At 42.9% G+C, this 57,671-nt stretch carries 42 protein-coding genes (2 of these 42 cut by a window edge); 30 read left to right on the top strand and 12 right to left on the bottom strand.

Annotation, left to right across the window (positions count from 1 at the left end; genetic code table 11):
• The 8 genes from nusG to ACI2JM_RS08130 form a co-directional block, all read left to right on the top strand.
• Positions 1-129, top strand: the 3' portion of a protein-coding gene (nusG, locus tag ACI2JM_RS08165; RefSeq protein WP_045443893.1) for a transcription termination/antitermination protein NusG. 402 nt of this gene lie to the left of the window's left edge; 129 of the gene's 531 nt are visible here — the last part of the coding sequence; its start codon lies beyond the left edge, outside the window; it ends in the stop codon at positions 127-129.
• A gap of 91 nt (positions 130-220) precedes the next feature.
• A complete protein-coding gene (gene rplK / locus ACI2JM_RS08160) occupies positions 221-652 on the top strand; it encodes a 50S ribosomal protein L11 (protein WP_010201717.1) in 432 nt (143 codons plus the stop codon).
• The gene (rplA, locus tag ACI2JM_RS08155; protein ID WP_045443901.1) at positions 653-1,354 is read left to right on the top strand and encodes a 50S ribosomal protein L1; all 702 of its coding nucleotides are present in this window, start codon (positions 653-655) and stop codon (positions 1,352-1,354) included.
• A gap of 446 nt (positions 1,355-1,800) precedes the next feature.
• A complete protein-coding gene (rplJ, locus tag ACI2JM_RS08150; RefSeq protein WP_045443904.1) occupies positions 1,801-2,328 on the top strand; it encodes a 50S ribosomal protein L10 in 528 nt (175 codons plus the stop codon).
• Between the two features lie 126 nt (positions 2,329-2,454).
• Complete coding sequence (gene rplL / locus ACI2JM_RS08145) at positions 2,455-2,826, top strand: 50S ribosomal protein L7/L12 (RefSeq protein ID WP_011514491.1); 372 nt, start codon at positions 2,455-2,457, stop codon at positions 2,824-2,826.
• Positions 2,827-3,551: 725 nt separating this feature from the next.
• Entirely contained in the window at positions 3,552-7,670 is a 4,119-nt protein-coding gene (rpoB, locus tag ACI2JM_RS08140) for a DNA-directed RNA polymerase subunit beta (RefSeq protein ID WP_404643445.1), read from the top strand.
• A gap of 188 nt (positions 7,671-7,858) precedes the next feature.
• Positions 7,859-12,091: a DNA-directed RNA polymerase subunit beta' gene (rpoC, locus tag ACI2JM_RS08135; protein ID WP_404643443.1), complete on the top strand. Its 4,233-nt coding sequence runs from the start codon at positions 7,859-7,861 to the stop codon at positions 12,089-12,091.
• A gap of 167 nt (positions 12,092-12,258) precedes the next feature.
• Positions 12,259-12,780 carry a DUF6586 family protein gene (locus ACI2JM_RS08130; protein ID WP_404643441.1) on the top strand — a complete coding sequence of 174 codons (522 nt, stop codon included), beginning with the start codon at positions 12,259-12,261 and terminating at the stop codon, positions 12,778-12,780.
• Between the two features lie 185 nt (positions 12,781-12,965).
• On the opposite strand, the gene ACI2JM_RS08125 is transcribed toward ACI2JM_RS08130, so the two are convergent.
• On the bottom strand, positions 12,966-15,623 hold the full coding sequence (locus tag ACI2JM_RS08125) for a penicillin-binding protein 1A (protein ID WP_404643439.1): 2,658 nt from the start codon (positions 15,621-15,623) through the stop codon (positions 12,966-12,968).
• A 193-nt stretch (positions 15,624-15,816) separates the two neighbouring features.
• Between ACI2JM_RS08125 and ACI2JM_RS08120 the strand changes: the two genes are divergently transcribed.
• The 12 genes from ACI2JM_RS08120 to ACI2JM_RS08065 all read left to right on the top strand — a co-directional run bounded on the left by ACI2JM_RS08120 (position 15,817) and on the right by ACI2JM_RS08065 (position 34,190).
• Entirely contained in the window at positions 15,817-16,872 is a 1,056-nt protein-coding gene (locus ACI2JM_RS08120) for a pilus assembly protein PilM (protein ID WP_404643437.1), read from the top strand.
• Positions 16,872-17,534: a PilN domain-containing protein gene (locus ACI2JM_RS08115; protein ID WP_193009080.1), complete on the top strand. Its 663-nt coding sequence runs from the start codon at positions 16,872-16,874 to the stop codon at positions 17,532-17,534. Before ACI2JM_RS08120 ends, ACI2JM_RS08115 begins: the two co-directional genes overlap by 1 nt.
• The gene (locus ACI2JM_RS08110) at positions 17,531-18,265 is read left to right on the top strand and encodes a type 4a pilus biogenesis protein PilO (protein WP_045453405.1); all 735 of its coding nucleotides are present in this window, start codon (positions 17,531-17,533) and stop codon (positions 18,263-18,265) included. The genes ACI2JM_RS08115 and ACI2JM_RS08110 overlap by 4 nt, the downstream gene beginning before the upstream one ends.
• Positions 18,265-18,798 (top strand): pilus assembly protein PilP, encoded by a 534-nt coding sequence (locus ACI2JM_RS08105; protein WP_055124829.1) that lies wholly within the window; start codon positions 18,265-18,267, stop codon positions 18,796-18,798. The genes ACI2JM_RS08110 and ACI2JM_RS08105 overlap by 1 nt, the downstream gene beginning before the upstream one ends.
• 27 nt (positions 18,799-18,825) lie before the next feature.
• Positions 18,826-21,168: a type IV pilus secretin PilQ gene (pilQ, locus tag ACI2JM_RS08100; protein WP_404643434.1), complete on the top strand. Its 2,343-nt coding sequence runs from the start codon at positions 18,826-18,828 to the stop codon at positions 21,166-21,168.
• A gap of 164 nt (positions 21,169-21,332) precedes the next feature.
• On the top strand, positions 21,333-21,893 hold the full coding sequence (gene aroK / locus ACI2JM_RS08095) for a shikimate kinase AroK (RefSeq protein WP_045453412.1): 561 nt from the start codon (positions 21,333-21,335) through the stop codon (positions 21,891-21,893).
• Positions 21,894-22,011: 118 nt separating this feature from the next.
• Complete coding sequence (aroB, locus tag ACI2JM_RS08090; RefSeq protein ID WP_404643432.1) at positions 22,012-23,121, top strand: 3-dehydroquinate synthase; 1,110 nt, start codon at positions 22,012-22,014, stop codon at positions 23,119-23,121.
• 129 nt (positions 23,122-23,250) lie between these two features.
• Positions 23,251-24,324, top strand: coding sequence for a hypothetical protein (locus ACI2JM_RS08085; protein ID WP_404643430.1), 1,074 nt, complete (start codon positions 23,251-23,253; stop codon positions 24,322-24,324).
• 910 nt (positions 24,325-25,234) lie between these two features.
• Positions 25,235-29,698, top strand: coding sequence for a glutamate synthase large subunit (gene gltB, locus ACI2JM_RS08080; protein WP_404643428.1), 4,464 nt, complete (start codon positions 25,235-25,237; stop codon positions 29,696-29,698).
• A gap of 180 nt (positions 29,699-29,878) precedes the next feature.
• The gene (locus tag ACI2JM_RS08075) at positions 29,879-31,300 is read left to right on the top strand and encodes a glutamate synthase subunit beta (RefSeq protein ID WP_060491863.1); all 1,422 of its coding nucleotides are present in this window, start codon (positions 29,879-29,881) and stop codon (positions 31,298-31,300) included.
• Between the two features lie 162 nt (positions 31,301-31,462).
• On the top strand, positions 31,463-32,698 hold the full coding sequence (locus tag ACI2JM_RS08070; protein ID WP_404643426.1) for an FUSC family protein: 1,236 nt from the start codon (positions 31,463-31,465) through the stop codon (positions 32,696-32,698).
• 256 nt (positions 32,699-32,954) lie between these two features.
• Complete coding sequence (locus ACI2JM_RS08065) at positions 32,955-34,190, top strand: FUSC family protein (RefSeq protein ID WP_201565023.1); 1,236 nt, start codon at positions 32,955-32,957, stop codon at positions 34,188-34,190.
• Between the two features lie 128 nt (positions 34,191-34,318).
• Here ACI2JM_RS08065 and ACI2JM_RS08060 read toward each other — a convergent pair whose 3' ends face one another.
• Positions 34,319-35,452 carry a PotD/PotF family extracellular solute-binding protein gene (locus tag ACI2JM_RS08060; RefSeq protein WP_404643424.1) on the bottom strand — a complete coding sequence of 378 codons (1,134 nt, stop codon included), beginning with the start codon at positions 35,450-35,452 and terminating at the stop codon, positions 34,319-34,321.
• Positions 35,453-35,848: 396 nt separating this feature from the next.
• Between ACI2JM_RS08060 and ACI2JM_RS08055 the strand changes: the two genes are divergently transcribed.
• Positions 35,849-36,646: a 3-oxoacyl-ACP reductase gene (locus ACI2JM_RS08055; protein ID WP_404643422.1), complete on the top strand. Its 798-nt coding sequence runs from the start codon at positions 35,849-35,851 to the stop codon at positions 36,644-36,646.
• Between the two features lie 116 nt (positions 36,647-36,762).
• Positions 36,763-37,026: a hypothetical protein gene (locus ACI2JM_RS08050; protein WP_201565026.1), complete on the top strand. Its 264-nt coding sequence runs from the start codon at positions 36,763-36,765 to the stop codon at positions 37,024-37,026.
• A gap of 215 nt (positions 37,027-37,241) precedes the next feature.
• Here ACI2JM_RS08050 and ACI2JM_RS08045 read toward each other — a convergent pair whose 3' ends face one another.
• Complete coding sequence (locus tag ACI2JM_RS08045; protein WP_404643420.1) at positions 37,242-38,072, bottom strand: HAD family hydrolase; 831 nt, start codon at positions 38,070-38,072, stop codon at positions 37,242-37,244.
• Between the two features lie 300 nt (positions 38,073-38,372).
• Between ACI2JM_RS08045 and ACI2JM_RS08040 the strand changes: the two genes are divergently transcribed.
• The 3 genes from ACI2JM_RS08040 to ACI2JM_RS08030 all read left to right on the top strand — a co-directional run bounded on the left by ACI2JM_RS08040 (position 38,373) and on the right by ACI2JM_RS08030 (position 40,742).
• Positions 38,373-38,888 carry a hypothetical protein gene (locus ACI2JM_RS08040; protein WP_404643418.1) on the top strand — a complete coding sequence of 172 codons (516 nt, stop codon included), beginning with the start codon at positions 38,373-38,375 and terminating at the stop codon, positions 38,886-38,888.
• Between the two features lie 377 nt (positions 38,889-39,265).
• Positions 39,266-39,745 (top strand): BLUF domain-containing protein, encoded by a 480-nt coding sequence (locus tag ACI2JM_RS08035; protein WP_404643416.1) that lies wholly within the window; start codon positions 39,266-39,268, stop codon positions 39,743-39,745.
• 181 nt (positions 39,746-39,926) lie between these two features.
• A complete protein-coding gene (locus ACI2JM_RS08030) occupies positions 39,927-40,742 on the top strand; it encodes a hypothetical protein (RefSeq protein ID WP_045453427.1) in 816 nt (271 codons plus the stop codon).
• 139 nt (positions 40,743-40,881) lie between these two features.
• Here ACI2JM_RS08030 and ACI2JM_RS08025 read toward each other — a convergent pair whose 3' ends face one another.
• The 3 genes from ACI2JM_RS08025 to parC form a co-directional block, all read right to left on the bottom strand.
• Entirely contained in the window at positions 40,882-41,202 is a 321-nt protein-coding gene (locus ACI2JM_RS08025; RefSeq protein ID WP_045453431.1) for a hypothetical protein, read from the bottom strand.
• A gap of 236 nt (positions 41,203-41,438) precedes the next feature.
• Positions 41,439-41,957, bottom strand: a complete 519-nt coding sequence (locus ACI2JM_RS08020) for a DUF805 domain-containing protein (RefSeq protein ID WP_404643413.1) — start codon at positions 41,955-41,957, stop codon at positions 41,439-41,441.
• A 90-nt stretch (positions 41,958-42,047) separates the two neighbouring features.
• Positions 42,048-44,357 (bottom strand): DNA topoisomerase IV subunit A, encoded by a 2,310-nt coding sequence (parC, locus tag ACI2JM_RS08015; RefSeq protein WP_404643411.1) that lies wholly within the window; start codon positions 44,355-44,357, stop codon positions 42,048-42,050.
• A gap of 571 nt (positions 44,358-44,928) precedes the next feature.
• Between parC and ACI2JM_RS08010 the strand changes: the two genes are divergently transcribed.
• The 4 genes from ACI2JM_RS08010 (at position 44,929) to ACI2JM_RS07995 (ending at position 50,570) form a co-directional block, all read left to right on the top strand.
• Positions 44,929-46,656, top strand: a complete 1,728-nt coding sequence (locus ACI2JM_RS08010) for an AMP-binding protein (protein ID WP_201582061.1) — start codon at positions 44,929-44,931, stop codon at positions 46,654-46,656.
• 653 nt (positions 46,657-47,309) lie between these two features.
• Positions 47,310-49,037 (top strand): AMP-binding protein, encoded by a 1,728-nt coding sequence (locus tag ACI2JM_RS08005; RefSeq protein ID WP_404643465.1) that lies wholly within the window; start codon positions 47,310-47,312, stop codon positions 49,035-49,037.
• A gap of 241 nt (positions 49,038-49,278) precedes the next feature.
• Positions 49,279-49,995 (top strand): ribonuclease PH, encoded by a 717-nt coding sequence (gene rph / locus ACI2JM_RS08000; RefSeq protein ID WP_045443953.1) that lies wholly within the window; start codon positions 49,279-49,281, stop codon positions 49,993-49,995.
• Positions 49,996-50,072: 77 nt separating this feature from the next.
• Complete coding sequence (locus tag ACI2JM_RS07995) at positions 50,073-50,570, top strand: hypothetical protein (protein WP_404643408.1); 498 nt, start codon at positions 50,073-50,075, stop codon at positions 50,568-50,570.
• Positions 50,571-50,690: 120 nt separating this feature from the next.
• Here ACI2JM_RS07995 and ACI2JM_RS07990 read toward each other — a convergent pair whose 3' ends face one another.
• On the bottom strand, positions 50,691-52,826 hold the full coding sequence (locus tag ACI2JM_RS07990; protein ID WP_404643406.1) for a WG repeat-containing protein: 2,136 nt from the start codon (positions 52,824-52,826) through the stop codon (positions 50,691-50,693).
• Positions 52,827-53,038: 212 nt separating this feature from the next.
• On the opposite strand from ACI2JM_RS07990, the gene ACI2JM_RS07985 reads away from it, so the two are divergent.
• Complete coding sequence (locus ACI2JM_RS07985; RefSeq protein WP_404643404.1) at positions 53,039-53,782, top strand: hypothetical protein; 744 nt, start codon at positions 53,039-53,041, stop codon at positions 53,780-53,782.
• Positions 53,783-53,904: 122 nt separating this feature from the next.
• On the opposite strand, the gene hemJ is transcribed toward ACI2JM_RS07985, so the two are convergent.
• The 5 genes from hemJ to ACI2JM_RS07960 all read right to left on the bottom strand — a co-directional run.
• Positions 53,905-54,339, bottom strand: coding sequence for a protoporphyrinogen oxidase HemJ (gene hemJ / locus ACI2JM_RS07980; protein ID WP_404643402.1), 435 nt, complete (start codon positions 54,337-54,339; stop codon positions 53,905-53,907).
• 89 nt (positions 54,340-54,428) lie between these two features.
• Positions 54,429-55,463: a biotin synthase BioB gene (gene bioB, locus ACI2JM_RS07975; RefSeq protein WP_404643463.1), complete on the bottom strand. Its 1,035-nt coding sequence runs from the start codon at positions 55,461-55,463 to the stop codon at positions 54,429-54,431.
• 356 nt (positions 55,464-55,819) lie between these two features.
• On the bottom strand, positions 55,820-56,329 hold the full coding sequence (locus ACI2JM_RS07970; protein WP_404643401.1) for an SCP2 sterol-binding domain-containing protein: 510 nt from the start codon (positions 56,327-56,329) through the stop codon (positions 55,820-55,822).
• Positions 56,330-56,731: 402 nt separating this feature from the next.
• Positions 56,732-57,133, bottom strand: coding sequence for an AciT family ciprofloxacin tolerance protein (gene aciT, locus ACI2JM_RS07965; RefSeq protein WP_227676010.1), 402 nt, complete (start codon positions 57,131-57,133; stop codon positions 56,732-56,734).
• A gap of 239 nt (positions 57,134-57,372) precedes the next feature.
• On the bottom strand, positions 57,373-57,671 hold the end of the coding sequence (locus tag ACI2JM_RS07960) for a DUF368 domain-containing protein (protein ID WP_404643398.1). It continues 697 nt past the right edge of the window; 299 of the gene's 996 nt are visible here — the last part of the coding sequence; the start codon falls outside the window, past its right edge — the gene reads right to left on this strand; the stop codon is at positions 57,373-57,375.

The following is a 57,671-nucleotide window of genomic DNA, read 5'->3' as shown; positions in this document are numbered from 1 at the left end:
TTTACTGACTTTAAAGGGTTGGTAGAAAAAGTGGATTACGAGAAGTCTAAACTGCATTTAACGGTAAACGTATTTAATCGACCGACTCAGGTCGAGCTTGAATTTAGTAAAGTTGAAAAGCTAGACTAAATCAGCAAAAAAGTTCATCAACCGGGGAGCTGTTAGTCAATAAGGTTTATACCACATTGATTTGGCGCTATTACCCATTTAGGAGAAAATCATGGCTAAGAAGATTGATGGTTACATCAAACTACAAGTCCCTGCAGGCAAAGCAAATCCTTCACCACCGATTGGTCCAGCATTGGGTCAAAAAGGCGTGAACATCATGGCGTTCTGTAAAGAATTTAACGCTGCGACCTCAAACCAAGAGCCGGGTCTACCGATTCCTACTGAGATCACTGTATATAGCGATAAGTCTTTTACTTTCATCATGAAGTCACCACCAGCTGCATACTTACTACGTAAGGCTGCTGGTATCGCTAAAGGTTCTGGTACACCAAATACCGCTAAAGTCGGTAAAGTTGACCGTGCACAACTAGAAGACATCGTTAAGACCAAAGATGCAGATTTAACTGCTGCTGATCTTGATGCTGCTGTTCGTACCATCGCTGGTACTGCACGTTCAATGGGTATTACCGTGGAGGGTGTGTAAATGAGCAAGCTAACCAAACGTCAAAAAGAAATTCAAAGCCGTATCGTACATGAAAAGCAGTATACAGTTGAAGAAGCGGTTCAAATCCTAAACGATTTACCACCTCTTAAATTCAAAGAGTCAATTGATATTGCGATTAACTTGGGTGTTGACCCACGTAAATCTGATCAAGTGGTTCGTGGCGCTACCAACCTACCTGCTGGTACTGGTAAAACCAAACGCGTTGCTGTATTTGCTCAAGGTGCTGCTGCTGAAGCCGCCAAAGAAGCTGGTGCAGATATCGTTGGTTTTGAAGACCTAGCAGAATCAATCAAAGCTGGTAACATGGACTTTGATATCGTTATTGCTGCTCCTGATGCAATGCGTGTTGTTGGTCAACTAGGTACTATCTTAGGTCCACGTGGTCTAATGCCTAACCCTAAAGTCGGTACGGTTACGCCTAACGTTGCTGAAGCGGTTACTAACGCTAAAGCCGGTCAAGCACAGTATCGTGTAGACAAAGCAGGTATCATCCACACGACTATCGGTCAAGTTGGTTTTACTGCTGAGCAAGTAATCCAGAATGCTGAAGCACTGATTGCAGATTTAAGACGTGCTAAGCCTGCTACTTCTAAAGGTACTTTCATTAAGAAAATTACCTTGTCTAGCACGATGGGTCCTGGTCTAAGTATTGATCCAGTTCCATATCGCACAGCAAAATAATTATATATGTGCCTTTATTTGACGATTTTAAATAAAGGCTGCAAAAATATTTTAAAGAATTAGGTCAGCGTAGCAAACGCTATGCTGTCTAAGACCGTAGGTAGAAAGCGGTTTTACGTTTTTATTAATTGTTTTCGGATCATTAGTAATAACAACGAGCTGCTTTTGTTAATCGACGAAAGATGAAAATCTCAATTGTCCTACGCAGACGGTGACCCACCCAGTTGTTGATAAGAGCCGATAGTTCAATCTATCACTTGATGTCATTCTGATAACGGTGCCGTAATCAGTCGTTATGAGTAAATTTATTATTAATAAATATGCTGATAACGTGTCGTATCAAGTCAGTCTAAGCGAATCGTTTAATTATTGAATGCCAATGCTTAAAAGCTTAGGTTTAAATGATTAAATATTCAGCTGATTGATAAGATTAAAGGAGTCAACTTATGGCATTAACGCTAGAGCAAAAACAACAAGTTGTGGCTGAAGTGTCTGAAGTTGCTGCTAATGCTTACTCAGCAGTAGCTGCCGAATATCATGGTATTGGTGTTGCAAAGCTTACTAAGCTGCGCGAACAAGCCCGTGAAAAAGGCGTCGTTTTGAAAGTGGTAAAAAATACCCTAGCAAAACGTGCGTTTGAAGGCACTAAGTTTGAGAGCATGTCAGACCGTATGACTGGTCCATTACTTTTGGCTTTCTCTATGGAAGATTTGGGATCTGCTGCTCGAGTTGTTTTCGAGTTCAGTAAAGATCACAAAGCTTTAGAGACCAAATTGGTATCAGTTGGTGGTGTTGTTTATGGTCCAGAAGAGCTAGAGCGCGTATCGAAGCTACCAACTCGCGACGAAGCAATCTCTATCTTGATGGCTACTATGAATGCACCAGTTACCAAGCTTGTTCAAACTATGAACGCTGTTCCTAGTAAGCTTGTTCGCACGGTAGCAGCAATCAAAGACGCAAAAGAAGCTGCTTAATTGCTTGTTTTAACGTAACTTTGACATCGCCGATTGCACTTTATTGCCAACACTATTTGAAAATTTGGCAAGCAATCCAAGCGATTTTAAAATCAATTAATTTTTATCAGATAACGGAGAGTTCTCATGGCACTATCTAAAGATGACGTGTTAAACGCAATCGCTGAAATGTCAGTAATGGATATCGTTGAATTAATCAGCGCTATGGAAGAAAAATTCGGCGTAACAGCTGCTGTTGCTGCTGCACCTGCTGCTGCTGGCCCTGCTGCTGCTGCTGCTGAAGAAAAAGACGAGTTTGACGTAGTTCTTGCCAGCTTTGGCGAGAAGAAAGTTGGCGTAATTAAAGCCGTACGTGAAGCTACTGGTCTTGGCTTAAAAGAAGCGAAAGATTTGGTTGAAAGCGCTCCAGCTCCAATCAAAGAAGGCGTTAACAAAGCTGAAGCTGAAGAGTTGAAAAAGAAACTTGAAGAAGCTGGTGCAACTGTTGAACTAAAATAAGCTTCGCTTATCTTAGTGTTGTACAAAAAAAGCTGGTAATGCCTTGCATTGCCAGCTTTTTTTTACTATAATTCGTAGCTTGACCTTTTGTGTCTGCCAACAGTCGTATGCAACATCACGGTGGATACCCATCAAAAGGACAGACGATATACATGCAAGCACACATGCCAGTTTTTGAAATCAGTTAATTTAAGCTAAACGTCCATAGATGTTTGGCATTTTTTTGTGTCTGCATGCTTTCCCATTAACACTATAGTTTATACTGATTCTAAAAGTTATAGTTACCCCGATTATTATTAATTCTGAAAAGCTATTAAGTTTAGGTTGTCCGTTTCGCAGGGTATTACTGTCAGTAGTTAGGCTTATAGACGGTACATATCAGCGACGATATTAGTTTTGATAGCAGATAACTTAGAAATACCCTTGAACGAGTCATTTTTTCTTACCTTTATGAGTAAGTTTTGCTTAAAAAACAATATGTTTTAGATGATGTGACATTGAATTTGGTTGTCTGAGTGGTCATATAGACTGACTTAGATACCGATCATAAAATGAAAGTAAGGGTGCTAAGTAAGCACTGATAGCAGAAGTAGTAATTGACAAAAGATATCAACTGAACACGATTACCTGTTTTATATTATCGTTTACGTCGCCAAGTTTGCATCGTATTTATGCACGCTGGCCACGCTTTTAATTTGTTTCCACGTTTACTGTAAGGACTCTCGATGGCATATTCTTATACTGAAAAAAAGCGTATTCGCAAAAGTTTTGCTGAATTGCCCACTGTGATGGACATTCCCTATTTACTGTCTATTCAAGTAGATTCTTACGAGCAATTTTTGCAAGAGCACAAAAAGCCAAAAGCTCGTGAGAATACTGGTTTGCAAGCTGCGTATTCCTCTATTTTCCCAATTGAGAGTCACTCTGGTAACGCAGAGCTACAATTTGTTGAGTACTATTTAGGTACGCCTGAATTTGATGAGCGTGAGTGTATCTTACGTGGCTCAACATTTGCTGCGCCGATGCGCGTCAAAATCCGTTTGATCATCAAAGACAAAGACAGCAAAGATAAAGACAGCAAAGCGGCTATCAAAGATATCCGTGAGCAAAGCGTTTACATGGGCGAGATGCCTTTGATGACGGCTAACGGTACTTTTATCATCAATGGTACTGAGCGTGTTATCGTATCTCAGCTACATCGTTCACCTGGTGTGTTCTTTGATCATGATAAAGGTAAGTCGCATTCAAGTGGTAAAGTGCTTTATAACGCACGTATTATCCCTTACCGTGGTTCATGGTTAGATTTTGAATTTGATGCCAAAGACTTAGTTTTTGCTCGTATTGACCGTCGTCGTAAGCTATTGGCTTCAATTATTTTACGTGCGCTTGGTCTAACAACGTCTGAAATCTTAGATTTGTTCTTTGATAAAGTAGCCGTTTATAAAGGTGAAGAGCAGTTCGAGATTGATCTGGTTGCTGATCGCTTGCGCGGTGAGATGGCTCAGTTCGATATCGTATCACCAGAAGGTGATGTCATCGTAGAGCAGGGCAAGCGTATTAATGCACGCCGTATTCGTCAGCTTGAAGAAGCAGGTATGACGAAGATTGCGATACCTGATGAGTATCTCTATGAGCGCATTTTAGCTGAAGATATCGTGGTGAATGACGAAGTTATCGCTAAAGCGAATACTCTAATTGACCATGAATTATTGGTTAAATTAAGCGCATTTGAAGCCAGCGAGTCTATCAAAGAGTTCAGCATTCTATTCACCAATGATATCGATCAAGGCAGTTATATTGCCGATACGCTACGTGCTGATAGTACGTCAAGCCGTGAAGAAGCATTGATTGAAATCTATAAAGTGATGCGTCCAGGTGAGCCACCAACGGTTGAGACTGCTGAAAAACTATTTGACAGCATGTTCTTTAACGCTGATCGTTATGACTTATCGAATGTCGGTCGTATGAAATTTAACCGCCGTTTAGGGTTAGAGTTTGATAATACTGATGATCCAGACATTCAACGAGCTCGTAGCGTATTGACCAACGCTGATATCGTTAATGTCCTAAAAGAATTGATTGAGATTCGTAACGGTCGCGGTGAAGTCGATGATATCGATCACTTGGGTAACCGTCGTATTCGTTCTGTAGGCGAAATGGCAGAAAACCAATTCCGTGTTGGTCTAGTACGTGTAGAGCGTGCGGTCAAAGAGCGTCTGAGCTCAGCGGAATCTGATAACTTGTCACCACAAGATTTGATTAACTCGAAGCCTGTTGCGGCTGCGGTTAAAGAGTTCTTTGGTTCAAGCCAGTTGTCACAGTTTATGGATCAGAACAACCCATTGTCTGAAGTTACCCATAAACGCCGTGTCTCAGCACTAGGACCCGGTGGTCTAACTCGTGAACGTGCAGGCTTTGAAGTACGTGACGTACATGATACCCATTATGGCCGTGTATGCCCGATTGAGACTCCTGAAGGTCCAAACATTGGTCTTATCAACTCATTGGCAACCTTTGCTAAAACCAACAGCTTTGGCTTCTTAGAAACGCCATATCGCCGTGTGGTTGACGGTAAAGTAACGGATATCATTGAGTATCTATCAGCAATTGAAGAAGTCGGTACGGTCATTGCACAGGCTGATTCACCAGTAACCGGAGAAGGCGCGTTATCTGATGAAATGGTCAGTGTCCGTAGCTATGGTGAATTCGTGCGTATGCCGCCAGAAAAAGTGACGCATATGGATGTGTCGCCAAGTCAGGTTGTATCGGTAGCGGCAGGTTTGATTCCGTTCCTAGAGCATGATGATGCTAACCGAGCGCTTATGGGCTCGAACATGCAGCGTCAGGCGGTTCCTACGCTACGTGCTGATAAGCCATTAGTCGGTACCGGTATGGAGCGTCACGTTGCGCGTGACTCAGGTGTTTGTGTGATCGCTAAGCGTGGCGGTGTGATCGAAGACGTTGATGCCTCACGTGTTGTGGTTCGTGTCAATGAAGATGAGATGATTGCTGGTGAAGCTGGTATTGATATCTATAACCTCGTTAAATACACGCGTTCTAACCAAAATACTTGTATCAACCAACGTATTATCGTCAACCAAGGTGATGCTATTGCTGTAGGTGATATCTTGGCTGATGGTCCGTCAACGGATCTTGGTGAGCTTGCACTAGGTCAGAATATTCGCATCGCATTCATGCCGTGGAATGGTTACAACTTCGAAGATTCTATTCTTTTATCTGAAAAAGTGGTTAAAGAAGATCGTTTCACCACTATTCATATTCAAGAATTGACCTGTGTGGCACGTGATACCAAGCTAGGCACAGAAGAGATTACTGCTGATATTCCAAACGTTGGTGAAGCAGCACTATCAAGTCTTGACGAAGCAGGTATCGTGTATATCGGTGCTGAAGTTGATGCTGGTGATATCTTAGTTGGTAAAGTGACGCCAAAAGGTGAAACGCAACTAACGCCAGAAGAGAAATTGCTCCGGGCTATCTTTGGTGAAAAAGCGGCTGATGTAAAAGACACGTCTCTACGTGTTCCAACATCAAGCAAAGGTACGGTCATTGACGTACAAGTCTTTACTCGTGATGGTGTCGAGAAAGATGCACGTGCTAAAGCGATTGAAAAATCACAGCTTGATAGCTATCGTAAAGATTTAAAAGAAGAGCTACGTATCTTTGAAGACGCAGCACGTGGTCGTATTGGTAATCTATTAGATGGCCAAAAAGTCAGTGGTGGTTCTGGTCTAAAAGCTGGTACGGTTATGGCATTGGCTGATATGAAAGATATGAGCCTTGAGACCTTGCTTGATATTCAACCAGTTGAAGAAGAAATCTCTGAGCGTCTAACGCAAATCGCTGAATACTTAGTTGATAAGCAAAAAGACATCGATGTTAAATTTGCTGAGAAAAAACGTAAATTGACTGCTGGTGATGACTTACAACATGGTGTCCAAAAAATCGTTAAAGTATATCTAGCGGTTAAGCGTCGCATTCAGCCTGGTGATAAAATGGCTGGTCGTCATGGTAACAAAGGTGTGGTATCACGCATCATGCCAGTCGAAGACATGCCTTATGATGAACATGGTAATACCGTTGACATCGTATTGAACCCGCTTGGTGTACCATCTCGTATGAACATCGGTCAGGTTCTAGAGACGCATTTGGGTATGGCAGCCAAAGGTTTGGGCGAGAAGATTGATGGTATGCTCAAATCTCAAGCAGCGATCAAAGAGCTACGTGACTTCTTAGACAAAATCTATAATCAAGTAGGCGGCGAGCAAGTTGATCTTGATAGCTTGAGTGATGATGACATCATGGCGTTATCAGACAACTTACGCGGTGGTGTACCAATGGGTACAGCAGTATTTGATGGTGCAAGAGAGAGCCAAGTCAAAGACTTGCTAGAGCTTGCTGGTATGGACCGTGATGGTCAGCAGACATTATATGATGGTCGTACTGGTCAGAAGTTTGACCGTAAAGTGACCGTTGGTTATATGTACATGCTCAAACTTAACCATTTGGTTGATGACAAAATGCATGCACGTTCTACCGGTTCTTACTCACTAGTCACGCAGCAGCCATTGGGCGGTAAAGCTCAGTTTGGTGGTCAGCGCTTCGGTGAGATGGAAGTCTGGGCACTAGAAGCTTATGGTGCGACTTATACGTTGCAGGAAATGCTGACTGTGAAGTCGGATGACGTTGAAGGCCGTACACGTATGTATAAAAACATCGTTGATGGTGAGCAGTATATGGATCCAGGTATGCCTGAATCGTTCAACGTACTGACCAAAGAAATCAAATCATTGGGTATTAATATTGAGTTAAAACAAACCCATTAAGCACGGCTGATTGAGATTATATTTAACATGGTCTCAGTCAATTATTATCCTTAGTGGTCAACCTAAAAGCAGTATGCGCATCGCTGCTGCTTTTAGTGATTTGTCTCAACCCTATTCATTGCCTTCATTCATCTTATTTGCGTCAATAATACGCTATCAGATGATTATAAAGATAACGGAGAAGCAACTTGAAAGATTTACTCGATATCATGCAAAGCCCTACCGGCAACGGTAATCAAGAATTTGATAGCATTCAAATTACTTTAGCCTCACCTGACGTCATTAAGTCATGGTCACATGGCGAAGTGAAAAAGCCTGAAACTATTAACTATCGTACGTTTAAGCCTGAGCGTGATGGTCTATTTTGTGCCAAAATCTTTGGTCCAGTAAAAGACTTTGAATGTTTATGTGGTAAATATAAGCGCCGTAAGTTCCAAGGCGTTATCTGTGAAAAATGTGGCGTAGAAGTGACGACTGCGAAAGTACGTCGTGATCGTATGGGTCATATTGACCTAGCCAGTCCAGTGGCGCATATTTGGTTCTTAAAGTCATTACCAAGCCGCATCGGTCTATTGCTAGACATGACGCTACGTGATATCGAGCGCGTTCTGTATTTTGAAAGCTATATCGTTACTGAGCCAGGTTTGACTTCTCTAGAGAAGTATCAACTGCTTGATGATGAAGACTATTATAAAGCCCTTGAAGAATTTGGCGATGAGTTCACCGCTAAAATGGGTGCTGAAGCGGTTCAAGACCTATTAAAAGATATCGATTTAGATCTTGAAATCGATGATTTGCGCGAAGCGATTCCGCAAACGGGTTCTGAAACCAAGCTTAAAAAGATGTCTAAGCGTCTTAAATTATTAGAAGCCTTCCGTGACTCTAATAACAAGCCTGAGTGGATGGTGATGAACATCTTGCCAGTACTACCACCAGATTTGCGTCCGCTAGTACCACTAGAAGGTGGTCGTTTTGCGACTTCAGATCTAAACGATTTGTATCGCCGCGTCATTAACCGTAATAACCGTCTAAAGCGTCTGCTTGAGCTGAGCGCACCTGATATCATCGTACGTAACGAAAAGCGTATGTTGCAAGAATCAGTGGATGCCTTGCTGGATAACGGTCGTCGCGGTCGTGCAATCACTGGTAGTAACAAGCGTCCATTGAAGTCTTTGGCAGATATGATCAAAGGTAAGCAAGGTCGTTTCCGTCAAAACTTACTTGGTAAACGAGTTGATTACTCTGGTCGTTCGGTGATCGTTGTTGGTCCAACGCTACGTCTACATCAGTGCGGTTTACCAAAGAAAATGGCACTTGAATTATTCAAACCATTTACTTATAACAAATTATTGTCTCATGGTTTAGCCACCACGATCAAAGCTGCTAAAAAGATGGTAGAGCGTGAGGAGCCGCAAGTGTGGGATATGCTGGCCATGGTTATCCGTGAGCATCCAGTACTCTTAAACCGTGCACCAACGCTTCACCGTTTGGGCTTGCAAGCATTTGAGCCAGTACTAATCGAAGGTAAAGCAATCCAATTGCATCCTTTGGTTTGTACCGCGTTTAACGCCGATTTCGATGGTGACCAAATGGCCGTTCACGTGCCATTGACACTAGAAGCACAGCTTGAATCGCGTGCCTTGATGATGTCTACCAATAACATCTTGTCGCCTGCCAACGGTGATCCAATCATCGTACCGTCGCAAGATGTTGTATTGGGCTTGTACTACATCAGTCGCTCGTCTATCAATGCCAAAGGCGAGGGCATGATTTTTGCCACCGTTAATGAAGCATTGCGTGCGATTGGTTCAAACGATTTGCATGTAAACGCTAAGATCAAAGTGCGTGTCACCGAGACGCATATTGATGAAGATGGCAATGAGACTAAAGAGATCAGCTTAAAAGAAACGGTTGCAGGTCGTTTATTGATCTGGAACATCATGCCTAAAGGTATGTCTTTTGATGAATGTAACCAAGAGATGACGAAGAAAAATATTTCTCGTTTGATCAACTCTTGCTACCGTAAAGTTGGCGTTAAAGAAAGTGTCATGTTTGCTGACCAATTGATGTATCTTGGTTTTGCCCAAGCGACATTGTCTGGTGTGTCTATCGGTATTGATGACATGGTCATTCCACCACTGAAAAAGCAAATCATCGAAGTGGCAGAAGGCGAAGTTCGCGAAATCGAAGATCAATTCGAGCAAGGTTTTGTGACCGCTGGTGAGCGCTATAACAAAGTGGTTGATATCTGGTCACGTACCAATGACAAAGTCGCTAAAGCGATGATGGACAATTTGGCGACAGATAAAATCATGAACGCCAAAGGTGAAGAAGAAGAGCAGAAGTCATTCAACTCTATCTTTATCATGTCAGATTCTGGTGCTCGTGGTAGTGCGGCTCAGATTCGTCAGTTGGCTGGTATGCGTGGTTTGATGGCTAAGCCAGATGGTTCAATTATCGAAACGCCAATTAAAGCAAACTTCCGTGAAGGCTTGACCGTACTTCAGTACTTTATTTCAACGCATGGTGCACGTAAAGGTCTTGCGGATACGGCACTTAAAACGGCTAACTCAGGTTACTTGACGCGTCGTTTGGTTGATGTGGCACAAGATTTGGTTATTACCAGTGATGACTGTGGTACTGAGCAAGGCTTGCTCATGAAACCACATATTCAAGGTGGTGAAATCATTGAGAAGTTAGGCGAGCTAGTACTAGGTCGTGTGACGGCTCGTGATGTGACTTATAACGATGATGCCGATAAGGTATTGATTCCAGCAGGTACTTTGATCGATGAGCATTGGGTAAACGTGCTTGATAACAATGCGATCGATGATATCTGGGTACGCTCAGTTATTACTTGTAATGTTGAGCATGGTGTTTGTTCACAGTGTTATGGTCGTGATTTGGCTCGTGGTCATAAAGTGAATATCGGCGAATCAGTCGGTGTTATGGCGGCACAGTCTATCGGTGAACCAGGTACTCAGTTAACGATGCGTACATTCCACGTGGGCGGGGCAGCAAGCTCAGCATCAGTGGATAACAGCATCTCAGTTCGTAGTGCTGGTCAAGCGCATTTCGAAAACATGAAAACGGTTCAACATACCGATGGTCACTTAGTCATCGTATCGCGTTCAGCTGAAATCGCCTTGACCGATGAGCTTGGTCGTGAGCGTGAGCGCTATAAAGTGCCTTATGGTTCTAGCGTGCTTGTGAAACACGAAGATCAGGTTGATGCTGGTCAAACCATCGCTAAATGGGATCCGCACACGCATCCTATTATCACAGAATTTGCTGGTACTGCACGCTTCAGTGAGATTACTGATGGCTTAACTGCTACCGTAAAAGTTGATGATGCGACTGGTATGAGCTCATTTGAGATTCTTGCTACTCGTGACCGTTCAAGTTCAGCAAAAGACTTACGTCCTGCGATTATCTTGAACACTGATGAAGGTAAAGAAGTGGTTTACTTCTTACCAGCTGAAACCATCATTCGCGTCAGCGATGGTGAAAAAGTAGCAGCTGGTTCGATTTTAGGTCGTGTACCACAAGCCTCTTCAGGTACCAAAGATATTACCGGTGGTCTACCACGTGTTGCTGATTTGTTCGAAGCACGTCGTCCAAAAGATCACGCCATCATGGCAGAAATGACAGGTGTGGTTAGCTTTGGTAAAGAGACTAAAGGTAAAAACCGCTTCATCATCACCAATGAAGATGGTGAGATTCATGAAGAGCTAATCCCGAAATGGCGTCAAATCAACGTCTTTGAAAACGAAACGGTAGCACGTGGTGAAGTGATCGCTGATGGTCCACAGAATCCACATGATATCTTGCGTTTGAAAGGTCAGACTGCACTTGCTGATTACATCGTTAACGAAGTACAGGACGTTTATCGCTTGCAGGGTGTAAAAATCAACGATAAACACATCGAAGTGATTATTCGTCAGATGCTGCGCAAAGTTGAGATTACCGATGGTGGCGATTCAAACCACTTCAAAGGCGATCAAGCAGAGTACTCTGATATCAAAGCATTGAATGCGAAGCTGGAAGCGGAAGATAAATTCCCAGTACAGTTCGAGCGTCAATTACTAGGTATCACCAAAGCAAGTCTGGCAACAGAAAGCTTTATCTCAGCAGCATCCTTCCAGGAGACGACCCGTGTACTAACTGCGGCTGCCGTGACTGGTAAAGTGGATGAGCTACGTGGTCTGAAAGAAAACGTGGTCGTTGGTCGCTTGATTCCTGCTGGTACTGGTCTTGCTTATCATAAAGCACGCAAAGAGAAAGCGGAGCAAAAACTGCTAGATAAAGATCTTAAAGCAGGGTTTGACAATGCAGCATTTGATATGTCAGCGAGCAGGGATAGTAAAGACTTTGCAAGCTTTGATGAAGCCTTTGCACAAGAGCTTAATCAAGATAATTAATAGTATTAAGCGTCTTTGATTTATTGTTAATGTGATAAAAAGCCAGCCTAAGTTGCTGGCTTTTTTGTGTGTGCAATAAAGTGAAAAATGCATGGTACTGTTATCTAAAAAAATAGTACACTGGAAAATATGCCCTAATTTACACTTCATATAAGGATAAGTCGCAAATGGCAGGTAAAACCCGCGTTGCCAAATATCAAGCAGATCGAACCAATCAAAAACTGTATTTCTGTCGTCTATCCTGCCAAGCAGCGGGAAGTACCGATGATAAGCAGCTATACCAAGCCCATTGTGAAACTGCTATTTTTCATCTATACGGTGCCTTTATCGCATTTACCCAAGAGCTAGGTTATTTTTATAGTTTAAACATGAGCGCACCAACATTGTCAGATATTGAGCAAGCATTGAGCGAGCGTACCCAAGTATCGCCTGAGATTCAGCGGTTACAGCAGTTACAGCAGCAGGGTTTTTTGGCCAATATAGAGCGTGCGTATCAGCGTTGTCTGTACGCCGTGCCGCCAGATACTATCGTAGATCAAACACCAAGCAATACTGCCTCACCTGATCTTATTGTTAACGTTGTGACCTTGTCGAATCAATGGCTGCCAGATGAGACGACAATACGAGAATGGCGTCAGCAGTTTTTAGAGCTGATTGAGCAACTACGTGCTGGTATGGTTGAGTTCTAAAAATAGTTATTAAAATTTTATCTCATTTTTATCACCATTTTTAAAATGAAGACATGTCCTAGTTGACTGATGACTATCCTTTAATAGAGTGGTATTGAGCAAAGTATTAATTATAAAAAAGGCTTATTTAGCGAGTGCTAAATAAGCCTTTTTTTGCGTCATAAGTTTATATCATTAATGGTTGTCTACTCTGGTATCGGTGGCATGCGCTCAACGGGTGTTACCGATAAAGGGTTTTGCGGCACACTATCATTACTACGACTGTTACTAGGTTTGGCTGCTTGAGAGCTAGTTTGTACTTCAACAGGCTCAGCTGGTGGTGATTTACGCTGTTGAGTCTGCGTCTTAACTGGTTTTTCTGATTCGCTGCTATCCGTATCTTCATCATCGGCCAGAATACCATCATCAGTCATTTCTATAATTTTTTGCTTTTGTTTTTTCGATTTGGCGCGGTTATTGATAGACACCCATTGATGAGGCGTGTCTTTAAGTTGGGCTTTCATAAAATCCATCCAAACGGGTAGAGCTGCCACACCACCATATTCGCGACGACCCATGGTTGATGGTTGATCAAAACCCATCCACACGACAGTTGCATTGGTAGGATGAAAACCTGCAAACCAAGCGTCTTTTGCTTCATTGGTGGTACCGGTCTTGCCACCAATATCATCACGACCTAAAGCCTTGGCTCGTACTGCCGTACCACGCTGTACGACGTCACGTAAGATATCTGCCATCTCAAAAGCGACTCTGGGTTGTAAGATTCGAGGTGCTTGCTTAGCCACTGCATATTGAACCGCTGGTGCTTTTAAGCGATCGGCCTGTGGACTAGCATCATAAACCTTTAGATTTAGCGCTTTACCGCTTTGTTCAATGTTATCAATATCATCATTGTTCTCTAAATTTTGTTCTTTAACCATCACTTCATCATCGATAGCACTGTCTTCATTTTCAATTGACTTCTTATAATCTTCGATGAGATTTCTATTGAGGTCTTCAAGTTTTTCATTGAAGCAGGTGGCACACGCTTGGCGTGGGTTTGCCTGAAAGAGGAGGTTATTATTATAATTATAAATTTGTTCGATAAAATACGGCTGTACACGGTGACCGCCATTTGCAAACGTGGCATAAGCTGTTGCCATCTGTAATGGTGTAGCCTGTCCTGTGCCTAGCGCTAACGACAAAGTCGTCGGCAGCTTTTCTTTATCAAGACCGAATTCATCTAACAGGTCGCGCACATCAGAGATGCCCACAGCCTGTAGCAATCGAATAGACACTAAGTTACGTGACCGATATAGAGCACGACGTAAAGTAATATCTCCCAAAAATCTTCCATCAGAATTTTTCGGTTTCCAATCACCTACTTGAATCGGTCGATCCGAAACAATGCTATCTGGGCGATAGCCTTTTTCTAGAGCAGCGGTATAGACAAGTGGTTTAATGGTTGAGCCTGGTTGACGCCAGCCTTGTAGAGCACGATTAAATTTACTGTGATTAAAGTCAAAGCCACCGACCAATGCCTTAACAGCACCAGTTTCTGGATTCAAGGAGACCAGACTTCCTTGTAGTTTGGGAATTTGTCCCAACTGCCAATTACCATTCGCGGTCGGTATCAAACGAATGATATCGTTTTTATTGACAATTTGGCGGGCGTTGTCAGGAAAGTAACCGATACGATTGGCAGAAATATACTTGCGTGCCCAGCTCATCCCAGACCAACCAACGGTCACATTTTCACCAGAGGGCATTGTCGCCTCAAAACTGCGAGCATTCACTTTGGTGACTTTGGCGGGAGTCATATTACTATAGCGGCGGAAATTTTCTAGCGGTTCATCATTTGCTTCAGCTCCGCGCCAACCATGACGATGTTCGTAAGCCACCAAACCGGTCAGTACCGCCGCTTCCGCATCTGTCTGTGCTTTGCTATCAACCGTAAGGCGTACCCGCCATCCACTATGCATCACTTGCTCACCATAGCGATTGACCAATGTAGAGCGTGTCATTTCTGCCAAATACGGCATATTGACGTCGAGCTTCTCTTTATAGAGGTTAATGCCTACTGGTGAGCTGATCGCTTCGTCGCGTTGTGCTTTGCTGATATAGCCTAACTCGTGCATGCGTCCAATGATCCAGTTGCGGCGAGTCAGCGCGCGACTGGGATTGGCAACAGGATTATATTTAGAAGGGGCTTTGGGCAGACCTGCCAACATTGCTGTTTCAGCAATAGTGAGGTTTTCTAAGGATTTACTATAGTACTTCTTGGCCGCGGCGCGGATACCATAAGCGCCTTCGCCTAGATAGATTTTGTTGACATAAAGCGTCAAGATATCATTTTTACTGAGCTCATCTTCTATTTTACGTGCTAAAAATAGCTCGACCAATTTACGATTTAAGGTGCGCTCTGGACTTAAGAAGTAGTTCTTGGCAACCTGCATAGTAATGGTAGAGCCACCCGTTTGGCTGTCGTCATCAGTTACTACTTCTGTCACCGCGCGACCAAGACCCTTAATACTAATACCACTGTGCTGAAAAAAGGACGCATCTTCTGCTGCTAAAAAAGCATGAGTCAAATTTTCAGGAATATCTTCAAAAGTAATTGGTAAAGACAAACGGTTACCATATTGGCCAATAAGTTTGTCATCACTACTATATATCTGTAATGGCATCTCTAAATTTGCTGTTTTAATCTCTTGAATGCTAGGTAGGGTAGGCGATAAATACATTGCCATCCCATAAAAACCAATGGGCACAGCAAGTGCTAGGATAACTGCCAATGCCAAGCAGGCGATAACAAGCCCCACCAAAAAGTGAATGAGACGGGCGGTAGCATTTTTTTTGGTCATAAGAAGACTTATCAATTAAAATTTGCAACAGGTAATGTATTATACCTTGAACAAAATCAGCAGGTCATAATAAATGTGTAAGTTGACCTTAATAACTTATTTAAATGCTTGAATCTATCTGTTAAGTAAAGTATTGTACTGAATTATTACAAATAACTATCAGATTGTACACTTAATATAAGGTATAGAGTTTGTGAGGCTATTTACTTCAAAAAGTCGACATTTGATTGGTGTTGATATCTGTGCCACTTCAGTAAAGTTGGTTGACATAGAGCGCCAACAGGGCATGTTTCATCTAAAATCTTATGGCATCGAAAGATTGCCAGAAGGTATAGTCGTCGATAAACTTCTTGTAGACACCGAAGCGGTCGGTCATATCATTGCTAACTTAGCTAAGCGCTGTCACGTCGCTGGTAGTAATGCTGCAACTGCCGTATCAGGGTCAGCAGTGATTACTAAAATTATTGATATGGATGCTGCGCTAAGCGATGTTGAGCGCGAAGCTCAAATACGTTTAGATGCTGATCAATACATACCTTATCCATTAGAAGACGTCAACTTAGACTTTGAAGTTTTAGGACCTTCTTTAGTAAGTGATGATATGGTGCAAGTCTTACTTGCCGCATCACGCTCGGAGAATGTTGACCAAAGAGTTGATGCCTTAACCTTTGGTGGTCTTCAAACGAAGGTTATGGATATCGAATCCCATGCGATAGAGCGTGCTTTCGGACTCATGGTAGATAACTTACCAAATGCCCCAGAATTATTGGCTTTGATAGATATTGGTCATAATCAAACGACTTTATATATCGCTAAGAACGGTGAGTTTATCTATAGCCGTGAACAACTATTTGGTGGTGTTCAGTTGACAGAAGCGATACAAAATCGTTATGGACTATCTGCTGAAGAAGCGGCTATCAGCAAGCGTGAGCGTACCTTACCAGATGACTACTACCTTGATGTATTGACGCCTTTTATTGAGAATACCATTCAACAAATTACTCGTTCGTTGCAATTTTACTTCTCTTCAAGCCAATACAGTAGTATCGATCATGTGGTTCTTGCTGGTGGTAGTAGCTCTATTGCTGGTCTTGCTGGTATGGCACAGCAAAAACTTGGGGTGACTGTCAGTATTGCCAACCCTTTTATCAATATGACTATTGCCCCAAATATCGATAATGAGCAACTGGCCATTGATGCACCAAGTTTAATGGCTGCATGCGGTCTTGCGTTAAGGAGCTTCGACTAATGGCTCGTATTAACCTATTACCTTGGCGCCAAGAAGAGCGCGAGCGTCGCAATAAAGAATTTCTCACGTTAGTAGTGGCAGTGACTTTGCTTACTTTATTGGCTGCATTTGCTTCATGGAGCTACTTTAACAACGAGCTTGATGAACAACTTGATGCGAACGCATTGATTGAAAAAGAAAATGCGCTTTTAGATACGGCTTTGACTGAAATTGATAGTCTGGAGCAGCGCCGTGACGATATTATTTCACGTATGCAAGTCATTCAAGACTTGCAGGGTCGACGTCCTGTGCCTGTTCGTTTATGGGATGATCTTGCTAAAGCCATTCCGCCGGCACTGTATTTGAATAACCTCAAACGTGAAGGCGATGTTTTGACGCTGACAGGTCGAGCTGATAATCCTAATATTGTATCAAGTTTGATTCGTAATCTTGATGATAGTAAATGGATGGGTGATTCAGCCGTTAGTAATATCCAACAAAATATCAGTGCTTACGAATCTGCACCAGTGCTTAATAATACGGTCACCGCTGGCGAACAGCCGCGTCCTATTTATCCTGAAGACAGTTATGTACAGTTTGTGATCACGACCAAAGTACAGTCGGAAACAGCCGTTCCTGTAGAAGGTGCTGACGGTACCACTGTACCTGGAGGTGAGTTATGAAGCTTAACCGTAAAAAAAGCCTGATTAAAACCAAAAAAACAGCCTTGAAACCAAAGCAACAGTTTGATTTACAGGAATTTCGCCGCAGTTTTGAATCGTTGGACTCTGAAAACTACGGCAGCTGGCCATTACCTGTAAAGGTAACAGTAATAGGGCTTATCATTACGCTCATCGCAGCGTTGGCGTGGGCTTTACCGATTAGTAGTAAGATCGATGAGATCAATGCTGCTGAGAGCCAGCAACAAACGTTACTTGATAGCTATCGTGAAAAAGAATCACGCGCGCGTCATTTAAAAGCTTACCAAGAGCAAGTTGTCCAAATGGAAGCTGAGTTCAATACCTTACTCGATCAGCTACCAAAAGATACTCGTGTATCAGAGCTGGTAGAGGGCATTAACATGACGGGTGTCGGCAGCAATATACGTTTTCAAGACATTTCAGTAGAGCCTGAGATTGAAAACGAATTTTTTATTGAGCAACCTATCCGCATTGCTGCTTTGGGCGAATATCATCAGTTTGGTAGCTTTATTAGTGGTCTTGCCGCCTTACCACGAATCATTACTATGCATGATTTTGAGGTCAGCAATCCGCAGCCGACATTGGATGTTTTACCGGAGCTTAATTTGGTATTACAAACCAAAACCTATCGTTCAAAAGAAGCTGACCCTGAGGGTGATGAAACGGTTGCTGTCACTGACGCTGCAACCACTGATAATGCAGGAGGCAACTAATGAATATTCAAAAACTGCCTACGCTATTGGTTTTAAGCATGGCTGTATTGTCCATGACAGGGTGTGCGGATCGCATTGGTATGGCAGAGCAATCAATGACCGATATCCGTAATCAGCCAGCTCAACCTATTGAACCACCGCCCAAAGCTGAGCTAGTAGAAGACTTTGTTTATAGTGCCAGCGCACAGCGCAGTCCATTCTTACCACCGAGTTTAGTCAATGTCCAAGGTCCTACCACTTCCATCGATGGTGTGCGTCCTGACATTACCAGAGTGAAAGAACCTCTTGAGCAATATGAGCTATCGCAACTGATTTTTCGTGGTGTCGTAATTTCACCTGAAGGTCAGCGATATGCGTTGGTACAACGCCCTGATGGTTCAGTCGCGAGTGTTAAAGTAGGTGATTATCTTGGACTAAATGACGGCCGTATTGTTGAAATCACGCCGACCCAGATTAACTTGATTGAAATTGTGCCAGACAGCCGCGCTGGGTTTGTTGAAAAACCCCAGTCGTTGGTTTCACCCATAAGCTAAGTCGGCAGATTTTTTGAGGAATAAATAATGACAGTACGCAATAACAAGGTAATGATGATGAGCAACCGCGTATCTTCTGCTTTTGCCATTTCAGCATTGGCAATCAGCATGGTAGCAGTGAGTAATAGTGCCCATGCCGCACAGCGCATTAACGAAGTTTCTGTGGTACAAACTGCACCAGCAGTGACGCAAATGCGTTTGGGGTTTGACGGTTTACCAGTGTTACCTGCCGCCTATCAGCTTGATAACCCTAGCCGTTTGGTACTAGATTTTGAAAAAGTGCAGAATGGACTTGCTAGTCGCTTTAATGAATACAATATTGGTATGATTGATAAGGTCACGACGTTGAATAGTGACAGTACCACGCGCCTGATTGTTGAGCTAAAACAGGCAGGTAACTATACGACATCGATTGAGGGTAACGATTTACTATTAACCATTACCGATCCTAATCGTCCAGTAATGACCAATGATCCTATCCAAGACGTACTCAATGACAATAATGCGATCACGACGACAGCAGTCGTTACACCGATTGTGGAAACCAGTAGTGCACTGGCAGTCAATATAGCCAGTAAAACGGTGGTTAAAAACCAAGTGCCTGCTGATACCATGGTGGTCAGAGTTAACCCATTATTAAGCCCACAACTTGCTGCATCACAAGTGAGTAAGCAATATAGCTATGATGGTTTGAGTGCCGTCAATTTTGCCGCAGGAAATGATGGTGGTGGCAATGTTAGCATCGCACTTACCAATGAAGCCATTCCCGTTGATGTACAACGTCAAGGCAACAAGTTAGTGGTACGCTTAACGGGTAGCACCGTGCCAAGAAATTTATTGCGCCGTTTGAATATTAATAGTGGTCTGGTTGATAGTATTGATACTAAAAACCAAGGTCAAAATGGTGTAATTACTATTAATGTCAAAGAAGATTATGAGTATCAGGCTTATCAATCAGGCAATCAGCTGAATATTAATATCAGAAAACCTGAGCTACTACGTGAGCCAACACTTGAAGAAAAAGTCTATAGCGGTGAAGCGCTATCTATGGAGTTTCAAGACGTTGAGATTCGCAGTGTCTTAGATATCCTAGCGCAGTTCACAGAAATGAATATTGTGGCTAGTGATTCAGTCGCGGGCAATATCACCTTACGCCTGATTAATGTCCCATGGGATCAAGCGCTAGATATTATTCTAAAGAGTAAGAATCTTGGTAAGCGTGAAAATGGCAATGTCATTTTGGTTGCGCCTTCCACCGAGCTTGCTGAGCAGGAAGCACGTGAGCTTGAAGCACAGCAAGCAGTTGAGTCTTTTGCGCCATTACGCACAGAATATATTCGTCTTAGCTATGCAAAAGCGCCAGATGTTTTGACACTTATTTCTCAAGGCAGTGGCTCATCAGGTGGCAGCAATGCAAATGCTGCTGATAACAATACCTTATTGTCTAATCGTGGAACGGTAACGGTAGATGAACGTACTAATACTTTAATTATTAAAGATGTGGCTGATAGTATCGAGAATATCCATAAGTTGATTGGTAAAATTGATATTCCAGTCCGTCAGGTCATGATTGAAGCGCGTATTGTGAGTGCCACTGATAGCTTTAGTAAAGAGATTGGGGTTCGTTGGGGTATTTTGTCAAATGGTGCCGCCAACAACCGTAATTTATTGGTCGGTGGTAGTAATCAAACGTTATGGGATTTAAAAGACTTTGATGTAGAAACGACGACGGTAAATGGTCAAACGGTTTCTTATCCTTCCTACGACATTAGCCGCCCTGATAACTTAAACGTCGATTTAGGGGTTGCCAACCCCGCTGGCCGTATTGCCTTTGGCTTGCTCGGTATATCTGATTTTATGTTAGATCTTGAGCTGTCAGCCATGCAAGCGGATAACCGTGGTGAAGTGATTTCGACACCAAAGATTTTGACGGCTGATAAACAGACTGCAAAAGTATCATCTGGCACACAGATTCCTTATCAAGAAGCGTCTGCCAGTGGCGCGACCACTACCAGCTTTAAAGAAGCGGCATTGAGTTTAGAGGCCACGCCAAATATTACCCCAGATGGAAAAATTGCCTTGCAACTGAACATTACTAACGGCACACCAGTAAGATCGCTAGACGGGCAAGTTGCTATTTCCGAAGATTCTGTTTCAACTAATGTCATTGTTGAAGACGGTCAGACCATTGTGCTGGGTGGTGTCTTTAAGAACAGCAAAAGCAATGGTGTGAATAAGGTGCCGTTTTTAGGTGACTTGCCCTACATTGGCCGCGCGTTTCGTAAAGATGTACGTAAGAACGAAAAAGAAGAGCTACTGATATTTGTCACGCCAAAATTAATCAATGATGGTATTAGCCGTTTGAATTAATCATTTATTGATTGGTTTTCGCTCAAAAGAAGCAAGCATCAACGCTTGCTTTTTTTATGGGAAAATTTTCATATTGATTGAATTTTACTAACAATAATCAACGCTCATTACTAGCCAGAATATCAATGACGTTGTATCATAGCTAATTTAGCTGAGTAAGTATTATGGTGGAGGAATTGCCGTCGGTGTTTTTAGTAGGGCCGATGGGAGCAGGGAAGACAACCATCGGTAAATTGCTGGCTAAGCAGTTGGGGCGCACCTTTGTAGACAGCGATTGGTACATTGAATCGCAGACAGGGGCTGATATAGCTTGGATATTCGCTAAAGAAGGCGAGGCGGGCTTCCGTGAGCGTGAAACGCGCGCCATCGATGAGTTGACTCAAAAAGACCAAATCGTCTTAGCGACTGGTGGTGGCGCTGTGATGTGTGCTGAAAACAGAGCGTTTTTGCATCAGCGCGGCATCGTGGTTTATTTGAATGCGCCAGTTGATGTGCAAATGGCTCGCACGGCTAAAGACAAATCACGACCACTGTTACAGCAGCCAAATCCTAGAAAAATCTTGCAAGATTTATATAGCACGCGTGATCCCTTATATCGCCAAGTCGCTCATATTATTATGCCAACTGGCCATACTTATCCCCGTCATATGGTCAATCAGCTCTTACAGCAACTAGAGTCATTTACTGACTCGACTGCTATAGCACCAGAAGATAAAGAAAATTAACCATAATGATAAAATTTATCAAGGCGTGTACTCATTTAAAAATGGTGATAAAAATCAGGACGCGCCCTAGTTAAGCTCAGCTACTTTTATCTCATTCAAAATGTTTAGGGAGTGCTTAATGGCAACGCCACTGTTTCATGACGGTTTAACGGTTCATACGCAAAGCCATGACTATCCAATCGTCATTACTGAAAAAGCAGCGATAGATCACAACAGTATGGCAAAGCAGGTCACACCTTATATTCGTGGTCGCCAAGTATTGATTGTCACTAATGATACTGTTGCGCCTTTATACCTAAATGCTTTAGAAAAAGAGTTAACAGAGCAGTTCATTGTGCGTGTTTGCGTATTGCCAGATGGTGAGCAATATAAGCATCAGAGCAGTATCAATCAAATTTACGATGTATTAATGGCAGCGCATTTTAATCGTGACGTTACGCTTATTGCTTTAGGTGGTGGCGTTATTGGTGATATGACTGGCTTTGCTGCAGCAAGCTTTATGCGTGGTGTAAATTTTATTCAGATTCCAACCACGCTACTGTCACAAGTGGATTCGAGCGTTGGTGGTAAGACGGGCATCAATCACCCTCAAGGCAAAAACATGATTGGCGCTTTTTGGCAGCCGCAAATGGTCCTTGCAGACATGAGTACGCTCAAGACTTTGCCAGCGCGCGAGTTGTCAGCCGGGTTGGCTGAGGTTATTAAATATGCACTCATTATGGATATCACGTTCTTAGATTGGCTGGAAATCAATCTGCCAGCGATGATGGATTTGGATTTAGCGGTACTGGGTGAAGCCGTAAAACGCTGTTGTCAATATAAAGCTGATATCGTCGCGCAAGATGAAAGAGAGTCAGGCGTGCGAGCATTGTTAAACTTCGGTCATACTTTTGGTCATGTCATTGAAACACATGAAGGCTATGGCAATTGGCTACACGGTGAGGCAGTCGCTGCTGGCATGGTACAAGCCGCAGAGTTATCACAGAAAATGGGATGGTTAACGGCCGAAGACGTTGCTCGTATTAAGCGTATTTTAACCTTGGCAAATTTGCCTATCACCCCGCCACGCATTGATACACAAACGGCGCTAAGCTTGATGGGACATGATAAAAAAGTGAAACACGGACAAATCCACCTGATTTTGTTAAAATCACTAGGTCAGGCCGTATTGACCAATGATTTCGATGAAGATCTTTTGCTCGAGGTATTGTCACAACACCGCGTATAATGTCTTAACGCTTTAGTGCTCGTGAATACTCACTGAACTCAACGGTTTAAAGCAGACTGGCTCGCCGCCATTCTACTTACTGCGCATCTCTTGAATGCGGTCAACTTTATTTTCACCAAGGATACTCCCATGGCAGCTTCAAGATCGACGCCGCGTACCGCTAGCCAGTCATATCGCCGTCAAGCGTTGATTTGGCTGATAATGACCTTGCTGCTGGGTGTGGTTACGGCTCTGATTTGGATGTTTAGTCAAACGCCAGCGATGGGTGCCAAAATTGAAAATGCCCCCATATCAGCACCGCAACCATTGAGTGCTGAGCTTGAGCAGCCCTTAAAAATAGAGTCGTTACACGAGCTTGATACCGACGTGCAGCCCATTAGTTTTGATACGACGGTACGTGATTTGCGCAATTATCCTGCTGAGTTTAAAGACAAACGTTATTTGTTGGCGAATAAAGGCAAATGGACAGTGCAGGTGATGAATGTCGCCGAAAACGATGTGATTGTCAGTTATCTAGAAGGCCGCGCAGACCGTAATAAATTTGCTTATTTCCGTTATCTTGATGATGAAAATCAAGTCCGCTATATGTTAACTTATGGGCTCATGAGTAGTCCACAAGAAGCGGTTGGCGCGGCAAAACTGATAGACTTTAAGTTGCCAGCCAATGTGCGTGTGTTGCCAGAAGAGATCAATCGTTATGTCGGTATCATCGATAATTATGAACGCCCTGATCCAGTTAAAGGTTTGAGCACCAGACGCACACGTTCTGTTGATCTAAAACCGACTAAGCGCGAAGTGCCAGTGCGCCAACCACTGCCAGAAACGAATAATGGGGACAATGCTGGTCGTAGCAGTCAAGAAACTGCCAGTAACGGCGACAATGAAAGTATCCGTCAGTCAGCGGATACCTCTGATACTTTATCGGTCACTGAAGAGCGTATTGTTGGCAATGAAGAGGAAGTCTCCTCTGTCACCACGCCTAAAAATGAAGGTAGTGGAACTAAGTCTGAATCAGAAAATAAAAAACCAGCGACATCAGGCACTGAAAATACCACTAAAAAACCCCCAGTAGTCGCAACACCAAAGCCGCCAAGTAGTACCAGTAGCACAAATTCTGGCGCAAACGCTATTAGCAAGAATAGCAATCCTCCTAAGAGCAATAACGACAGCATAAAAACACTGATAGAAGACAAAAGTAATTAGAGTATGTTTGTCCTTTGATCATATTGTTGATAGTTATGATAACCTCGTTACCACTATAATTAAAAAAACCCACTGACAAGCTGGTTAGTGGGTTTTTTTATGGGGCATCATAAAGCATATAATTAGTGCTAAAAATACATTTCCAAAAGAAGTTGATCTTAATTAAGTATCTTAACTAAGCCTTGTCACAGATACTATGTATCAAAATTTGCATAGAACATTTAATCATCCTATAACCAATAGTAATAAGTTCTCTTACAAAATATGGTGGGTGAATCGATAGAAAAGACTAGATTTTTTGTCCGTCATTAACTAATATAACTGTGGGCGACGTTCTGTATAGTTATCGTAAAAATTGTTTTTTAACAATGAATTGGTAAACTTCTATCATTTAAAAGATACGTTACTAAAATTTTTTGTCTCAAGCGTTGTCACTTGCTATCTATAATTAAGCTATCGCAAGTGGCGCAACCTCTCTTATTATCGCTCTCTTTAGAGTGAATGAAGCGCTTGATTACAGAGCGTCAGATATTCAAAATTAATCAAATGCACGGTTATTACATGCGTAGTCAATCAGTCTGGATTGCTAGGCATGGTGTGATAACAAGTGACACTCAAGATAGCGACATTGCGTTATTGATGATTAGGTAACGGGTATACAGGGCTGTATGTCATTGCCAAGGGCGACCGTTTACTATCTTTTAATATGTTAATGATCTATTGAAACATCATTCAATGACTGGGAGTGCCAGAGCTTTCACCTTAGTCTCAAAGTATGATGTCTATGAGCGTCACACCATTTATTAATTCGGATATACGAATATTAATTATTAGCCCGTTCTGCTTACGGTCTTCAGTTTATGATCTGCATTGGATGCATAAATTGCCCGTTCACCTAAAAGGACTAGCCATGTCAATGATTTCCTCGCAAACCCACCTGGCCACGCCAGATGACTTTTCTGATAACTGTGGTTTTGGTTTGATCGCTCATATTGAGGGACAAGCCAGCCATGATTTGGTAAAAACTGCTATTCATAGTCTAAGCTGTATGACCCATCGCGGCGGTGTTGCTGCTGATGGTAGAACGGGTGATGGTTGTGGTCTACTACTGGCGACGCCTGTTGAGTTTTTTAGAGGTATTGCTGCTGAGCAAGGGTTCGCGATTACTAACAACTTTGCAGTTGGTATGATCTTTGTCAATTTAGATGAGACAAAAGCTTGTGATAGCCAGCAAGTGCTTAGCGATGAGATTGTCGCCCAAGGATTAGAGGTTGCTGGCTGGCGTGATGTGCCGCTTGATTTGAGCATCGTCGGTGACATTGGCCGTGAGACTTTACCTGATTTTAAGCAAGTGTTTGTCAACGCACCCGATGATTTGGCAGCGGACGACTTTAACCGTAAACTGTTTGTCGCACGCAAAAAAGCAGAGCAGCGCTTGGCTGATGATGAGCTGTTTTATGTGTGCTCATTAAGCTGTCAGACGATTATCTATAAAGGTTTGGTGATGCCATCAGACTTGCCAGCATTTTTCTTGGATTTGCAAGATGCGCGTTTGGCATCGCATATCGTGGTATTTCATCAGCGTTTCTCCACCAATACCTTGCCGCGTTGGCCTTTGGCGCAGCCGTTTCGTTATCTTGCCCACAATGGCGAGTTGAATACCATCACAGGCAATCGCAACTGGTCTGAAGCACGGACGCCAAAACTAAAATCAGATAAACTGCCCAATTTGAATGAGTTGACGCCACTGGTGAACAGTACGGGCTCTGACTCATCAAGCTTAGATAACATGCTTGAAGTCCTCATGTCAGGTGGTATGAATCTATTCCATGCGATGTCGATTCTCGTGCCACCTGCTTGGCAGAATGTCGATAGCATGGATATGGATTTGCGCGCCTTTTATGAGTTTTATTCGCAGCACATGGAAGCGTGGGATGGTCCAGCAGGTTTGGTGATTCAAGATGGACGCTATGCGGTCTGTATGCTTGATCGTAATGGTCTACGCCCATCGCGCTGGGTGACGACCAAGAACGGCTATATCACTGTTGCCTCTGAAGTTGGTGTGTGGGATTACTCGCCAAAAGATGTATTGGCAAAAGGACGCGTTGGCCCTGGTCAAATGCTCGTTATTGATACTTTAACGGGTCAAATTTTAGATACTAAAGCGATTGCGACGTTACTGAAAAAAGCCCATCCGTACCGTAAATGGCTGCGTGAAGAAGCAACCCGTATCCGTGATGATGAGCGTTTAGAAGAAGAATTAGCGGCGCAAACATGCCGTGGTAATGAGCTAAAAACACTGCAAAAAATGTATCACATCACCAATGAAGAGCGTACTGAAATTATCCGCCCCAACGCCGAAAATGGTCAAGAGCCCGTCGGTTCAATGGGTGATGATACGCCTATGGCAGTGCTGTCGCAGCAAATCCGCCATGTCGGTGATTTCTTCCGTCAGCAGTTCGCACAGGTGACCAATCCACCGATTGATCCATTGCGTGAATCTATCGTGATGTCATTGCAGACCTGCCTAGGCGCTGAAACTAACGTGTTTGCGCCATCAGCGCGAGATGCACACCGTATTATCTTATCGTCGCCTGTACTATCAGCCAGCAAGATGCAGCAGCTTGAGACCTTGGGTGATCCAGCCTTTAAAATGGCGCGTATTGATTTAAACTATGATCGCACCCTTGAGTTATCAGAAGCCATCATGGCTATCTGCGAGCAAGTGGCTAACAGCATCCGAGCTGGTCACACCTTGATTGTGTTGTCTGACAAACACATCGATGCCGATAAAGTACCAGCCAATGCCATCATGGTGACTGGTGCGGTGCATCATTATTTGATTGGTCAAGGTATTCGTACTGATGCTAATTTAATCATTGAGACTGGTCTGGCACGTGATTCGCATCAAGTGGCAGTATTGATTGGTTTTGGTGCGACCTGCGTTTATCCTTACTTGGCTTATGATGTTATTGATGACTTAGTAGCGACTGGTGAGCTGCTTGGTGATCCGATTCAAGCGCGGGTTAATTTCCGTAAAGGCTTGGATAAAGGGTTGCTAAAAATCTTATCAAAAATGGGCATCTCGACCATTGTCTCTTATCGCGGCGCGCAGTTATTTGAAGCAGTGGGTCTCTCTGAAGAGGTGGTGAGCCTGTGTTTCAAAGGTGTACAGAGTCGTATTAAAGGTGCAACCTTTGCTGACTTAGCTGCCGATCAAGCACAGCTAGCGGCGAATGCTTTCAAGCGCCGCGCGCCACTCGATCAAGGTGGCTTACTGAAGTTTGTCTTCAACAAAGAATATCATGCCTTTAACCCAGACGTGATTAATAGCCTGCATACAGCTGTACGCACGGGTGATTACGACAATTATCGTAATTATGCTGATTTGGTTAATAGCCGTCCTGTGGCGACCTTGCGTGATTTATTGCAATTAAAAACAGATAACTCTAGAGATGTGAATGACGTAGAGGATATCTCATCCATTCTGACGCGCTTTGACTCGGCGGGCATGTCGTTGGGGGCATTGTCACCCGAAGCCCATGAAGCGATTGCCATGGCGATGAATACCATCGGTGGACGTTCAAACTCTGGTGAGGGCGGCGAAGATCCAGTACGTTATGGCACGCTGCGTAACTCGAAAATTAAGCAAATTGCCTCGGGTCGTTTTGGCGTCACCCCAGCGTATTTGCGTTCAGCAGAAGTGATGCAAATCAAGGTTGCACAGGGTGCCAAGCCGGGTGAGGGAGGTCAGTTGCCGGGTGGCAAGGTCAATGCTTTGATTGCACGCTTACGTTATTCTGTACCGGGTGTGACGTTGATTTCACCGCCACCGCATCATGATATCTATTCTATCGAAGATTTGGCGCAGCTGATTTTTGATTTAAAGCAAGTCAATCCAGATGCGCTAGTATCGGTCAAGTTAGTCTCACGTCCAGGCGTTGGTACTATCGCGACTGGCGTGGCAAAAGCCTATGCCGATTTAATCACTATCTCAGGCTATGATGGTGGCACAGCAGCCTCTCCGCTATCGTCTATCCATCATGCAGGCTCACCATGGGAGTTAGGACTGGCTGAGACCCACCAATCACTACGAGTAAATGGCTTGCGTCATAAAGTTCGTATTCAAACTGATGGTGGTCTAAAGACTGGTCTTGATGTGGTAAAAGCCGCTATTCTTGGGGCAGAAAGCTTTGGCTTTGGTACCACGCCGATGATTGCCGTTGGTTGTAAATACCTACGCATTTGCCATCTTAATAATTGCCCGACTGGGGTTGCGACGCAAAAAGCCAAGCTACGTGACGAGCATTTCATTGGCGAAGCGGAGATGTTGATTAACTTCTTTAAATTTGTAGCAACTGAAACGCGCGAATGGCTTGCCGCCCTTGGTGTGCGTAGTATGGAAGAATTGGTCGGACGGACTGACTTGCTTGAAGTATTAGAAGGTAACACGGATAAGCAGCGTCATTTGGATTTAACGCCATTATTATTTAGCCATCCGGCCAGTAGTGGTAAAGCCCAAACCTGTCAGGTTGAGCGTAATGAGCCGTTTGATAAAGGCTTACTCGCTGAACAGATGATTAGTGATATGCTGCTCAATATTCGTCAAGGTAATGGCGGCGATTATAGTTATTATGTCGGTAACTGTGATCGCTCTATTGGCGCGCGTATCTCTGGTGAGATTGCGCAAGTATGGGGCAACCTTGGCATGAGTGATATGCCAATTAAACTGCATCTGACTGGCACTGCTGGGCAGAGTTTAGGCGTCTGGAATGCAGGTGGTCTAAATATTGAGCTAGAAGGCGATGCCAATGATTATGTCGGCAAAGGCATGGCTGGCGGTGAGATTGTTATTTATCCACCAAAAGACTCAAGCTTTACGGCGCAAGAGACCGCCATCATTGGTAATACCTGCTTATATGGCGCAACGGGCGGCAAACTATATGCAGCTGGTACCGCTGGCGAGCGCTTTGGAGTACGTAACTCTGGCGCGCACGCAGTCATCGAAGGCACAGGAGATCATTGCTGTGAATATATGACAGGCGGTATTGTCACTATTCTTGGGCGTACGGGTCTCAACTTTGGAGCAGGTATGACAGGTGGTTTTGCTTATGTGCTCGATATGGAAGGCGATTTCTTTGACCGTTGTAACCATGAGTTGATCGATCTTAACCGTATCTCAAGTGAGCAAACCGAAGAGCATCGTATCCATTTGCAGCAAGTGATTGAAGCGCATGTTAATAAAACAGGCAGCGCGTGGGGTCAGACGATATTGGCTGACTTTGAGCACTATGTTCGTAAGTTTTATTTGGTGAAGCCTAAAGCGGCAAACATTGCGAGCCTTCTCAAAACCACCATGGCTGACCCACAATAGCTTTGCTTGGATTATCCAATGTTCCGCTTTTAAAAACCTTTTAACTCAGAGGTTTTCAGCAGGTAAGTGACGGTCACGATATAAAGCTCTTAATTTTGTGATAAATGAGACATCGTTGACTGTCACCGCCCACTTTAAAAAAGCTTGATATAAAAAGCCTCATATTAAAGAGACAATACCATGGCAAAACGCTTAGAAAATAGTTTTCAGTTTTTAGATGTACCACGGCTTGAGCCGACCAAAAAAGACATCGCCACGCGCTCAACGGAGTTTGTTGAAATTTATAAACCGTTTGAGAGTGAAGCCGTTGCGCAGCAGTCGCACCGCTGTCTGGAGTGTGGTAACCCTTATTGTGAATGGAAGTGCCCTGTACATAACTACATTCCTAACTGGCTCAAATTGGCCACCGAAGGGCAGATATTTCAAGCGGCTGAATTGTGTCACCGCACCAATACGTTGCCTGAGGTATGCGGCCGCGTTTGTCCACAAGATCGCTTATGTGAAGGCGCTTGTACCTTAAATGATGGCTTTGGCGCTGTGACCATTGGTAATGTCGAAAAGTACATCAACGATACTGCCTTTGCACTTGGCTGGCGTCCGGATATGTCTGATGTGGTTTGGACAGACAAAAAAGTCGCGATCATAGGTGCAGGGCCAGCAGGTTTGGGCTGTGCGGATATACTCGTTAGAAACGGCGTAAAACCAGTTGTGTTTGATAAGCGTCCTGAAATTGGTGGTTTACTGACTTTTGGTATTCCAGAATTTAAAATGGAAAAGGACGTCATGCGTAACCGCCGTGTCATCTTTGAAGGCATGGGCATGGAATTTCGTCTTGAGACAGAAATCGGTACTGATATTAGTATTGATGAACTGTTAAGCGAGTACGATGCGGTATTTATGGGCATGGGTACTTACACTTATATGCGTGGCGGCTTTGCTGGTGAAGAGCTTGTCGGTGTTCATGATGCGCTAGATTACCTGATTGCCAACGTCAATCGCTGCAACGATTGGGAAAAAAATCCTGAAGAATATATCGACTTTAAGGGCAAAAGAGTGGTGGTGCTAGGTGGTGGCGATACTGCGATGGATTGTAACCGTACCAGTATTCGCCAAGGCGCTGAGCAAGTAGTCTGTGCCTATCGCCGTGACGAAGAGAACATGCCAGGTTCGCGCCGTGAAGTGGTCAATGCTCGAGAGGAAGGCGTTGAGTTTCTATTCAATCGTCAACCGACAGAAATCATTGGCTTGAATGGTAAAGTGAATGGCGTGAAAGTCGTCACGACTCACTTGGGTGCGCCAGACAACCGTGGTCGTCAGCGTCCTGAGCCGATTCCTAATTCAGAAGAAATTATCCCATGTGATGCTGTGATTATGGCCTTTGGCTTCCGTCCTAGCCCTGCTGACTGGTTTGAGTCTCAGCAAGTGGCAATGGACAGCTCTGGTCGCGTGCTGGCAGCGGAAAAGCAAACCTTTAAATTCCAAACCAAAAACCCCAAGATATTTGCTGGTGGTGATATGGTACGTGGTTCTGATTTGGTCGTGACCGCGATTTGGGAAGGTCGTGAAGCCGCTGAAGGTATTTTGGACTTCTTAGAGGTATAATGGGTTTGGTTGACATCCAATTATTGACAGCTCTATTTAGATCTCAAACGTCTTTTGCCTTTTAACAGGTAAGAGACGTTTTTTTTGATATCAGCAGTACATGATGGTTCGAGATTACTTTTCATTGACTATATATTCTTCAATTAATAAGAGAACCTGTGCGTGAAACCAAAAATTTGGCAACGATTTACTGCACCATTCATTGAACCTTATGCGCGCTATCAGCACGCTGATATCTTGCACGCCATACGTATCGGTGCAGCCATCGTGTTTGCGCTGTTAGCCAATCAAATAAGCCATTTTCCACACGGAGAATGGACGACAATCACCGTCTTTATTATTTTGGGATTGCTACAGTATCAAGGCGCTATTTATACCAAAGCCAAAGAGCGAGTACTAGGCACGGTTTTGGGTATTGTCGTGGCATTTGCAATCTTATGGTTCAATAAAGGGACGGGTGCTTGGTTGGGGATAGAGTACCTGCTTATTGGTATCGTCAGTGGGATTATTGGTTATTTTTCGGTCAGGCGGCTAGGGTATACTGGGTTACTCACTGGCATTACTATGCTGATGATCGTCTCTAATTTGAATCAAGTTAATATGGCGCAAGATGGTGTCTATCGCGCACTCAATATCTTAATCGGTACAGGTATTGCGGTCATGGTGACAGTGGTCTTACCTCTAAAGTCGACGTTGATGTGGCGATTTTTATTGGCAAATAATTTAGAAGCCTGTAGTAATCTTTATGCTGGTGTTGGACATCATATCGATGCTGAAATAGTGGCTCCCAAGTCGCTTGTCTATACTAGAGCAAAAAGCTCAGCTAGCTTGTTTTATCCTCAAAGTAGCACTACTGCAGATATGCCTGTTAATAAAGCGTTGATAAAATCGCTGCAGCAAATAAACAAGCGACTACTCGCAGTACGTCCACATATCGCTGCAACAGCAAGCGAGTCCGGCATTCATAAAGAGACGATAGAAACGATTCAGCGTACCCATCGCAATATCATCGGTACCATCGATTTATTGCTCAGTGCAGCACCGCGTTTGGCGAATATCGATATCGACGATGATAATCATACGCTACTGATTCACTATCAACACGAGCTCACCCAAGCAATGCAGCATATCGCGGCAGTGCTACGCAGTCCAAGCGATCAGACTTTTCGACCTATTACGCGTATTGCGCTATCAGAATATCCTAGCGTACAGTATGCAACGTTTGAGTGGCAGGGATATTTTTGGTTGACGCAAACGTTACAAGCACAACTACAACAGTTAAGTGATCTGCTACAAACGACCAAACCGCAGTGGTATGCTGCTTCTGGTCTGCGCTATCAAAGGCGTGAGCAGCGTAGAATTAAAGAGCAAGGTGGAGAGTCGGACTTAAACCTATAAGTAAAAGAGATTCTGACACCTACTTGTTAGCGTCTCTTAGCTATTATCAATAGCCAAATGCTATCTTGACGTGCTTTTTTGTCGTTATGTGCTAGCATGTTTTGATCTTTAACGTCTTTTATCTTTTAATAGATGAAAGGCGTTATTTTTTGATCATTGCTTTATTATCGCTTTATCAATAGTTAAGCTAGCAGTTATTATTTAACCGCATTTTTATTCATTTATTTTTATTCATTTATTATAAGAGACAGCCTGCGTGAAACCGACTTTTTGGCAACGATTTACTGCACCGTTTGTGGAGCCATATGCCCGCTATCAGCATGCGGATATTTTGCATGCCATACGTTTGGGTGTGGCCGTGCTGATTGCACTGTTGTTAAATGAGTTCACGCACTTGCCGCATGGCGAGTGGACGACCATTACCGTGTTTGTGATATTGGGCTTATTGCAATATCAAGGGGCGATTTATACCAAGGCCAAAGAGCGGATACTCGGCACCTTACTTGGGGTGGTGGTCGGGCTGAGTTTCTTATGGCTGATCCAAGATACCGGTCATTGGCTATGGTTATATTACGGGCTGATTGGTATTATCAGTGGCATTATTGGTTATGTGGCGGTTAAGCAGCTGGGTTATATTGGTCTATTGACAGGGATTACGATGCTGATGATTGTTTCAAGCCCTGACCATAGTAATATTGCCCAAGATGGTTTATATCGCGCCTTTAATATCTTACTTGGCGCAGGGGTGGCGGTCGCAGCGACGTTAATCCTACCGCTTAAATCGACCTTGATGTGGCGGTTTTTATTGGCCAGCAATCTTGAAACCTGCAGTAATTTGTACGCTGGGGTTGGCAATCATATCGATGCGGAAGTTTTGGTGCCTAAGCCATTTAAATATAGTAAGGCGACCAGTTCAGCCAGTATTATTTATCCAAAGAGCAGCTCTGTACCAGATACACCCGTTAATAAATCTTTGGTCAAAGCCCTGCAAAAAATCAATAAGCGCTTGCTTGCCGTGCGCCCGCATATCGCCGCGACAGCCAGTGAATCAGGGATTGAAAAAGAAACGCTAGAGACCATTCAGCGTACCCATCGTAATATTATTGGTACTATTGACTTACTGTTAAGTGCCGCGCCGCGCTTGGCGAATATTGAGATTGATGATGAAAATCATATTTTGCTTATCCATTATCAGCATGAATTAACGCAAGCGATGCAGCATATGGCAGCGGTATTACGTAGCCCAAACGATGAGGTATTTCGTCCTATTACCCGTATCGCGGTATCAGAATATCCAAGTGTAGAAAACTTAGGCTTTGAGTGGCAAGGTTATTTTTGGTTAACTCAAACCTTACAATTACAACTGCAGCGGCTCAGTGATTTACTACAAACGACCAAGCCGCAATGGTTTGCCGCCTCAGGTCTACGTTATCAGCGCCGCGAGCAGCGCCGTATTGAGCATAAAGGTAGCGAAACTGATTTGCATTTATAAATAGAAAAATAAATAAAAGACAAATAAAAAACGCTGACTCTATAAGGTCAGCGTTTTTTTATAACCATATTTATTAAAAACAGCTAATAACCATCAGCCATTAATAATCATATTTTAACAAACAATGATTAACGACCGGTTTTCAGCTTATCCCAATACTGCTGATAAACTTGCAAGGCTTCATCACCGACATCTTCTTGGAATTCCGCTTTTGCTAGGACATCTTTGCTTGGATAAATGGTTGGATTGTTTCTAACCTCTTCTGGCATCATCTCACGCGCGGCGATATTAGGCGAGGCATAACCAATCTCTTCGCTGACGATTTTAGAGTTCTCAGGACGCAGTAAGTAGTCAATAAATTTGTGTGCTGCATCGACTTGTTTGGCGTTTTTTGGAATCACAAAGTTATCCATCCATAAGATGGCGCCCTCAGTTGGGTATTTATAAACCAAGCTGGTCAAGCCTTCGTTATTGGCGATGATAGCTTCACCATTCCAACTCATACCAACCGTGGTTTCGCCTTCCATATACGGCATGCGCGAGGCATCGGAGTTGAAGGTTTTTACATTTGGCATCAAGGTTGTTAGCTTCTCATAAGCAGCTTTGATTTCATCAGGGTTTTTACTATTACCTGAATAGCCAAGGGTCAATAGCGCCATACCAAACACTTCGCGCATGTCATTCATCAGCATCACTTGACCTTTATACTCAGGACGCCATAAGTCATTCCAGCTATTTACGGTCGTAGGATCAACCGCTTCGCCATTGATGGCAAGACCGGTGCTGCCCCACATGTAAGGAATCGAGTATTTGTTTTCTGGGTCAACTTTGGTATTGGTAAATGAGGTATCAAGATTCTTAAAATTGCTTAGTTTTGATTTATCCAGCTCTTGTAGCAACCCTTCTTTGGCCATTTTTTCGACATAATAGGTCGATGGAATCGCTAAATCATATTGGCTAGAATCATCAAGCAATTTGAGCTTGGCGTACATGGCTTCGTTAGAATCAAAAGTGGTGTAATTGACCCGAATGCCCGTCTCTTCGGTAAAGCCGTCGAGAATTTCCTGCGGCATATACTCAGACCAGTTATACAAATTAAGCGTTTCTGTACTGGCAGTTGTACCGTCAGTTGCCGCATTGTCAGAGTTGCTACAGCTGGCAAGTGCAAGTCCGACTGTCACCGCTAAAAGCGCTTTTGGCAATATACGAGTGCCACGAACAACGCTGTGAGCGGCAGAGTGGGACGATGATAAATGGGTCAAGATATCTCTCCTAAAGTAAGAATGATGCAAATGAGTAAAAGTTAGATGGTAGATAGTTAATGCTAAGTGCTAAGTGCTAAGTGCTAAGTGCTAAGTGCTAAGTGTTGAATATAAGCTATCGAGCCAAATGTAAAACTATTATGGCTATGATTGTGAATAATTTAAAGGGTAAGGATGCGCTCGGTATTCATACCACTATTAAGGCTCATGCTAATAACTGGCTAAGAATTATTTACAAGTAATAGTATGAGGTCTTCCGCTAAACTTTTGTAAGATAATAAGCACAAATAATCATGTTATGATGGGCGCTGGTTTATTTTTCAGCCATCACTTAACAATATAGTTTATATAAAACAAATAGATTAACCATAACACAATAATAAAGGATGCAACATCATGACTCAGAGTAACCCCCTGATTCCAGCGCTGCTCACGGATAAAGTCGCTATCGTCACTGGCGCTAGTCGCGGACTTGGCGCTCAGATTGCTGAGCAAATGGCAGCAGCAGGCGCACGCGTTTGCGTCAATTATCTTAATAGTAAAGGCGCTGCCGACCAAGTGGTTGCCGATATCATTGCCGCAGGTGGTCAAGCATTTGCTTATCAAGCTGATGTTAGCGATTTAGCACAAATGCAAGCGCTGGCAGCTGAAGTGGTTGCGCGTTATGGTCGCATTGATATATTGGTCAATAACGCCTTGCCAAGTTATCAGTTTAATCCCAGTGCCGACTATACCAGTATCGAAACCGTCAAATGGGCGCATTTTTCGCAGCAGCTTGACGGTATTGTCAAAGGTGCGGTCAATAGTGTGCAAGCGGTACTACCACAAATGAAAACGCAAAAAATGGGCAAGATTATCAATATCTCGACCAATCTTGTTTATAATCCGGTGGTCACTTATTACGACTATACCACTGCCAAATCTGCATTGATTGGGCTGACGCGTAACTTGGCTGCGGAGCTTGGACAATACGGCATCCGTGTTAACTTGCTGGCTGGCGGATTGCTACAAACCACGGATGCGAGCCGTTTAACGACTGAAGAAGTCTTTGATTCTATCGCCACCACCACGCCATTACGACAAGCAACCTCGGTGGCTGACTTTGCCAATTCGGTGCTATTAATGGCGTCTGATTTGAGCTTGGCCATCACCGGACAGTCTATCGCTGTCGATGGCGGTTTGACGATGCCTTAAGGCTTTGATGCTTTGAGGCCGTGATATCTAAACGTTGATAAAAATAGCAAGATAAAATAAAAAACAAGCAAACAAACTTCTGACCACATTGATTAACTAAGAGATAGAGGAATAAGATGAATAACCGTAAACGAGCTGGAATCATCGCCGCAGTAATTGGGATGGTCGCTTTTATGATGATGTTCCATGCTGGCTCACCGACGCCTATCTTAAACTGGCCGGTGGAAACCTATATGGGCTTGGCATTTACCATTGGTTGGCTGAGTAGTGTGCCTAATTGGCTGGCCTATGTACTGGCAGCGCTGGTGCTTATCCTGATGGTCGTCGGCTTTTATAAAATTGGTGGCTGGGTTTATAGTTTGATGACAAGGAAGCGTTAAGTCCTTTTTTGCTCTATATTTAATTATTCAGATAGTTATATGCGGCATTATTCTTGGTACCTCGCTCGCTACCTTATTAAGTCAACCAGCTCTGAGTGATGACGTAAAAATTAGCAATAACTAGAAAAACAAAAACCCTTGTCAGCGATTGGCAAGGGGTTTTTTTTGGTTATAAAGATAAACGCTATGACTACTTTCTCTTAAGATTCTTATACTTATGATGCTATCTTAAATTGTTCAAGCACTGCTTGTATCCCGTACTCTTCAATTGTGCCAGTGACGAAATCTGCGCGCTCGATTAGTGCGGGCTGAGCATCGCCCATCGCTACCGCATAGCCGACTAAATCAAACATCTCTAAATCATTCATGCCATCACCGAACGCCATACATTCACGTGCATCTACGCCATAATACTGACAGACGTCTTTGATACCGCGTGCTTTAGAGGCGTTTGCTGGCAGGATATCTGCACCGATGTGATGCCAATGTACCAGCTTTAAATCATCCTCTGCAAAGTCGATATCTTGCATCTTCTCTTCTGGATTGTTAAAAAATACTGAGCATTGATAGACCGTATTTGCCTTATGATAATCTGGGTCAAGAATAGAGTTTGGCGTGATGGCATTAAACTCGCGCAAGCGCTCATTTTCACCTGACCAAGCGATATGGGTGGCAGAGTCAAACTTATGAATCAACTCGCTCTGTTGGCACAGACGCACGATTGTATCCGTTTGCTCAGCGGATAACGGATAGTGGCTAATTCGACCCTTTTTATCAAAACTATACTGTCCATTCATACAAATAATCGCATCTAAGACATCAGCTTCGAGCAAGGCTAAAATATCTGCTGGCAATATGGCTTTGGAGCGTCCCGTTGAAATCACCAGCTTAATATCAGTACCTGCAAGCTCCTCAAGGGTCGCTTTGTTGTGTTCGGCAATGATGCCATTGCGGCTCAAGGTATCATCGATGTCAAAAAAGATGATCTTGGGTGTCGGAGTCTTGATAGTCATACTTTCTGTGGCGATTTTGTCTTCGATAAACATGATGATCCTATTGTTTTTTAGTCGTTTCAATACCAATGATTTAGATACTACTACAACACACCCAAAGAGATAAATACCTATAGAGTAACCTGCGATGATGCAAATGTGGCTACTGCTGCGGTATTCGCTTTGCTGGCATTGCGATTGATTTGCGCTTATTCGAAGGGTTAACAAAAACCCTAAACGATATAATTAACTTAATAGTGGCTATTTATTATAAGGTTAAGATTAACGATCAATATCAGTTAACAAAATGATGAACGGTTTTTATCAGTGTATCCGCTATCTAAAGGAGCTAGTATGAAAATTTTTACCTTAAAATCAGTCACCGCTTTGACGGCATTGGCAACATTGGCACTATCTGCCAATGCCTTTGCAATGGATGTTAAGTTTAACGATGCTGCTTGGAATGGCAAAAAAATACCTGAAGGGCAGCAGTGTCTAAACTATGATGGCAAAAATCCAGCCACGCCGAGCATGACGGTCTCAAACATACCGATGGGCGCGGAGAGCTTGGTCTTCGTTTATAACGATGTGAGCAATAAACGTATGCAACATGGTGGACATGGCATTGTAGAGTTTAACCTACCAGAAGGTGCTACGAGTGCTGAGATTCCACGTGTGTTTGGGCATACCTATGAAGTGCCAGTTGGGATTGAGATGGTCGCGGAATATCGTAGCCGTGCAGGGGAAGCGGGAGGGGCATATAAACCACCTTGTTCAGGTGGTAAAAACCATCTGTATACGGTAGATGTGCAGGCTTGGCAAGGCGATAGTGTGCTTGCTGAGACAACGGTTGAGATGGGTCGGTATTGATGTTCTGATCGTTTTAATGAGCATAAAAAATCCGTCTATACCGTGTGTATAGACGGATTTTTAGTAAGAGTAAGTGATGTTTGCAACGTCTGAGCCATCAGTAATCGTGGGTCAGTCGTATGTTAGGGTTGAAACCGTGCTATAGGAAAATATAAATTAGACTTGTTAATTATTAGACTAATGATATCGCAGTCATTGCGCCAATTTTTATAGTACAATTGTACTCCGAGAAGTGTCAGCGTCCTAATTCATTAAAATTCCAATGCTTATTTCTAGAAATACAATGATGCTAGATGACAAAAAACCACTAAGAAAAAAAATTTTATTGATTATACTTTATCTTAAATTAGATCAGGTTTTTATAAATAAGGTTTCTCATGACTATAGCGACAAGCCATACTCCAGAAAGCAAAAAAATAAATGGCGAGCATATTCTTATCAACATGATATATATCGCCAAAAATGTCGACCTAGATTCGGGAATCGAGCTGACTCGCGCGCTTGAGTATTGGCGAAGGTATTTTGAAGAAAATAATATAGCTTCAGCTTTAGTCATTAGTGAAGGTTATTTCGTTCAAAGTTTTCAAGGGACAAGACCCGCTATCAATATTGCCTTAGAAAAAATACTTGACGAGCATTCAACCATTTTTCCCAATATTGTTAATATAGAGGAAATAGAGTCGCGTCAATGGAATGGGTTTTTAGTGAAACATCTAACATCAAGCGCTGAAGATGAAGACTATGCCCTCAAAAGCTTCTCAGCAGGTTCTGACTATAATCCCTATCTAATGACAAGTGCTCAGATTAAAAGCTTTTTGACAGCAGTTTTTGAAAATGCTGACTCTAACAAGTCTTAGACGATTTTTCTATTCTGATTGTCGTAAAAAAGCCGTCTATACCGTGTGTATAGGCGGCTTTTTAGTTGTTTTCAATATCTTATATTTATAGATCGTAAAGGTTGAGTGTTGTAATTCTACATATGTTGTGTATTATCATCTGAGGCGTTCGCTATTTGAATAACTTAAACGGATTATACATATGAAAAAATTGTCTTTATTACTAGTAACGCTTTTAGGTTCATCAATCGTATTAAATAGTTGTGCGACTATCGGTCTTACAGATTATGCCAAAAACGATAATAAAAAGGAGCACACAAAAAACGTTTTATCTGAGAGCGTCATTGCAGTGGGATATCCTAATAAACCTATACAAGGATACGAAGATGCTATGATTCTAGCTGGTAAAAATTATAGTTTTTTGGTAGAGCCTGTAGTCTCTGCTAATACGCAATCTGATCTGTTTAAAAGAATTTTCGCTCAAGTGGATTTAGGCTCGTTATATATCGACACTCAATCTTCATATACCAATCGTAATATTCAACAAAAAACTCAAGCTGGTTCCAATGAGCTTATTCTAGATGTAGAAAATGATGAATCAAATCAAATTAAAAACGTACCTACAACTGTTGGCTTGCTATATGCTAAGCCGATTAGTGCCCTAAAGATTAACGAGCAATCAAAGTTAGAAAGTTTTGGATTTGAATGTAAGACAGCCATTGTTACTGAGCAAAAAAATTTAATTTGTCAGCGTGCAGTAAACGTTGAGCTGACGGTAGCTTCTGCAGTACAAAACATTAATGACGTCAATTATAAGCTCAAGCAGCCCTTAAATATCCAGTTGAATTATAAGTGGGAGACAGGCAGTAACGCTAATAAGTTTAGCGCGGTTCTACTACCAGTTGCCATGGCAGTAGATATCGTCACTCTACCTATTCAAGCTTTAGGTGTTGGTCTTACATATGCAGCTTTCGCAGCAGCATATGGTCAATGCGGTAGTAGTCGTAGCTGTATATAGCGTGTCGGCTTTCGAAAGTTAAAGCGTGCCTTCCATGCACCTTTCGGTTTTTATTTATGTAATGGAAACCTGAAGTTCAGCCTACGCCAGGCCGTCAACTCTATATGATAAAGGCATCATTTATATTTACTAATGCAATTTAACCAACGACGCTACCCATTTCAAAAATAGGTAGATAAAGAGCAATAATGGTCAAAGGAATAAGAAGAATAGCCAAAGCTAAGAGAAAATATTGAGTGGTAGCTTGCCATCTTTTTGACGGTTCCAACAAATAAACCAAAGGTATTGGGATCAAGGCTAACCCTAACCAGTATTTATGAGTACTTAACACGACCTTAGTGAAGACTGGTATATCAACACCAAAACTTTTATACAATTCTCCAAAAGTTGGAGTCACCAAAATTACTACTATTGCGCAGAATAAAAATAAAAAAGATACAATTATTGCTAAAGCTTTCATATAGTCACTAATAATTAAAGTCGTAAACTGCGTCCAGTTTTCTATTTTTTAACGTTATTAATCTCATCGGTGTGTGGAGTGCACCCTACGCACTAAGACCACACTTGAAGTAGATTGCTATTAACGTTTGTATCGTTTTAGCTAGTGTGAAAAAGCCGTCGATACAAATTATATAGTCGGCTTTTTGGTGAGAATAAGGTATGTTTGGGCAGCGATAAAGTATGCTGACTTAGTCGTTAGAAAAAATCCAACTGATAGGCATGCATAGCAATTGATGCAGATAAAAAAATAAATATAATCATAAAGATGGTTATAATAGGCATTAACACCGCTATAATTTTAGTTAATAACGAAGGTGGTTCAGAAAGTGTACCATAATCGTTAACGTTAATATCTCCTTTAACAAATGCAAGGCATAGTAACGGTATTAGATTAACTACCGGAATGAACCACAAAAGAGATACCCAACCTGATATATTTAAATCATTAAGCCTGCGCTTGCTAGGTATGAGTAAGATGTAGAGATACACTAAAAAAGCCAAAATAACAATCAAAAAACTTAAAGCATCAGTAATTTTGCTGTCATCACTAAATAAGTAAGAGCTAATCTCAAGCAGCCCGCCAGCAATTAAAACTAAAGGTATGAGCATGATATTAAGTAATAGGTTATACGCTAAGAAGCGAATGCGGCCTATTCTGCCATGCACTGAATAAAATCGCTCTTGATTATAATTATTAGGTATTTGCTCGTGCATCTCTACCTTCTTTTTCATATATTTTATTTATTTAAAGCTTTAGGTGAAGTAGTAGCTATAGCTAAGCTTTTGCTTCAGTATTCAAAAAACTTAATCCGCAACCTCAACACTCGTCACATTCTGAAAGCCTCTTGGTAGCTGACCACCTCGATTACCTCGCACACCCGTATAATTAGCCAAATCATTTGGCTTGAGTGTCACATGGCGTTTGCCAGCGGTAATAATTAGGCTGTCTTGCTGACTGAGAGGCGTAATGGCGAGCACTTCCTCATTCTCTTTCAATTTAATTAGCTTATTACCTTTACCGCGTGCCTGTTCAGGTAAATCATCGAGGGAAAATATCAGTAAATATCCAGCATTGGTCACGACAGCGATATGGTCAGGCGCTACCTTTGCATGGGTATTGTCACCATCAGCATTGGCAGTCGTTTCTACTGGCGCATCGATACGCGCAACAGGGAGCAATCGACTATCAGCCGCTAGGTTAATGATGTTTTTACCCGCTTTTTGATTGCTATCAAGATTGCCGATGGTGTTGATAAAGCCATAACCTGCGGAGCTAGCGAGAATAATGCGTTGATTGTCAGCACCGGTTAATAGCTGCTCAAAGCTAGCACCTGCTGGTGGCTTTAACACACTGGTCAGAGGATCGCCTTGACCACGAGCCGAAGCAAGGCTATGCGCATCAATACTATAGCTGCGTCCAGTGCTATCGAGCACGTAGATTTTCTCATTGGATTTACCGCGCACGTGCGCTTGATAGCTGTCACCTGAACGATAGCTCATGCCAGCGGCATCGACGTCATGACCTTTGGCAGCACGAATCCAACCTGCCTTTGATAGGATGGCAGTGATCGGTTCGCTCGGTACAAGGTCAGATTCTTTTAATGCTTGCGCTTCTTCGCGCTCTGCCAGTGGTGATACGCGTTCATTGCCATGTTCTTTCATATCGGCTGTTAGCTCGTCAATCATCAGATTGGTCAGACTGTCTGGATTGTCCAGATACTCTTGAATGATGGCGCGTTCGGCAGCCAGTTCATCTTGCTCGCGGCGTAGCTCAATCTCTTCTAGTTTAGCGAGCTGACGCAGACGAATATCCAAGATGGCATTGGCTTGAATATCAGTGAGGTCATAATCTTGCATTAACGATAATTTTGGATCGTCCTCTTCGCGAATGATGCGAATGACTTCATCAATATTAAGATAAGCAATCAGCAAACCTGCGAGGATATGTAAGCGCTTGTCGATTTTATCGAGGCGATATTGCAAGCGACGGGTGACCACTGAACGGCGACAGATGAGCCATTCATCAAGAATTTCTTTTAGATTTTTGACCTGCGGCTTACCGTTTAGGCCAATCATATTCATATTGACGCGATAATTGCTTTCTAGATCCGTACTGGCAAACAGATGGCTCATGACGCGAGCGACATCGACTCGGGTTGATTTTAGCTCAAGTACGATACGGCACGCATTTTCGTGATCTGACTCATCATGAATATCAGTAATCCAAGGCAGCTTTTTATCGGTCATGAGCTTAGCAATTTGCTCTTGGATTTTATTACCTGATACTTGGTAGGGAAGCGCATCAATGATGACAAGATTCTTTTCTTTGGGGTCAACATGGAACGTCGCGCGCATTTTATAGCTGCCGCGTCCAGTCTCATACATCGCTTGCAAGTCTTTTTTGCTGGTGATAATTTCAGCAGGGGTTGGCAGATCAGGTGCGGGTATCGATTGGGTTAATTGTTTAACTGATAGCTCGGGATTTTTTAGCAAACGAATAGCCGCGCGTACCACTTCGTTGAGATTATGTGGCGGAATGTCTGTTGCCATACCGACTGCGATACCTGTTGTGCCGTTTAATAGTATGTTAGGTAGGCGGGCAGGTAGGGTAGTTGGCTCTTGCATCGTGCCATCAAAGTTATCCTGCCAATCGACCGTACCTTGACCCAATTCTGCGAGCAACGTATTGGCATAAGCAGACATTTTGGCTTCGGTATAACGCATCGCCGCAAATGATTTTGGATCATCTGGGCTACCCCAGTTACCTTGGCCCGTGATGAGCGGATAGCGATAGCTGAACGGCTGCGCCATCAGTACCATGGCCTCATAACAAGCACTATCACCATGCGGATGGTATTTACCCAATACATCACCAACGGTACGCGCAGATTTTTTCGCCTTTGCCGTTGATTTTAGCCCCAGCTCACTCATGGCGTAAACAATGCGGCGCTGTACAGGCTTTAGACCGTCAGCGATATTTGGCAGCGCCCGATCCATGATGACGTACATCGCATAGTTGAGATAGGCCTGCTCAGTGAACTCTGCGACTGAGCGAGTATCCATCGGTTCATTGGGAATAATAGGGTCAATCGTATGATCAATAACATCGGACATAAAATAGGGTTCACTTATCAGTTTTAATAGGTATAAATAATTGGTGCAAGCGTACAAATAGGATAGCGCTATCGTAAAGGATATTGGCAAAATTAAAAAGGCATAAGTCAGAATAGACGACAGGTCGTGACGTGCTAAATAATGATAAAGAGAGTACACGGCGTAACTTTGTGACCTTAAAAGAGCTTGCTACTGCCCTTGATAGTAAAGGTAAAAAATAATTAATGATAAAACACTATAAAGAGTATTAATGAATAAATGTTTGCTAATAAATCGCTGAAAGATTATCGATTATTGCTATTAAGGTTTTGATAACTATGACATTATTGACCGTCAAGACAGTTTACGAACTCAAGTAGCAATCTTTTATATTGAGTAGTCTGTATAAAGTGTGTATGTTAATGAACAGAGGGCTATTTACCGCTATATTGTTTGCTCATCACCATATGATTACCTCACAACCAAGCTTGCTATTACGATGACAAGCCTGCGCTCTGAGTTTTTATATTTTTATCACACTGTGATTCGCATGGGTTGACGGTAGCGTACTATTACTAGGAGAGAAAAGATTATGGAAAATCACAGTAACCTAATTCGTCGTAACGATAAAGTATGGGTCAAAACTTACGAAAAGCTTGGTATACAATACGACATTGATATGCCAGCCGCTAATACTTCTTTAATTGATATATTTGAGCAGAATTTTACGAAGCACGCTGGCAAGACAGCGTTTGTCTGTATGGATGCAAAACTCTCCTACGAAGATTTAGATCGTTATAGCAAACAAATTGCTGCCTACTTGCAATCACTTGGGTTAAAAAAAGGCGATAAAGTCGGCGTCATGATGCCAAATATTTTGCAGCTACCGGTTGCCGTATTGGGTGTGCTGCGTGCTGGCATGACCTTGGTTAACGTTAACCCGCTTTACACCTCAAAAGAGCTTGAGCATCAACTAACAGACTCTGACACTAAAGCATTATTTATTTTAGAAAACTTCGCCAAAACGTATGAAGACATTGGTAAAGACTTGGTTGACCATGTCGTCGTGACGTCGATGGGTGATTTGATGAGTCCATTAAAAGGCTTTATCGTTAATATGGTCGTGCGTCACGTGAAGAAGCTTGTACCTGACTATAACCTTAAAACCAGCACCAACTTCAAAACGGCGCTGAATCGCTTCTCAGCCAAAAATTACAAACGTCCAGATAACATCTGCCTTGATGATATTGCTGTTTTGCAATATACCGGCGGTACCACAGGTGTTGCTAAAGGGGCGATGCTCACGCATGGTAATTTAGTCGCCAACCTGATTCAATGTGATACCTATCTTGGCGATGCTTTTGATAAGTTTGAAGGTATGGATGAGCAGCCAGTTATCATGACCGCCTTGCCGCTATATCATATCTTCTCATTTACCGTTTGCGGCATGTTTGGCTTATATCGCGGCTGTATCGGGTTACTGGTACCAAATCCACGTGATGGCGCAAGCTTAATCAAAGCTTATAAAGATTATCCACCAGCGTTTTTCCCAGCGGTCAATACGCTGTTTAATGCGTTGGCAAATAGCGATCCATTCAAAGCCTTAGATCATAGCAAGCTTGAAATGTCGATGGGCGGTGGCATGGCAGTATTAAAAGACACCGCTGACAAATGGCAAAAAATTACTGGTAATGTGATCGTACAAGGCTATGGTCTGTCAGAGACTTCACCTGTGGCGTCAGCAAACCCAGAAGGTACGGGCGAATTCTCAGGCAATATTGGTCTGCCGATGCCAGCGACAGACATGGCTATCTTGGATGAAGAAGGCAATGAGGTCGCACTGGGTGAGCGCGGCGAGATTTGTGTTCGTGGTCCACAGGTTATGAAAGGCTACTGGAAACGTGATGATGCTACCGCTGAAGTCATGACCTCTGACGGTTATTTCCGTACGGGTGATATCGGCGTGATGGATGAAGAAGGCTACTTTAAAATCGTTGATCGTAAAAAGAATATGATTTTGGTATCTGGCTTTAACGTCTATCCAAACGAAGTCGAAGATGTGATGTCAGGTCATCCAAAGATTTTGGAGTGCGGTGTCATTGGTATCGAAGATGAAAAGAGCGGCGAAGTGCCAAAGATTTATGTCGTGCGTAGTGATGACAGTTTGACTAAAGAAGAAGTGCTTGCTTATAGCAAAGAGAATTTAACTGGTTATAAGCGTCCTCGTTATGTTGAGTTCATCGATGAATTACCAAAATCAAATGTCGGTAAGATTTTGCACAAAGATTTGCGCGTGCTGGAAGAAAAGAACCACGGTTAATCAACTAGCCTTCAGCGCCAGAGTATTTTTATGAGTGTCTGCTACTGTTTGTTAGGCACTCGTAAAGTCATCATGATAAGTCACCACGATACTAATGATAAAAACTAAAGCTACAAACTAACGCTACGAATTAAATCTGCAAGAAACTATCAGGATGCTAAGTTGTCGTGATAGTGGTGGTTGTGATACTGGGTGTCGTGATCCAAAAATGGTAAGGTTGCTGGTATGCTGCCTTATCATTTTTTGTATTTATTGCTTTTTTTGTCGCTATGACCCAGTCAGGTAGAGATAGAGAATTTTTAGCAAAACTGCTATAGTGCTTACCGACATATTTGTCTATTTATCGACGAGATGACGTTAGTTTTGCGCTATATCTCTGATAAAACTATCAGGAATAATGTGGTTTTTAATTCGGCAATGCCGAGTTATTGTGCTATTTATCAAGGACTTAACGTTGCGCTTTGATTGACAAAGCTTGTGAATGACAAACCTTTTTTGTTACCACGTTTTTTATTCACAAGCTTCTGCTGTCATTGATCAATCACAAAAAATAATGGTGTTTTCATTAGATTATTCTACGTTTTTAACGGTAACATTTAGGGAAAATTATGACCGACAGTATCAATAAAGAGACCACAAACGATAATGCTGCAATGAATAATAAAGACAGCGTATTTCCTACTATGCCGACGATAGATAGTGACAGCCCCTGGTTGAAAACTTATGAGCGTTATGGCATTGATGCGACTATCGATATGCCTGATGACAATACCTCTTTACTTGATGTGTTTGAGCGTAACTTTAGCCGTTATGGGAAAAAAACGGCCTATATTTGTATGGGTGCATCGATCAGCTTTAAGGAATTGGATTTATACAGTCGCCAAATTGCCAGTTACTTACAATCATTAGGCTTGGTAACAGGTGATAAAGTTGGGGTGATGATGCCCAACCTCCTGCAATATCCAGTGGTTGCTTTGGGGATCATCCGTGCAGGTATGGTGTTGGTCAACGTCAACCCTCTATATACCAGCCGAGAGTTATCGCATCAGCTGCATGATAGTGGCACCAAAGCCCTGTTTATCGTAGAGAACTTTGCGAACACCTATCAAGAGGCAGAAGACAAAGGTCAGGTTGAGCATGTCATCGTTTGTAAGATTGGCGATATGCTAGGAACAGTGAAAGGAGCCGTTGTTAACCTCGTTGCGCGCCATGTCAAAAAAATGATTCCGGCTTATAGCCTGCCACACAGCGTGAGTTTTAAGCACGCTTTAAATGCAGTATCAGCCAGCAAATATAAGCGCCCTGATTTGAATTTAAGCGACGTGGCATTATTGCAATATACGGGCGGTACGACAGGGGTTGCCAAAGGTGCAATGCTGTCCCACGGTAACTTAGTTGCCAATATGCTACAGATTAGTGCATTGATGGACAGTGCATTTGATGATGATGTTGATGCCAATGATGTCATCCTGACGGCACTACCGCTATATCATGTATTCTCATTTATGGTCTGCGGCATGTATGGCATGTACCGAGGTTATGCAGGCTTGCTTATCCCAAACCCTCGTGATCTTGATGGTCTAATTAAAGAGATGGCCAAATACAAGCCCGCCTTTATCCCTGCGGTGAATACTTTGTTTAACGGTCTAGTACACAAAGACGGTTTTGCAGACTTAGATTTCTCTAACCTAAAAGCGTCTATCGGTGGCGGTATGTCTGTCTTGCCAAGCGTGGCAAAAGAGTGGCATAAAATCACTGGTCTGCCTATCGTGGAAGGTTATGGTTTGTCAGAAACCTCACCAGTGGCTGCTTTTAACCCGATGACCATTGCTGAGTTCACGGGTAAAATTGGTATCCCTGCCTCTAGCACCGATATAATACTAATCGATGATGATGAAAATGAAGTCGCATTGGGTGATCGCGGCGAGATTTGTGTCAAAGGCCCGCAGGTGATGATAGGTTATCAAAATCGTCCAGAGGAAACAGCTGAAACGTTTACTGCCAATGGCTTTCTAAAAACTGGCGATATCGGTATCATGGACGAAAAAGGCTTTATCAAAATCGTAGACCGCAAAAAAGACATGATTTTGGTCTCTGGTTTTAATGTTTATCCTAACGAAATTGAAGAAGCCATGAGCGAGCATCCAGCTGTGGTAGAATGCGGCGCTATCGGTATTCCAAACGATGACCGCGGTGAAGAGCCAAAGTTATTTGTGGTCAAAAAAGGCGATGTGACTGAGCAAGAGTTGCTTGATTTTGGCAAAAAGCAACTGACGGGTTACAAGCGTCCGCGTCACATACAGTTCGTCGATGAATTACCAAAATCAAACGTGGGTAAAATCCTGCGTAAAGAATTGCGTAAGATGGAAGGGTTAGAATAAAGTTGGTGCTATTTCTTTGTTAAGCCAATGACTGGCTAAAGTAGCGGCGCAATAGCTCGAACGAATCTTGCTATTGCGCCGCTGCCACGTTAGGATATCTCAATATTTACGTCTGATATGGCATCCAATCATTATTTATTTTAGCTTATTAATAGTTTGCTAGATAAATGATGGTTAGCCACATAATGACAGACACCCCATTTTATGACACCGCCTTTAAAACATTGTACTAGGGATTTTTATGCGTATTGACAATCGTGAGCTTGACCAACTTCGCTCGATCAGCTTTGAGCGCCATTATACTAAGCATGCCGAAGGGTCAGTGTTAGTCAGCTTTGGTGATACCAAAGTACTATGTACTGCTAGCGTCGAGTCTGGCGTACCTCGCTGGTTGAAAGGTAAAGGCAAAGGCTGGATCACTGCTGAATATGGTATGTTGCCACGCGCGACCAATACCCGTAACCAACGTGAAGCGGCACGCGGTAAACAATCAGGTCGTACCCAAGAAATCCAGCGTTTGATTGGTCGTAGCTTACGAGCGATGATTGACTTGAGTAAGCTGGGTGAAAATACCATTTATCTTGATTGTGATGTTTTGCAAGCCGATGGCGGTACTCGTACTGCTAGTGTGACGGGGGCTGCTATTGCGCTTATCGATGCATTAGAGAGTATCCAAAAAAGCAAAAAACTCAAGGCAGATCCACTGATTGGTTTGGTCGCTGCGGTCTCTGTTGGTATGAAAGACGGCAAAGCGTATCTAGATCTAAACTACGAAGAAGATGCCAGCTGTGATACCGATTTGAATGTGGTTATGACCCAAAAAGGCGAATTTATTGAGCTACAAGGAACAGCGGAAGAAAAGCCATTTACCCGCGCTCAAGCCGACGATATGCTGATTCTTGCCGAAAAAGGTATCGCTGAGCTGATTGCCATGCAAAAAACAGCCTTAGGTTGGTAGTCCCATTGATGACTACTTGCTCATCGTATTTTCATTAAACTTTTACTTTCTTATTACTCTGTAACAGGTAGTCATGCATGCTCAAGCTGACCGACGATGGTGCCAAAATCACGCTACAAGATCAGCCCAAAACGACTGATGATGGCATGTTTTGGTTTGGCTCAGCATTATTGGTTGGGGCAGTGGCGGTTGCTTTGGCAATGAGTCTGCTGCCTGAGCGCTTGGCTATAGGGGCATTGGCGCTACTGATTATTGGTAGCTTTATATTTAATCGAAAACGCCAACAACAGAAAAAAGCCATGGCTGGTGTCATCAGCAGCGGCATCTTGTGGCTGCATGCGGGTGAGCTGGTGCATGACAGTCAAGGTAAGCGTCAGCATATTCAGTTAACCGACGGTGATAAAGTCATGCTTATTGGTGAGCAATTACAGATTGTTGATTGTGATGGTATACGCAAATACCATATTAGCGGCTTTGATAGTATCCAAGAGGCAACCGCTGCCAAAGCTATTTTGCAAGGTCAAGCATTGGGCAAGCGCCATGTGAATATCAAGATGGGTGATAATACGCCCTAGCATTAAAAATCTAGCATGGTATTTAGATATCATAATATGTAATGACGTAACGCAATCACTTGAACCTCACCGAATATCTGAAATACTCAGCGAGTTACTTTATTTTGTGGCTTTAATTTATTAAGGTAGCTTCTCTATAAGAATAGATTCTTTCGTTTTTTTGTTGAAAATGAATTCTCGCTTATCGCCTACAAAGTGTAATTCATCCTTATAGCCGTAATCGAGCGGCTCGTCTTCAAAGTCTATAGGCATGATGATTTCTCCTTTAGCGTCAATTAATCCCCATTTTTCTTCTGACTGAACGACAATGCTGTCATTATTTAATGCTGTGATTTTAGAGAACCGCTTATCAGGATGAAGGCGCTTGCCTTGAGCATCATATAGGCGCCAGTCTCCTGGGTCAGAAAACCCTACCATTGTGGTCGTCATACTATCTGTCGTTGCACTATCAAATATACTAAACTCTTTTATATCATGGTATTTGATAGGCACTATGGTCTTATTGGTGGAACTTATCATACCCCATGCGTTTGGTTTTGCCGCAAAGTAGGTCTGCGCCCCAATTTGCATCAGTCTATTGTACATGGGCGGTATCAGCACGTTGCCTTTCACATCTATCATGCCAGTCTTATCGTTTTTACTGACCCTATAGCGATTAGGATTATTATAAGTAATCCTGTCAAAGGGTAGCGGTAAAACCTTACGACCTTGTTTATCAATAAACCAGTTTTTATTGTCTATTTTGACAACCGCAATACCGTCATGAAATGCTTGTGCACGCTTATAAATGTTTTTAATGACCAGCGTTCCAGCAGTATTTATATATCCCCATTTGCCGTCTTTTTGAACTGCTGATAGGCCATCACTAAATGGAGATATATCTTCATATACGATAGGAGTCATGAGCTGTTCTTCTTTATTAGCCAAACCTTGTAGATTATCACGTGCCACTAAAAATAGCCCATTGAGTGAGACGCCTTCATAATCATAGTCATCAGACAAATATATCTTCCCAGACGAATCAATGACTCCTTGATTGTGGCCTTTTGCGATAGAGCCATAGCCATTTGCATAACAGCAAATTAGCATATCATATTCAGGAGGTATCAGGATGCTGCCGTGGCGATCGATAAGCCCGTACTTGTCCTCTTTCCTGATCGTTCGAACACCTGATTCATCATCTGGATATCCCAATTTATCGTATTCTACTGCTAAAATTATTTCGCCAGCACCATTAATGAGACCGTATTTTTTGTTTTTTTCAACCACTCTCAAATCTTGTTCATCGGCGGTACTAATATCAGCGTATTCAACTGGAGCGATAAGTTGACCCGCGGAGTTGGCAAGGCCGTAAAGATTGTCGTTTTTTAATTCGTATTTTTTATCGTCAAAAACGGAGATGTTATTGTAGTTGGCTGACGATACAATCTTACCTTCGTTATTAATAAAGCCAACCTTGCCATCCTTTTTGAATGTTTCTATTCCAACCTCATCGGGATAGAAGCTAGGTAGTTGGTCGAACTCAAAGGGATGTAGAATATTGCCTTTTAAATCTATGAGCCCCCATTTGTCCTCCTTCTTTGCTTTTAGCATCATAGGACGATGCGAAAACGTTTTAATCTCTTGATACTCAATTGGGCTCAGTAGATTTCCTAGTTCGTTGGTTAGACCATATCGGTTACCTATAGCAACTTTGCCGTAATAAGGCTCTCTACAACAAAATAATCGGTCGTATTTTGCAGGTAAGACAATATGACCTTTTTCGTCAATTAACCCTTTTTTCTCCTGTTTTGAAATCAAAGCTCGATTGTGATTGTGGTCATTATCTAGACTGTCAACCCAATCATACTCCAAGGGCAATACGATGTTTCCAAGAGGATTAGCCACTCCATACTTTCCGTCTTGATTTAGACGAAAGTAGTGATTGTCATAGAGCGTAATGCCATCATAAACGGTCGGTAAAATCTGTTTTCCTTGTTTGTTGATGATACCTTTTTTACTGCCACTAGCCACCCCCAATAGCGTGTCATTAATATCAATAAAATTGTCGAACGCATAGTCTGTTAACAGCGCCCCTTTTTCATTGACTAAAGCCCATAAGGTGTTATCAAGCGTTGCCACCGTTAATTTATCTTCGCGTAAACAGCCTACGTAGGTAGCACCATTCACTGACGGTTTGACGCACTCTTCATTGGCATGAACCATAGAAGTGGGTATAAAAATACAAACAATAATCAGTTTTTTAATCGATAACACGCTATTTCCTAAGTTTTTTATCGTTTGGGTGAATAATAACTCAACTAAATTTTAATAGTAAGGCGGTCTTAAGGTTTTCTTATAATGCATTTGGGTTTGAAAATGTATTCACAAAGCTTGCAGACGCCTAGCGAAATAGTTTATAAGTAAGCCTGCAATGTTCGATTGTCATTTATGCGATGATTTATATTTTATTGGCAAGGAGTTAGCCCATGTCGTGTTTGCCCATATCGTTGGTTTCAGCGTCGTGTAGCTTATTTTTATTATCTTTTGGCGTCGTCAGTCAAGCTCAGGCAGATAGTATGAGCGCACTCATTGCCCAAAAGTCCGTCCAGTCTGATTATGCTTCACCTTCATACTCAGCGGTGCCCTCTGCGAAAGTCAGTACACGTTCTACCATTCAACGTGCAAGAACCTATCGCTCAAATTCTGCCAGTACTCCACCAGTGATTCAGACATCCTATCGTTATCCTGAAGTAGCGCGTCAAGCGCCAGCAGTGATGCCCGCTTTTTTATCGGGTAATTATGATAATGTCGATAGCGAGTATTTACCGTTACTGAGCAGTGCGGAGATGCAGAGTAGTTTGGCCGCCCGTGAAGTGGTTAGCACCGCCCGCAAGATGGCGCTGAACGAGCGTGCGATCATTCAAGGTGGCTGCTGGGACTATCTCAATGCCGTGTTTAAACGCGCTGGGGTGACACGCGATACCATTCATAAAGGTACTTATGGTCAAGGTCCGTATGCCAATAGTGGCGAGATTGAAGTTGGGGATTGGCTCTATTATATCAATCATGGCTACAATGGCGTCGAGCATAGTGGACTGTTTGTCGGCTGGGTTGATGAGCGCGCAAAGCAAGCGCTGATCCTCAGCTATGCGGGCGAAAACCGCCGCGAACCTGCGCGTTATCGTGTTTATGATTTGAGTAATGTCTATCAAATCATGCGCCCTACCTAGTGTTTAAGGTGTCATATTTATGATGTCCTAAAAAAAGCGTCCGTTACTTATTAAAGTAACGGACGCTTTTAGTTTAGAGGTGTTCAGATCTAAAAATCAGTGATGGGCATATTTACTGAATTTCAGAAGGGCTTTACTACTACTAAGATGACGATAATGACCAATGCAAACACTGGTACTTCGTTAAACCAGCGCCAAAATTTATGCGTCTTATAATGCGGATTATCCATTAGCTTTTTACGATAAAGTCCACAAACACCGTGATAGCCAGAGAGTAGCACCACTAATAATAGCTTGACGTGTAACCAGCCTTGGGTTTTATACACCTCCCAACCTAGCCCCAACATCCATAGACCGAAGATCCATGTTGCTATCATCGACGGCGTCATAATACCGCGATAGAGCTTGCGCTCCATAATAGCAAAGCGTTCGTGGCTGATTCTGTCGTCACTCATCGCATGATAGACAAATAAGCGTGGCAAATAAAATATCGCAGCAAACCAGCAGACCATCGATATAATATGCGCCGCTTTAATCCAATTGAAATAATCTGCCATCACATTCTCTCTTACGATTTAATATTTTATCATCAATAATGTCGGCAAGCTTAGCGCAGATTATCCAATAATGGTAGCGATAAAAAACGCTACTCTGCCATCACCACTTGCGATTGATGACCACTCATCGCATCCATCACAGGCAATACTTTGGGTGCTCTTGGCGCGGCAAATTGCTTTGTTAGACCAAGCTCACGCATGAGTCTGTCATCGCCTGATTGGCTTGCATTGCCAGTAGTCAGCAGTTTATCGCCATAAAAGAATGAGTTGGCACCTGCCATAAAGGCCAAGGCTTGTTCAGAGTCGGACAAGCTTTCGCGGCCAGCAGACAAACGCACATAGCTGGTCGGGCAGCAAATACGTGCTACGGCAATAGTACGAATCCATTCAATCACTGACAGTTGACCTTCTGCCAATACTTTGTCGCCAATTGGTGTGCCTTTAATGGGCACAAGCAAGTTGACCGGAATTGACTCTGGTGCTTTGGGCATTTTTAGCAGCTCATGTACCCAATCGATACGGTCGTCACGGCTTTCACCCATACCGACGATATTGCCACTACAGACATTGATACCTGAGTTGCGCACATTGTCTATCGTATCTAAGCGTTCGTCATAGCTGCGTGTGCTGACAACTTGCTCATAATAACTGCGAGAGGTATCTAGGTTATGATTATAGTAGTCTAATCCAGCATCCGCCAGTTGAGTCGCTTGATTGGTATCTAGCATACCAAGGGTCATACAGGTTTCAAGTCCCAAGGCCTTGACTTCTTTAATCAGCTCAACCACATAGGGCATGTCTTTGGCGCTTGGATGTTTCCATGCTGCACCCATACAAAAGCGTGACGAGCCACTGGCTTTGGCACGTTTGGCCGCAGCAACAACTTTATCGACCTCTATGCGCTTCTCTGCTTGTAATTTAGTCGTGTCGCGGTGGTGACCTGACTGTGAGCAATAGCCACAATCTTCGGGGCAGTTACCTGTTTTGATCGACAACAAAGTACTGATTTGTACTTCATTGGCAGTGAAGTGCGCCCGATGTATCGTTTGCGCTTGCAACAACAAATCCATTAAAGGCAAATCAAACAGTTCGGCGATTTCTTCGCGGTTATGCTTACGGGTCATTTGTTGGCTGGCGGTGGCATCCGTTGTTAAGTTGTTTAAAAAGTCATTGTTCAAGCCGCTGTGGCTGTTATTTTTATTATTGAACGTGTCAGTGGGGCTACTGGCATTAGGCTCTGAGATGTTAAGTAATCCTGCCATCATATAATTCCTTTTATAATAGTTTTTGAAACAATCATTTTGAAGAGAATAGTGGTTAAAAGAGTTGTGTATAAAGCCATAAAATTTTAGATAATAAAAAAGGCTGCGATATAGTATACCGCGACCTTTTTAGAAAATCAGAACACTGCGAAAGAGTAAAGTATCTGAGCGCTAAATAATCGTGATCTGTTTTCTTCATTTACGTCGATCTATTTACGTTATGATTTACCAAGTTTATGCTTAGCAACCCCAATCCAATGGTTGGCAAGTTTTTGTGCTTTATAAGCATAAGGCTTGGCTTTTTGGATATAAGGTTTACATTCTTCTGGAACAGCTGGCACGATATGCTTAGCAAGCTTATTGAACCACATCATTAGGCTGTAATCGCCTTCGATGCTGAGGTTGCCTTCTTGTACAGCAGTCATAAAGGCAGGAAGATTGCCTTTGGTCAAAAGCTTAACACCTGTCATCGAATCCTTGAAATTGATGGTGAGGTCTGCTTTTTCAGCATGACCACTGTATTGGCTGAAGCTACCATTATCAAAGACAAAATAACGGGCGATATCCGCTTCAGTGCTGGCAAGCTCAATCGTAACATTGCGATCAGCGAATAGTGCTTTCACATCTTCGTTATCACTATCAGCAAGCATGGACAAACGATAGCCAATCACAGCCAATAGCACATCTAACGGATCAGATTTAATATCTAATACAGGAACAGTAAACATAATCGAACTCCTAAAGAATGAGACGCAAAATAATGCGTACTTTATAACAATTTTTGTGACAAATATATAACTAGATTATAAACGATAGAGAGGTTGCTATTCTTTAGGAGTTACGTAGAGAGCGTTAAGTATCTTGTAACATCCAATGACCTCATCTTGATTAAAACCAGTTGTTAATATTTATAAAAATGACAGTAGAAAAGAGAATAGCAACGAAAATGAATGCTCGCACTACCTATGCTAGATTGAGCGAATGTGATGGCAGGTTAATCGTAATCTTTGGACGAGATACAGTCGGATAAAGATAATGTAATACAGGCTATATAAAAGGCAAGTGAAAGTACTGCAAACAGAAAATGAGCCAACCTAACAGCGTCGCTCGTTGATATAAGTGCGACTATATCAGTGGAAGCGCGGTTGGTAGTCGTCATCATAAACAGGCGTATGCTCGATATAGCGTGCCGCTTGCAATTGACGCTGCTGCTGAACGGATTGACTGACATCCTCGTAACGTAGTGCCCGATACAGCACCCAGCCCGCTAAAGGCAACCAACTGATACCCATGGCGATGATATAGCTGTGCCATTCTGACAGCTCTGATAGCATGGGACGACCCGCCACAATGCTTTGAATCGCCTCAACCGCTAGCCAATATGCCATACCACCAAATAGATACCAGAGCAGCCAGCGCTGTGAGGATAAGGCAAGCGCTAAAATCAAGCCTGCCAGCAAGCTATAACCAAGCAGTGCCGCCGTGCTCCACGTTTCTATACCAATAACTGAAAATATAGTCAGTAACATCATTCATCTCGCTATTCATAAGGTGAATTCCAATAGGGTCATTATGAAAGTTTGGGGAACAAAGCTAAAGAGGGGATAGGCGACTTTGCGACAACCGTTGACGTTTGGTTTTTTAGCACATTTTGATGGTTTTGTATGGCAAGGTTTAAGCATAAGCGCCGCAAGGATGGGCGCTTATTATTAAGAGTGTATAGGAGGGTTTTTGGGTTTTAAAAAGAGACTGATGCAGGTTTAAGGTAGGGTTAAGCGCGATTGCTACGAGTGCCCCACCAAGACAATAGTGAGACTAAAATCGCGCCTAGCAGCATCAGTCCTACAGTGGTTAGCCAATGTGGACCAGTAGGATATTGCCATGGCATCACGTTGTTGATCGCGTCACTATTAAGCGTGCCTAAAGCATCTACTTTCCATGGCCATACTTTCACAAGCGAGCCTGCGATAAAACCTGTGAGCAAGGCCAAAGTTGCCTGATAGTAGCGAGACAATAGCCATTTAAGTGCGCGAGTAAATAATAACAATCCCGTTGCCATACCCGCAATGA

This window comes from Psychrobacter sp. NPDC064578, assembly GCF_044901245.1.
GTDB classification, from domain to species: domain Bacteria; phylum Pseudomonadota; class Gammaproteobacteria; order Pseudomonadales; family Moraxellaceae; genus Psychrobacter; species Psychrobacter cibarius_C.
The sequence above is the reverse complement of the archived record's forward strand: the minus strand, read 5'-3'. Positions and strand labels throughout refer to the sequence as shown.

Bases quoted from the DNA above. Each gene is read 5' to 3' on its own strand.
- rplK (WP_010201717.1), top strand. From the start codon at position 221: ATGGCTAAGAAGATTGATGGTTACATCAAACTACAAGTCCCTGCAGGC.
- rplA (WP_045443901.1), top strand. From the start codon at position 653: ATGAGCAAGCTAACCAAACGTCAAAAAGAAATTCAAAGCCGTATCGTA.
- rplJ (WP_045443904.1), top strand. From the start codon at position 1,801: ATGGCATTAACGCTAGAGCAAAAACAACAAGTTGTGGCTGAAGTGTCT.
- rplL (WP_011514491.1), top strand. From the start codon at position 2,455: ATGGCACTATCTAAAGATGACGTGTTAAACGCAATCGCTGAAATGTCA.
- rpoB (WP_404643445.1), top strand. From the start codon at position 3,552: ATGGCATATTCTTATACTGAAAAAAAGCGTATTCGCAAAAGTTTTGCT.
- ACI2JM_RS08130 (WP_404643441.1), top strand. From the start codon at position 12,259: ATGGCAGGTAAAACCCGCGTTGCCAAATATCAAGCAGATCGAACCAAT.
- ACI2JM_RS08125 (WP_404643439.1), bottom strand. From the start codon at position 15,623: ATGACCAAAAAAAATGCTACCGCCCGTCTCATTCACTTTTTGGTGGGG.
- ACI2JM_RS08115 (WP_193009080.1), top strand. From the start codon at position 16,872: ATGGCTCGTATTAACCTATTACCTTGGCGCCAAGAAGAGCGCGAGCGT.
- ACI2JM_RS08110 (WP_045453405.1), top strand. From the start codon at position 17,531: ATGAAGCTTAACCGTAAAAAAAGCCTGATTAAAACCAAAAAAACAGCC.
- ACI2JM_RS08105 (WP_055124829.1), top strand. From the start codon at position 18,265: ATGAATATTCAAAAACTGCCTACGCTATTGGTTTTAAGCATGGCTGTA.
- pilQ (WP_404643434.1), top strand. From the start codon at position 18,826: ATGACAGTACGCAATAACAAGGTAATGATGATGAGCAACCGCGTATCT.
- aroK (WP_045453412.1), top strand. From the start codon at position 21,333: ATGGTGGAGGAATTGCCGTCGGTGTTTTTAGTAGGGCCGATGGGAGCA.
- aroB (WP_404643432.1), top strand. From the start codon at position 22,012: ATGGCAACGCCACTGTTTCATGACGGTTTAACGGTTCATACGCAAAGC.
- ACI2JM_RS08085 (WP_404643430.1), top strand. From the start codon at position 23,251: ATGGCAGCTTCAAGATCGACGCCGCGTACCGCTAGCCAGTCATATCGC.
- gltB (WP_404643428.1), top strand. From the start codon at position 25,235: ATGTCAATGATTTCCTCGCAAACCCACCTGGCCACGCCAGATGACTTT.
- ACI2JM_RS08075 (WP_060491863.1), top strand. From the start codon at position 29,879: ATGGCAAAACGCTTAGAAAATAGTTTTCAGTTTTTAGATGTACCACGG.
- ACI2JM_RS08055 (WP_404643422.1), top strand. From the start codon at position 35,849: ATGACTCAGAGTAACCCCCTGATTCCAGCGCTGCTCACGGATAAAGTC.
- ACI2JM_RS08050 (WP_201565026.1), top strand. From the start codon at position 36,763: ATGAATAACCGTAAACGAGCTGGAATCATCGCCGCAGTAATTGGGATG.
- ACI2JM_RS08045 (WP_404643420.1), bottom strand. From the start codon at position 38,072: ATGTTTATCGAAGACAAAATCGCCACAGAAAGTATGACTATCAAGACT.
- ACI2JM_RS08040 (WP_404643418.1), top strand. From the start codon at position 38,373: ATGAAAATTTTTACCTTAAAATCAGTCACCGCTTTGACGGCATTGGCA.
- ACI2JM_RS08035 (WP_404643416.1), top strand. From the start codon at position 39,266: ATGACTATAGCGACAAGCCATACTCCAGAAAGCAAAAAAATAAATGGC.
- ACI2JM_RS08030 (WP_045453427.1), top strand. From the start codon at position 39,927: ATGAAAAAATTGTCTTTATTACTAGTAACGCTTTTAGGTTCATCAATC.
- ACI2JM_RS08025 (WP_045453431.1), bottom strand. From the start codon at position 41,202: ATGAAAGCTTTAGCAATAATTGTATCTTTTTTATTTTTATTCTGCGCA.
- ACI2JM_RS08020 (WP_404643413.1), bottom strand. From the start codon at position 41,957: ATGCACGAGCAAATACCTAATAATTATAATCAAGAGCGATTTTATTCA.
- parC (WP_404643411.1), bottom strand. From the start codon at position 44,357: ATGTCCGATGTTATTGATCATACGATTGACCCTATTATTCCCAATGAA.
- ACI2JM_RS08010 (WP_201582061.1), top strand. From the start codon at position 44,929: ATGGAAAATCACAGTAACCTAATTCGTCGTAACGATAAAGTATGGGTC.
- ACI2JM_RS08005 (WP_404643465.1), top strand. From the start codon at position 47,310: ATGAATAATAAAGACAGCGTATTTCCTACTATGCCGACGATAGATAGT.
- rph (WP_045443953.1), top strand. From the start codon at position 49,279: ATGCGTATTGACAATCGTGAGCTTGACCAACTTCGCTCGATCAGCTTT.
- ACI2JM_RS07995 (WP_404643408.1), top strand. From the start codon at position 50,073: ATGCTCAAGCTGACCGACGATGGTGCCAAAATCACGCTACAAGATCAG.
- ACI2JM_RS07985 (WP_404643404.1), top strand. From the start codon at position 53,039: ATGTCGTGTTTGCCCATATCGTTGGTTTCAGCGTCGTGTAGCTTATTT.
- hemJ (WP_404643402.1), bottom strand. From the start codon at position 54,339: ATGGCAGATTATTTCAATTGGATTAAAGCGGCGCATATTATATCGATG.
- bioB (WP_404643463.1), bottom strand. From the start codon at position 55,463: ATGACCCGTAAGCATAACCGCGAAGAAATCGCCGAACTGTTTGATTTG.
- ACI2JM_RS07970 (WP_404643401.1), bottom strand. From the start codon at position 56,329: ATGTTTACTGTTCCTGTATTAGATATTAAATCTGATCCGTTAGATGTG.
- aciT (WP_227676010.1), bottom strand. From the start codon at position 57,133: ATGATGTTACTGACTATATTTTCAGTTATTGGTATAGAAACGTGGAGC.